This window comes from Variovorax sp. GW821-FHT06D12 (assembly GCF_059419205.1).
Genome location: NZ_JBWKRI010000007.1, coordinates 274,283 through 331,018, shown reverse-complemented (window position 1 = coordinate 331,018; position 56,736 = coordinate 274,283). Strand labels below are relative to the sequence as shown.

At 67.6% G+C, this 56,736-nt stretch carries 48 protein-coding genes (2 of these 48 only partly in view); 31 read left to right on the top strand and 17 right to left on the bottom strand.

What is annotated here, in order from left to right; genetic code table 11:
- The 16 genes from AC07SQ_RS22760 to AC07SQ_RS22685 all read left to right on the top strand — a co-directional run.
- Positions 1-112, top strand: partial view of a hypothetical protein gene (locus AC07SQ_RS22760; RefSeq protein WP_235944287.1) — the 3' end only. It extends 161 nt beyond the left edge of the window; only the last 112 of its 273 coding nucleotides appear in the window; its start codon lies off the left edge, out of view; it ends in the stop codon at positions 110-112.
- 174 nt (positions 113-286) lie between these two features.
- The gene (locus AC07SQ_RS22755; protein ID WP_495272896.1) at positions 287-766 is read left to right on the top strand and encodes a hypothetical protein; all 480 of its coding nucleotides are present in this window, start codon (positions 287-289) and stop codon (positions 764-766) included.
- A gap of 66 nt (positions 767-832) precedes the next feature.
- Positions 833-1,762 (top strand): hypothetical protein, encoded by a 930-nt coding sequence (locus AC07SQ_RS22750; protein ID WP_095950411.1) that lies wholly within the window; start codon positions 833-835, stop codon positions 1,760-1,762.
- Between the two features lie 63 nt (positions 1,763-1,825).
- On the top strand, positions 1,826-2,176 hold the full coding sequence (locus tag AC07SQ_RS22745) for a hypothetical protein (protein ID WP_095950412.1): 351 nt from the start codon (positions 1,826-1,828) through the stop codon (positions 2,174-2,176).
- 17 nt (positions 2,177-2,193) lie between these two features.
- Positions 2,194-2,544, top strand: a complete 351-nt coding sequence (locus AC07SQ_RS22740) for a DUF1799 domain-containing protein (RefSeq protein ID WP_139700586.1) — start codon at positions 2,194-2,196, stop codon at positions 2,542-2,544.
- A gap of 88 nt (positions 2,545-2,632) precedes the next feature.
- Complete coding sequence (locus AC07SQ_RS22735; RefSeq protein WP_495272895.1) at positions 2,633-4,666, top strand: phage tail length tape measure family protein; 2,034 nt, start codon at positions 2,633-2,635, stop codon at positions 4,664-4,666.
- Positions 4,663-5,286 carry a hypothetical protein gene (locus AC07SQ_RS22730; protein WP_095950415.1) on the top strand — a complete coding sequence of 208 codons (624 nt, stop codon included), beginning with the start codon at positions 4,663-4,665 and terminating at the stop codon, positions 5,284-5,286. The genes AC07SQ_RS22735 and AC07SQ_RS22730 overlap by 4 nt, the downstream gene beginning before the upstream one ends.
- Positions 5,283-5,906, top strand: coding sequence for a hypothetical protein (locus AC07SQ_RS22725; RefSeq protein WP_495272894.1), 624 nt, complete (start codon positions 5,283-5,285; stop codon positions 5,904-5,906). The genes AC07SQ_RS22730 and AC07SQ_RS22725 overlap by 4 nt, the downstream gene beginning before the upstream one ends.
- On the top strand, positions 5,903-6,319 hold the full coding sequence (locus AC07SQ_RS22720) for a DUF6950 family protein (RefSeq protein ID WP_139700579.1): 417 nt from the start codon (positions 5,903-5,905) through the stop codon (positions 6,317-6,319). Before AC07SQ_RS22725 ends, AC07SQ_RS22720 begins: the two co-directional genes overlap by 4 nt.
- 155 nt (positions 6,320-6,474) lie before the next feature.
- Entirely contained in the window at positions 6,475-13,032 is a 6,558-nt protein-coding gene (locus tag AC07SQ_RS22715; protein ID WP_495272893.1) for a hypothetical protein, read from the top strand.
- A gap of 2 nt (positions 13,033-13,034) precedes the next feature.
- Positions 13,035-13,646: a DUF4376 domain-containing protein gene (locus AC07SQ_RS22710; RefSeq protein ID WP_495272892.1), complete on the top strand. Its 612-nt coding sequence runs from the start codon at positions 13,035-13,037 to the stop codon at positions 13,644-13,646.
- Positions 13,643-16,201 (top strand): phage head spike fiber domain-containing protein, encoded by a 2,559-nt coding sequence (locus AC07SQ_RS22705; RefSeq protein ID WP_495272891.1) that lies wholly within the window; start codon positions 13,643-13,645, stop codon positions 16,199-16,201. Before AC07SQ_RS22710 ends, AC07SQ_RS22705 begins: the two co-directional genes overlap by 4 nt.
- A gap of 298 nt (positions 16,202-16,499) precedes the next feature.
- Positions 16,500-17,522 (top strand): D-xylose ABC transporter substrate-binding protein, encoded by a 1,023-nt coding sequence (xylF, locus tag AC07SQ_RS22700; RefSeq protein ID WP_370869643.1) that lies wholly within the window; start codon positions 16,500-16,502, stop codon positions 17,520-17,522.
- Positions 17,523-17,660: 138 nt separating this feature from the next.
- Positions 17,661-18,851: a sugar ABC transporter permease gene (locus AC07SQ_RS22695; protein WP_095747146.1), complete on the top strand. Its 1,191-nt coding sequence runs from the start codon at positions 17,661-17,663 to the stop codon at positions 18,849-18,851.
- Position 18,852: 1 nt separating this feature from the next.
- Complete coding sequence (locus tag AC07SQ_RS22690) at positions 18,853-19,656, top strand: ATP-binding cassette domain-containing protein (RefSeq protein ID WP_307695117.1); 804 nt, start codon at positions 18,853-18,855, stop codon at positions 19,654-19,656.
- On the top strand, positions 19,653-20,807 hold the full coding sequence (locus AC07SQ_RS22685) for an ROK family transcriptional regulator (RefSeq protein WP_495272890.1): 1,155 nt from the start codon (positions 19,653-19,655) through the stop codon (positions 20,805-20,807). Before AC07SQ_RS22690 ends, AC07SQ_RS22685 begins: the two co-directional genes overlap by 4 nt.
- 14 nt (positions 20,808-20,821) lie before the next feature.
- Here the strand turns inward: AC07SQ_RS22685 and AC07SQ_RS22680 are convergent, their stop codons facing one another.
- Positions 20,822-22,072 (bottom strand): helix-turn-helix domain-containing protein, encoded by a 1,251-nt coding sequence (locus tag AC07SQ_RS22680; protein WP_495272889.1) that lies wholly within the window; start codon positions 22,070-22,072, stop codon positions 20,822-20,824.
- A 143-nt stretch (positions 22,073-22,215) separates the two neighbouring features.
- On the opposite strand from AC07SQ_RS22680, the gene AC07SQ_RS22675 reads away from it, so the two are divergent.
- On the top strand, positions 22,216-24,348 hold the full coding sequence (locus AC07SQ_RS22675; protein ID WP_062473911.1) for a PQQ-dependent dehydrogenase, methanol/ethanol family: 2,133 nt from the start codon (positions 22,216-22,218) through the stop codon (positions 24,346-24,348).
- A 64-nt stretch (positions 24,349-24,412) separates the two neighbouring features.
- On the opposite strand, the gene AC07SQ_RS22670 is transcribed toward AC07SQ_RS22675, so the two are convergent.
- The gene (locus AC07SQ_RS22670; RefSeq protein WP_062473909.1) at positions 24,413-25,396 is read right to left on the bottom strand and encodes a helix-turn-helix transcriptional regulator; all 984 of its coding nucleotides are present in this window, start codon (positions 25,394-25,396) and stop codon (positions 24,413-24,415) included.
- A gap of 181 nt (positions 25,397-25,577) precedes the next feature.
- Between AC07SQ_RS22670 and AC07SQ_RS22665 the strand changes: the two genes are divergently transcribed.
- Positions 25,578-27,701 carry a carboxypeptidase regulatory-like domain-containing protein gene (locus AC07SQ_RS22665; protein WP_495272888.1) on the top strand — a complete coding sequence of 708 codons (2,124 nt, stop codon included), beginning with the start codon at positions 25,578-25,580 and terminating at the stop codon, positions 27,699-27,701.
- A 79-nt stretch (positions 27,702-27,780) separates the two neighbouring features.
- Here AC07SQ_RS22665 and AC07SQ_RS22660 read toward each other — a convergent pair whose 3' ends face one another.
- Positions 27,781-28,755 (bottom strand): tripartite tricarboxylate transporter substrate-binding protein, encoded by a 975-nt coding sequence (locus AC07SQ_RS22660; protein WP_070062994.1) that lies wholly within the window; start codon positions 28,753-28,755, stop codon positions 27,781-27,783.
- Between the two features lie 204 nt (positions 28,756-28,959).
- Here AC07SQ_RS22660 and AC07SQ_RS22655 point away from each other — a divergent pair, with 204 nt between their 5' ends.
- Positions 28,960-30,144: a M48 family metalloprotease gene (locus AC07SQ_RS22655; protein ID WP_495272887.1), complete on the top strand. Its 1,185-nt coding sequence runs from the start codon at positions 28,960-28,962 to the stop codon at positions 30,142-30,144.
- Positions 30,145-30,160: 16 nt separating this feature from the next.
- Positions 30,161-31,114 (top strand): hypothetical protein, encoded by a 954-nt coding sequence (locus AC07SQ_RS22650; protein WP_495272886.1) that lies wholly within the window; start codon positions 30,161-30,163, stop codon positions 31,112-31,114.
- Here AC07SQ_RS22650 and AC07SQ_RS22645 read toward each other — a convergent pair.
- From AC07SQ_RS22645 to AC07SQ_RS22615, 7 genes are all read right to left on the bottom strand, one after another.
- Positions 31,105-32,352, bottom strand: coding sequence for a phenylacetate--CoA ligase family protein (locus AC07SQ_RS22645; protein WP_495272885.1), 1,248 nt, complete (start codon positions 32,350-32,352; stop codon positions 31,105-31,107). The genes AC07SQ_RS22650 and AC07SQ_RS22645 overlap by 10 nt on opposite strands.
- A gap of 46 nt (positions 32,353-32,398) precedes the next feature.
- Entirely contained in the window at positions 32,399-33,211 is an 813-nt protein-coding gene (locus AC07SQ_RS22640; RefSeq protein ID WP_062473897.1) for an ABC transporter ATP-binding protein, read from the bottom strand.
- Between the two features lie 169 nt (positions 33,212-33,380).
- Positions 33,381-34,712 (bottom strand): ABC transporter substrate-binding protein, encoded by a 1,332-nt coding sequence (locus tag AC07SQ_RS22635; protein WP_062473894.1) that lies wholly within the window; start codon positions 34,710-34,712, stop codon positions 33,381-33,383.
- A gap of 68 nt (positions 34,713-34,780) precedes the next feature.
- Positions 34,781-35,845, bottom strand: coding sequence for a branched-chain amino acid ABC transporter permease (locus tag AC07SQ_RS22630; protein WP_062473892.1), 1,065 nt, complete (start codon positions 35,843-35,845; stop codon positions 34,781-34,783).
- Between the two features lie 2 nt (positions 35,846-35,847).
- Positions 35,848-36,777 carry a branched-chain amino acid ABC transporter permease gene (locus AC07SQ_RS22625; protein ID WP_070062998.1) on the bottom strand — a complete coding sequence of 310 codons (930 nt, stop codon included), beginning with the start codon at positions 36,775-36,777 and terminating at the stop codon, positions 35,848-35,850.
- 2 nt (positions 36,778-36,779) lie between these two features.
- A complete protein-coding gene (locus AC07SQ_RS22620) occupies positions 36,780-37,565 on the bottom strand; it encodes an ABC transporter ATP-binding protein (protein WP_062473888.1) in 786 nt (261 codons plus the stop codon).
- Positions 37,562-39,526, bottom strand: coding sequence for an AMP-dependent synthetase/ligase (locus tag AC07SQ_RS22615; RefSeq protein WP_495272884.1), 1,965 nt, complete (start codon positions 39,524-39,526; stop codon positions 37,562-37,564). The genes AC07SQ_RS22620 and AC07SQ_RS22615 overlap by 4 nt, the downstream gene beginning before the upstream one ends.
- Before the next feature lie 84 nt (positions 39,527-39,610).
- On the opposite strand from AC07SQ_RS22615, the gene AC07SQ_RS22610 reads away from it, so the two are divergent.
- From AC07SQ_RS22610 to AC07SQ_RS22595, 4 genes are read left to right on the top strand one after another with little or no spacing between them, the layout of a single operon-like run.
- Positions 39,611-40,375, top strand: a complete 765-nt coding sequence (locus tag AC07SQ_RS22610) for a Crp/Fnr family transcriptional regulator (RefSeq protein WP_062473884.1) — start codon at positions 39,611-39,613, stop codon at positions 40,373-40,375.
- Positions 40,376-40,389: 14 nt separating this feature from the next.
- The gene (locus AC07SQ_RS22605) at positions 40,390-40,869 is read left to right on the top strand and encodes a hypothetical protein (protein WP_062473882.1); all 480 of its coding nucleotides are present in this window, start codon (positions 40,390-40,392) and stop codon (positions 40,867-40,869) included.
- A gap of 58 nt (positions 40,870-40,927) precedes the next feature.
- Complete coding sequence (locus AC07SQ_RS22600) at positions 40,928-41,701, top strand: SDR family NAD(P)-dependent oxidoreductase (RefSeq protein WP_495272883.1); 774 nt, start codon at positions 40,928-40,930, stop codon at positions 41,699-41,701.
- A 21-nt stretch (positions 41,702-41,722) separates the two neighbouring features.
- Positions 41,723-41,980, top strand: a complete 258-nt coding sequence (locus AC07SQ_RS22595) for a hypothetical protein (RefSeq protein WP_153281681.1) — start codon at positions 41,723-41,725, stop codon at positions 41,978-41,980.
- A gap of 112 nt (positions 41,981-42,092) precedes the next feature.
- Here the strand turns inward: AC07SQ_RS22595 and AC07SQ_RS22590 are convergent, their stop codons facing one another.
- Positions 42,093-43,082 (bottom strand): Bug family tripartite tricarboxylate transporter substrate binding protein, encoded by a 990-nt coding sequence (locus AC07SQ_RS22590; RefSeq protein WP_495272882.1) that lies wholly within the window; start codon positions 43,080-43,082, stop codon positions 42,093-42,095.
- Positions 43,083-43,327: 245 nt separating this feature from the next.
- Here AC07SQ_RS22590 and AC07SQ_RS22585 point away from each other — a divergent pair, with 245 nt between their 5' ends.
- On the top strand, positions 43,328-43,705 hold the full coding sequence (locus AC07SQ_RS22585) for a VOC family protein (RefSeq protein WP_492683392.1): 378 nt from the start codon (positions 43,328-43,330) through the stop codon (positions 43,703-43,705).
- A 105-nt stretch (positions 43,706-43,810) separates the two neighbouring features.
- Positions 43,811-46,387 (top strand): hypothetical protein, encoded by a 2,577-nt coding sequence (locus AC07SQ_RS22580; protein WP_495272881.1) that lies wholly within the window; start codon positions 43,811-43,813, stop codon positions 46,385-46,387.
- Positions 46,388-46,436: 49 nt separating this feature from the next.
- Here the strand turns inward: AC07SQ_RS22580 and AC07SQ_RS22575 are convergent, their stop codons facing one another.
- The 5 genes from AC07SQ_RS22575 to AC07SQ_RS22555 are packed head-to-tail and all read right to left on the bottom strand — an operon-like array spanning position 46,437 to position 53,439.
- Positions 46,437-47,018: a superoxide dismutase gene (locus AC07SQ_RS22575; protein WP_307581983.1), complete on the bottom strand. Its 582-nt coding sequence runs from the start codon at positions 47,016-47,018 to the stop codon at positions 46,437-46,439.
- 48 nt (positions 47,019-47,066) lie between these two features.
- Positions 47,067-47,732 (bottom strand): helix-turn-helix transcriptional regulator, encoded by a 666-nt coding sequence (locus AC07SQ_RS22570; protein ID WP_495272880.1) that lies wholly within the window; start codon positions 47,730-47,732, stop codon positions 47,067-47,069.
- 38 nt (positions 47,733-47,770) lie between these two features.
- Positions 47,771-49,213: an efflux transporter outer membrane subunit gene (locus AC07SQ_RS22565; RefSeq protein WP_495272879.1), complete on the bottom strand. Its 1,443-nt coding sequence runs from the start codon at positions 49,211-49,213 to the stop codon at positions 47,771-47,773.
- 12 nt (positions 49,214-49,225) lie between these two features.
- Positions 49,226-52,336 carry a MexW/MexI family multidrug efflux RND transporter permease subunit gene (locus AC07SQ_RS22560; RefSeq protein WP_495272878.1) on the bottom strand — a complete coding sequence of 1,037 codons (3,111 nt, stop codon included), beginning with the start codon at positions 52,334-52,336 and terminating at the stop codon, positions 49,226-49,228.
- A complete protein-coding gene (locus tag AC07SQ_RS22555) occupies positions 52,333-53,439 on the bottom strand; it encodes an efflux RND transporter periplasmic adaptor subunit (protein WP_495272877.1) in 1,107 nt (368 codons plus the stop codon). Before AC07SQ_RS22555 ends, AC07SQ_RS22560 begins: the two co-directional genes overlap by 4 nt.
- A 287-nt stretch (positions 53,440-53,726) precedes the next feature.
- Between AC07SQ_RS22555 and AC07SQ_RS22550 the strand changes: the two genes are divergently transcribed.
- On the top strand, positions 53,727-54,053 hold the full coding sequence (locus tag AC07SQ_RS22550) for an ArsR/SmtB family transcription factor (protein ID WP_062473861.1): 327 nt from the start codon (positions 53,727-53,729) through the stop codon (positions 54,051-54,053).
- A gap of 40 nt (positions 54,054-54,093) precedes the next feature.
- Here AC07SQ_RS22550 and AC07SQ_RS22545 read toward each other — a convergent pair whose 3' ends face one another.
- Positions 54,094-54,507 carry a DsrE family protein gene (locus AC07SQ_RS22545; RefSeq protein ID WP_492699455.1) on the bottom strand — a complete coding sequence of 138 codons (414 nt, stop codon included), beginning with the start codon at positions 54,505-54,507 and terminating at the stop codon, positions 54,094-54,096.
- A 156-nt stretch (positions 54,508-54,663) separates the two neighbouring features.
- Here AC07SQ_RS22545 and AC07SQ_RS22540 point away from each other — a divergent pair, with 156 nt between their 5' ends.
- From AC07SQ_RS22540 to soxC, 4 genes are all read left to right on the top strand, one after another.
- A complete protein-coding gene (locus AC07SQ_RS22540) occupies positions 54,664-55,578 on the top strand; it encodes an MBL fold metallo-hydrolase (protein ID WP_492683601.1) in 915 nt (304 codons plus the stop codon).
- Positions 55,575-56,045: a thioredoxin fold domain-containing protein gene (locus tag AC07SQ_RS22535; RefSeq protein WP_495272876.1), complete on the top strand. Its 471-nt coding sequence runs from the start codon at positions 55,575-55,577 to the stop codon at positions 56,043-56,045. Before AC07SQ_RS22540 ends, AC07SQ_RS22535 begins: the two co-directional genes overlap by 4 nt.
- A gap of 144 nt (positions 56,046-56,189) precedes the next feature.
- Positions 56,190-56,507, top strand: a complete 318-nt coding sequence (locus AC07SQ_RS22530; protein WP_495272875.1) for a c-type cytochrome — start codon at positions 56,190-56,192, stop codon at positions 56,505-56,507.
- Between the two features lie 19 nt (positions 56,508-56,526).
- A protein-coding gene (gene soxC / locus AC07SQ_RS22525; RefSeq protein WP_495272874.1) for a sulfite dehydrogenase crosses the window boundary here: on the top strand, positions 56,527-56,736 show its 5' end (the start). It continues 1,155 nt past the right edge of the window; 210 of the gene's 1,365 nt are visible here — the first part of the coding sequence; its start codon is at positions 56,527-56,529; the stop codon falls past the right edge of the window.

The window sequence follows — 56,736 nt, the reverse complement described above, 5'->3', positions numbered from 1 at the left end:
GCGCGCGGCCGTGTTCGGCGCCGCCTCGGGCGGCGCGATGGCCATCGGCACCGCGCTGCTCATCGAGGCCATCAAGCAGTGGTTTCGCGGTGGGGGTCCCGGTGCGAACTGAACGCATGAACGAAGGCGCGCGCCGCCGTCTTTTCGCACCAGGGGCCGACAGATGTCGGCCTTTTGCATTTCGGGCCCGGCCGCGACAGTTGATTCACCAACCAACGCAGCAAACGATGCACACCACTTCCATCCACACGATCTTCACGCCGCAGCATTCGGCCGGAGCCGCGGCATGAGCGGCCTCGACACCCTGCGCGCGGCCATTGTCCAGACGCTGAACGGCGTGCCGCAGATCGGCCGCGTTCACGACCGCGAGCGTTTCGCGAGCGACGAGGCCGCGCTGCGCGCGCTCTACCTTCACACGCTGCCCGGCGGCGCACAGCAGCTGCGCGGCTGGTGGCTGCGCCGTGACGCCACCGAGGAGCGCAGCCTCAATGTCGGACGCACCCTCAGCGTCGACACCTGGACCTTGCACGGCTACATGGCCGTCGACGACGCCGCTGCTTCGGAGCTCGCCTTCGACGCATTGATCGAGGCCGTGCGCGACGCCGTGCGCGCCGACCCGGGCTTCGGCGGCGCATGCGCCCCCAGCCCGATCAAGGACGAGAAAGCCACCGACGGCATGCAGGTCGGCGGCACCGGCACGGTCAGTTTTTGCGGCGTGCAGTGCCACGGCGCCTCCCTGCAGTTGCGGACCTGGCGCTACCTCTGAGCCAGGCCCCTCTGTTCATTCCCCTCCCTTCATCCATCAACCAACCAACCTACGGAGAACGCCGACATGGCAAAACTCATGCGCAAGATGGCCATCCTGGCCAAGGCTGAAACGGTACGCGGTACCGACGCCCTTCCGACCGGTGCGGCCAACGCCATCCTGGTCAGCGAAGTCACCCTGACCCCCATCGAAGGCGATGTGGTCCAGCGCGACAACGTGCGACCCTACTTCGGCTCGCGCGGCTCCGTGCTGGTGACCCAGTACAGCAAGATCGCCTTCTCGGTCGAGATCGCGGGCGTCGCCGCTGCCGGCGACGTGCCGGCCTATGCCGCGCTCATGCGCGGCTGCGCCATCGCCGTCACCACGGCCGCCGGCGTCAGCACCACCTTCGCACCGGCCACCGACGGCCTCGAGTCGCTCACCATCTACGGCAACGTCGACGGCACCGTCTACAAGATGACCGACGCACACGGCAACGTGAAGGCCACCATCGACGCCAAGGGCATCCCGAAGTGGCAGTTCGAGTTCACGGGCCTGTTCGTGCCTGCCGCCGATGCACCGCTGCCCACGGCCGACTACACCAAGTTCATGGACCCGCTGGGCGTGAACAAGGCCAACACCACCCTCATGCTCGATGGCCTGGGCGTGGCGGCCAGTGCCTTCAGCTTCGATGCCGGCAACACCGTCGTGAAGCGCGACCTCATGACCGTCGACTCGGTCGAGATCACCGCCCGCGTCTCCACCGGCTCGGTCACCTTCGAGAACACCTCGGTGGCCACCAAGGACTGGATCGGCATGGCGCGTTCGAGCAAGCGCGTGCCCCTGGCCCTCAAGCACGGCCAGGGCGCTACCAACGTGGTCGAGTTCCTCTCGCCGCGCGCGCAGATCGGCAAGCCCACCTACAGCGACGTCGACGGCGTGCAGATGGTCACCGTGCCGCTCGAGTTCGTGCCCAGCGGCTCGGGCAACGACGAGTGGTCGATCGTCGTGCGCTGAGCACGGCCTTCTTCTTCATTCGCTGACCCAGTCATTCATTCAAGACTCAAGGAAGAGAACCCGATGCCCCAGAAGCTCAAGATCGCCGTGAAGCCCACCTTCATCGCCCCCGTGGTGATGCGTGTGCCCGGTGACGGCCAGGTCGAGGAGGTGCGTTTCGACGCCGTCTTCAAGCGCCTGTCCAAGACCGACAACGAAACGCTGCAGGCGCGGCTGGACGCGCGCAGCCTCACCGACCGCGAACTGCTCGACATGGTGCTGGCCGACTGGAAGGGCCTGGAGGGCGAAGACAACGCGCCCTTCATCTGTACGCCCGACAACCGCGCCGCAGCCGCGGAGGACTGGCCGACCTTCGAGGCCGCCATTGCCTACAGCTACTTCGAGCACGCGTACCCGGCCGCCGTAAAAAACTGAGGGGCGCCGCGCGCTTCGTGCTCGGAGTCGCGCATCGCGTCCATGACGAGCTGGACGACGATCTCCGCAGCCAGTGCGCGTCGCTCGGGCTCGACCCGAAAAAGCTCGTCTCCTCGATGGCGAACGGGGACGGCCCGCCGCCATTCGAGCTGTGGCCGGAACACCAGGAAGCCTTCGAGGTGTTCCACGCCTGCCGCACGCAATGGCGAGTGGTCGCCGGTGCGGCAGGCGCGTGGTTCCAGGGGCTCGACTTCGGTGCGGTCGACGTGGCGATGCGGCGCCTGGGCATTCCGCGTGTGCGCCAGCGTGAAGTGTTCCTGCAGTTGCAGGTGATGGAAGACGAGGGCATTGCGGTGCTGAACGTCTAGCGCGAGGAAGGCCGCAGGCAATTGAAGAAGCATGAGGCCGGCGAATGTCGGCCTCATTTTTTCCCCCTACCGAACGGACCATACAGACATGGCTGCTGAACAAAAAACAGGAATCCCCGCAACGACAGGCGCTTCGCTGGTGCTGAAAGAAGCGCCCGCCGCAACGCAAGCACTGAAAGACCTCACCGGCGCCGCCAACTTGGCGAACCTGGCAATCAAGAAAATCCCGGGAGGTCCAATTGTCAAGGCCGGTCTCAAGACGGCGGAGTATCTGGGGAAGCGCACCATCGAAGGCTTGAGGGAGGACGCGGCGTATTCCGAGGCGAGGACGCTCAGCAACAACTACGCAGGCGTGACGAATGACCAGTTGCGAAGGATCGAGCGTGAGAACGCAGGCGCCACCGGGTCTCGTGCGAAAGAAGCACAGGCGTTGCAGATGCTCGTTGCAGATGGGCACGTGCAAGGCCAAGTTCTAAAGGAGACCGGAGCCGCCCTCACAACCCTGAACCGAGTATTGGGTACGCCCATGAAAGAGGTCGCGGACGAGTTCCGCGAACTGGCGAATGAGCCATTCAAGAAATCCGCTGAGCTCAACAAGAAGTACGGATACCTCAGTGGAGCAGAACTCACGGAGATCGGCCGGCTAGAGGACGCAGGGCAGCGCCAGGCCGCAGAGGCCCTCGCGCAAAGGTCGTATGCCGTCGAAAGGACCCGCAGAGCCAAACAAGGCGAGAAAGACAGGCTCTTGGTCGATCGCGTGAAGCCGTGGGTGACCGATTTTCGAGATTTCTTAGAAGATATTCCTCGCAACCTAGGGCGCGGAAGCACGTTGCAGGAGAAAGCGGAGCAAGCCTCGAAAAAACTCGAAAACCGTCGTCGTCGAGACGGCGGGGCGGGAACTCCGTTTGCTGAAACAGGGGAAGGGGCTGCTGTCGGCCTCCTGGTGCGTCCCATGTCTTCGACATGGAGCGATCGGGCTGAAAACCTAAGGGAAATGCAACGGCATGACGCCAAGTCTGCGGCGACGCAGGCAGCAAATGCCAGCACCAAGATCTCTGAAACCGATGCGGTCATGAAGGAGCGCACGGAAAGTGAGCAGAAAAAGAATGCGGTAGAGAGTGCGAAACAGGTTGTTGTTGAGCTGAAGAAAGAGGGCGCACTTGTTCGATCAGGATCTGCTTCGGTGGGCCGCGTCGAAGGGTCACCTCGGAACCCGGCTGCTTCTCGTGGCTCGAGCGCCGGCATTCAGCAAGCTCAGATCGCGGGTCTTCAGTTGCAGATCGAGATTGCTTGTGCGCCTTGCAAAGAAGAGTCAGGGAGTTCTCGTCAAGATTTTTGCTCCGCGCTTCAAGGCACTGAAGAGACGAAAGACGAGAAATGGACGGGTGAAAACGTCCTGTCTGAGAGGAATCGTCTGAACATGCCCAGCGACACCGAAGGTGTCGAAGCGGGTGACAAGGCAAAGAACCAGCGGGACGAAAAAAGCCGCAAGCTGTCGGACGACCTGAATGGGGCATTCCGAGAGGGTTTTACGGGCTTTCTGCAGGGCGACGACAAGGCCTTCGACAAGATGGGCGAGTCGCTCAAGAAAAAGATCGTTTCGTCGATCGCGGACGCGCTCTACGACACATCGCTGAAGCCAGCCGTCGAGGCATTTTCCGGATGGTTCTCGGGCCTGTTCAAGGGCGGATCTTCGGGTGGTGGGGCTCTTGGAGGCGAAAGCTCCGGCAGCAACTGGTTGGGCAGCCTCGTGAACGGCGTGATGAAGTTCTTCGTCACGAGCGCCAACGGCAACGTCTTCGCCTCGCCCGGCCTGCACACCTACGCCAACAGCGTGGTCGGCAAGCCCACCTTCTTCCCCTTCGCCAACGGCATCGGCCTCATGGGCGAGGCGGGGCCCGAAGCCATCATGCCCTTGCGCCGTGGTTCCGACGGCCGCCTTGGCGTGAGCGCTCAAGGTGCGAGTGGCGGCGGCGCGCTGCACTACGCACCCTCCACTGTCTTCCACATCGATTCGAGGTCCGATCGCGGCGCCGTGATGGCCGATCTGGACCGTGCACTTCAAGCAAACAACCAAGGCCAAATGGAACAACTCAAGCGTATGCGGGTGGTGCCCCAATGAGCATCATCACCTTGCCCCCCACCTTGCCTGTCAAGCGGCAGGACTTCGGCATCCAGACCTTCGACCTGAGCTTCAGCAGTGGCGACACCGGCTCGTCGCAGGTCGCCGTGCTGGCACCGCCGCGCCGTACCTGTGCGCTCGTGAGCGAAGAGCGCATCCCGCTGATGAACGAGGCCGCGATGTGGCGCAGCCTGGTGCATGCGCTGCGCGGCCAGGTCAACGTGCTCGCGGTCAGCGACATGTTGCAGCCGGCCCCGCGCGGTAGCGCGCGGGGCACATGGACGGCGCTGGCTGCTGCGGCGGGCGCGTCGTCGCTGTCGATCCAGATGGGTGCGGCCCAGGCCGGAAAGACCCTGCTGCAGGGCGATTGGATCGGCGTCAACCAGGGGTCGATCCAGCGACAGCTGCTGCACGTGCAGGCCGATGCCGTGGCGAACGCGTCGGGGCTGATCGTGGTGTCCGTCGAGCCGGTGTTGCGCGTGGCCGTGGCCGCCGGCAGCGCCGTGGTCTGGGATCGCCCGACCTGCCTCATGCGCAAGGTCGATACCAAGAACAACTGGTCGTCGGAGTCGCGCACGCAGGGCGGCTTCAGCCTCGATCTCATGGAGTCCTGGGAATGACAGTCACCACCAACAGCGGCTTTCAGGCCACCGCCAGCGCCGGCGCCTATGGCGAGCTCGCACTGGTCGAACTGCAACTGCGCTCGGGCACGGCGCGCTTCACGAACTGGCCGCTCAGCGTCCAGGTCATGGACGAGACCTGGCAGGGCGTGGGCAACCTCGGCTCCATCGGCGAGCTGCACGAGAGCGAAGACGGTGCGGCCGAGAAACTCACGCTGACGCTCTCGCCGGTGGACATCGGCACGCGTGCCCTGGCGCTGGGCGATCCCGCCGACTACCAGGACCGTCGTGTGCGGGTCTGGATCGCCATGCTCGATGCCAACACGCTGCAGATCACCGGCGCGCCCGTGCTGCGCTTCGTCGGTGTGATGGACCAGATGAAGATCGCTCGCGATGGCAACAACGCCTCGATCAGCATGGACTGCCGCACCGCCAGCTACGACGTGCGCAGCAATCCCGCCGCGCTGCGCATGAACAACGCGCAGCACCAGGCACGGCATCCGGGTGAACTGGGTTTCGTCTATCTCACCAGCCTGATCGGCAACCCGGCCGTCTGGGTCGGCAAGTGGCTGCAAGCCAATCTTCAATATCGACAGAACCTGGGTGTGCACAGCAAATGAGCATTGATCTCGACACTTTCATCGACGCGCGGCGCCACATCGGCTTCGCCTACTTCGAGCACGACTGCGCGACCATTGCAGCGGATTGGGTGCGCGAGCAACGCGGAACCGACCCGCTCGAGCCGCTGCGCGCGCAAGGCGGCGCGTTGGCGCCCAAAAGGCTGCTGACGGCGCTCAGGCACGTGCGTGCGGTCGGCGGCTTTCAAGCCGCTGCATCCACCCTTCTCGGGCCGGCGCTGCCCGGCCTGCGGGCTCAGCGCGGAGACGTGGTGCTGGCGCGAAGCGGCGGCCGTGTGGGCCGTGTGTCGGGCCACAGTTTCGGCATCTGCACCGGCTCGAACATCGTGGCGCCTGGCAAGGATCGCCTCCAATTTTTGCCTTTGACGGCGGGGGTGGCAGCATGGCGCGTCTGATTCGTTTTTTCTTGGTCCTTGGCGCCCTTCTGGGCGTCTGTACCGCCGCAATGGCGGATCCTGTGAGCTTCTTTGCGGCAATCGGTACGGCTGTTGGCGCCAGTGCAGGGGCGGCGGCCGCGGTTGGCGGATTGATCGTCAGCACCGCGATTTCCATGGTCAGCAACGCCTACGCGTCCTCGCAGGCCAAGAAGAAAGCGCGACAAGCCGCTGCCCGCAAGTTCGCGGAAGACGTGGCCAACCTGCGTGACCGTACGGCCACGCTGGTCAGCTCGGAAGCGCCTTGGGCCACGGTCTACGGCGCGCCCGCTCGTGTCGGCGGATCCATCGTTGCGGTGCTCGACAGCGGGCCGATGGCTCAGTTCAAACACATCGTGATGGTCTTCGCATCGCACGAATGCGAGGCGATCGACGAGATCTTCATCGACGGCACGTCGGTGGGGCGGCCGAATGAGTTCGGGTGGACCGACGGCTCCGAGTTCCAGATGCCACCGCTGTTCACGGGCTGGCCTTCGGAAGGCCCGGCAGTGAACGTGCAGTTCCACACGTCGCCTGGCGGCGTGGACACGGCCGATGCGTTCCTTCGCTGGAATGTCGACCAGACCCTTCCGGGTGCCAATCTCTGGACGGAGCAGCACAAGCTGAGTGGCTGCACCTATGCAGTGGTGACGCTCAACATGCTGTTCGAGCGTTTCCAGGGCGGCCTTCCCGAGATCACGGCCAGGCTGCGCGGCAAGAAGGTCTACGACCCTCGCACCGGCCAGACCGCCTACTCGCGCAATCCTGCGCTGTGCCTGGCAGACTTCCTTCGCTCGGAGACCGGCTACCTCGCGGCCGCCGACCAGATCGACGAAAACGCGCTGATTGCAGCGGCCAATGCCTGCGACCAGGAGGTCTACAGCGCTGTCGATGCCGTCAACCACGGTGGCTCCAAGGCACGGTATGTCTGCGACGGCATGTTCCGTTCGGACCAGGACCGTGAGTCGACACGGCAACAGCTCGAGGATTCGATGGCGGGCTTCAGCCTCGAATCGGGTGGTGTCTGGCGCATCCAGGCCGGTGCCTGGTCGACACCGGTGCTCAACCTCACTGACGAGGACATGCTGGCGCCCACGGCCGTGATGCAAACCGCCAACCCTGGCGCGAGCCGCTTCAATGGCATGCGCGGCACCTATGTCAACGCGGCGCGCAACGGGGTGAGCGAAGACTTCACGCCCTACCAGAACCAGGCCTTCCGTGCGCTCGACGCCAAGGACAAGTTCACCGACATGGCGCTGGCCTTCACGACCTCGCATGTGCGCTGCCACCAGATCGCCCGCGTGGTGGTCGAGCAGAGCCGCGGCGGCTTCGTTTTGCGCATCCATCCGAAGATGCTGGCCTGGCATCTGCAGCCCGGCGACCGCATCGTGCTCTCGAGCGCGCTGTACGGCTTCACCAACAAGACCTTCCGCGTCACCGACTGGACCTACGCGCGCAACGCGCCGCTGTCGCTGCTCGTGATCGAGGACGTGCCGGCCTACTACGACCTGGCCGACGAGGTGCTGGCCGACGCGGCGCCGAACACCAACCTGCCGAGCCCGTTCCTGCAACCGCAGGCACCGTTCGACTTCAAGGTGGAAAGCGGTCCGTCGCAGATGTCGCTGCAGGACGGCGGCATGGTGGCGCGCGCCCGCGTCTCGTGGGCGAAATCGAACGAGCTCAACATCCTGAAGAGCGGCGCGGTCGAGGTGCAATGGCGCTCGCTGGCGCCGGTGAGCGACTGGCACTCGTCGCAACTGCCGGGCGATGCCACCGAGACCTTCCTGCTGGGCCTGTCGGTGCGCAGCCTCTACCAGGTGCGTGCGCGCTTTCGAACGCCCTACGCATCGAGCCCGTGGGCCACGGCCGAGCACACGCTGGTCGGAAAGGGCGGCGTGCCTGCCGATGTGGCGGGGCTCGCACTCGACGTGACCGACGCCGGCATCGTCGCCACCTGGGGCCAGCCGATCGGGCTCGACCTGCTCGACTGGAGCACGACCCGCGTGCGCATCGGCGCGAGCTGGGAGCTGGCCGACGAGGTGTTCTCCGCCAAGGGCGTGGCGGCCAACCTCGGATGGCTGCGCGCCGGCACCCAGCGTGTCTGGGCTTCGCACGGCAGCACGTCCAACCAATGGTCGGTGCCGGTCTCCGCGTCCATCGACATCGCGGCACCTGCGCAGCCGATCGTGAACGGCACTGTCTGGCGCAACGAGATCGACCTGGCCTGGCAGGACTGCAAGACCATGCAGCCGATCGCGTACTACGAGCTGCGCCGGGGTGCCACGCTCGAGACGTCCGAAGAGATCGGACGCACGGCAGAGCGGACCTTCGTTCGCACCGAAGCCACGGGCAGCTGGCGCTACTGGGTGCGCGCCGTCGATGCCGGCGGCAACGGCAGCGCTGCCGCGTATGTGCAGCTCACGGTGCTGCCCGGCATCGACGAAGCGCTGGAAGAGCTCGAAAAGGGCCTGAACGAAGCCGTCGACGAGCTCAAGGCCGTCGACCAGGCGCAGGGCCAGGCGCTGACGAAGGAAACGCAGGATCGCGCGCAGGCCCTGAGCGCCGAAGCGGCTGCGCGAGCGGCTGCCCTTGCGGCAGAAACGGCCGCGCGCTCGGCGGCGTTGGTGTCCGAGGCCCAGCAGCGAACGCAGCAGGTCACGCAGGTGACGAACGCGCTCACCGCCGAAGCCACCACCCGCGCTGCGGCCGACCAGGCCGAGATCACGGCACGTGTGGCGGCCGTCTCGCAGGAGGTGGCCGACCGGAAGGCCGCAGTGACGGCCGAGGCCAGCACCCGCGCCACGGCGATCACCGCCGAACAGAGCGCGCGGGCGGCGGCGCTGCTTGCCGAAACCAATGCCCGCAGCGCCGCGATCGCAGACGAGGCCACGGCGCGGCAGACCGCGGACGAGTCGCTGTCGTCACGCCTCACGACGCTGAACGCATCGTTGAGCACCGCGCAGGCGGCACTGCAGACCGAGGCCACGACGCGCGCCAGCGCCGATGCGGCGGAAGCATCGGCACGCCAGCAACTGGCCACGCAGCTGCAAGCCGCCGACGCGTCACTGACTGCCGCCATCGGCAATGAGGCCTCGGCGCGCAGTGCCGCGGACGCGGCCGAGGCCCGCAGCCGCGAGTCGCTCACGGTCGCGCTGGTCGGCGCGACGGACCTTGCCGCCGCCTTGGCCTACGTGGATGGCGCGTCGCTGGACATCGGGTTTGCCGAGCAGAGCTATGGTGTATGGCAGGCGCCGGCCCTGGGGCAGGTGGGCAGCGGCCTGATCGCCGAAGAGCGCCAGGCGCGCGTGGCGGCTGACGCCGCCGAAGTCAGCGCGCGCGAGACGCTGCAGGCGCAGCTCACCGGTGGCTACGGCGGGTCGGACCTGTCGCAGGTGGTCAGCGGCCTGATCTACCAGGAGCGCAGTGCGCGCGCCACGAGCGACGAAGCCCTGGCGCAGCAGATCACGTTGATCTCGGCAGGCGTGGGCGAGCAGTTCGACTACGCAAAGATCTGGTACTTCGATTCCGGCCTGGAGGCCTGGACGGGCAACGGCATGCCCTCGGTGGCAGCGGGGTGGATCCGCCCCGCCAACCATGCGACCGATCCCTTCATCGTGTCGCCTGTGGGCATTGCCGTGAACGGTTCGACCTACGGCCAGATCCGCATGCGTGTGCGCAAGGTCGGTGCGCCCGCATGGGACGGCGCGCTGTCCTGGCGCGCAGCGAGCGACAGCGGCTTCGATGCGTCGCGGCGTGTGACGATGACGGAGCCGACCTACGACGGCGCAGGCATCGGCATGGTCACGGTCAGCCCCGGCTGGGATGTGGCCATCGACCAGCTCCGGATCGAGCTGTCGGCGGCGCAGACTGCCACGGCGTACTTCGAGATCGACTGGGTCGCCATCGGACGTCCGTCACCGGGCGCCTCGAACGCCGCGCTGCAGACCGAGATCGCTGCGCGTGCGAGTGCGGATGCCGCCGAGGTCTCGGCGCGTGAGAACCTCGCAACGCAACTGCGCGGCGCCTACAACGGCAACGACATCGGCGTACTGAGCTCGGGCCTCCTGGCATCGGAGCGCGATGCACGGGTGAGCGCGGACAGCGCCGAGGTCACGGCCCGGCAGCAGCTCGCAGCCACCGTGGCCAGCAACAAGACGAACGCGGATGCCGCGCTCGTGGCGGAGCAGACGGCGCGCGCCAACGCCGATGCCGCCGAGGTCACGGCCCGCCAGGCACTGGCCGCGACCGTGGCCGGGAACCTGGCCACCGTCAATGCCGCGATCAACGCCGAACAGAGCGCGCGGGCCACGGCGGACACGGCGGAAGTCACGGCGCGCGAGTCGCTGGCCACGCAGGTGCGCGGTGCCTACACCGGAACCGACGTGGGGGCTGTCAGCTCGGGCCTGGTCTACAGCGAGCGCCAGGCGCGCATCGCCGCCGACAACGCGGAGATCACGGCTCGCACGGCGCTGGCGGCCACGGTCACGGGCAACAAGACCAGCGCCGATGCCGCGCTGGTGACCGAGCAGAGCGTGCGCGCCACCGCCGACACGGCCAATGCCAATGCGATCACCGCGTTGCAGGCGACCGTCACCGGCAACGCCACGGCCGGCTCCGCAGCGCTGCAGGCCGAGGCTGTGGCACGGGCGCAGGCGGACAGCGCAGAGGCGATCCAGCGGCAGGGCTTGTCCGTGGCGCTCACGGGCGTTCCCGATACTTCGGGCAGCCTGGACACGGTGATCGGTGCGTCGCTGGTCAACGACTTCGTGGGCAATGCCTTCGAAGTCTGGGAGAAGCCGACGGGACCGACGCTCGCCAGTGGGCTGATCTACGAGGAGCGCCAGGCGCGCATCACGGCGGATGCGGCCGAGGTGTCCGCCCGACAGGCGCTGGAGGCGGTCGTCAACACGAACAAGGCAGATGCCGCTGCAGCCGTGACGGCCGAGCAGAGTGCCCGCGTCACCGCGGACACGGCGAACGCCAACGCGATCACCGCGCTGTCGGCCACCGTCAACCACACGACGAACGGCCTGCCGAGCAAGGCCAGCAACACGGCCCTGACCGCATTGACGACGCGCGTCACGAATGCGGAGGGCCTGATCACCTCGCAGGGCGATGCGATCACCAGCATCAACAGCGGGCTGGAGCTGGGACGTGCCGACTCGCAGGCCAGCCTGACGGCGGACGAGAGCCTGGCCAACGCAGCGGCCTGGCGCAGCCACTACGGCACCAACCTGGCGACGTACTTCGTCACGACCACGACCGGCAAGGTGGCCACGACGGTGTGCCGGTCGCCTGTGGGGGGCGCGAGCTTCTGGAACTACTCGAAGAGCAAGGTGGTGATCGACCCGGCGCGGACCTACCGCCTGACGGCATGGTTCCGGCGCGTGGATGCCAACGGCCCGCACTACTGGACCTGGTGGCGCAACACGTTGGGCAACTATGGCAACAGCGGTATCGCACTCGGCAGCCTGCCCAACAACGTCTGGGCCCGGATCTCGCTGGACCTGCTCGGCAGCGCCTTCGGCGACACCTCGGTCAGCCCCGGCTTCGCCCTGAACCACACGGGTGGCACCACGGGCTACTCGGAGATCCAGGGGTTCCGCTTCGAGGATGTCACGGACAGCCTGCGGATCACCAAGGCGGAGACCACGAAGGCGGACGCCAGCGCGGTCAATGCACTGACCACGCGAGTCACCAGTGCCGAAGGCTCGATCACGGCCCAGGCCAACTCGATGACCTCGTTGACCGCTACGGTGAACGGTCACACCTCGTCGATCTCGACCAACGCCTCTGCCATCGCAACACTGGATGGCACCGTCAAGTCGCAATGGCGCCTGAACGTCAACGCGGACAAGAAGGTCGCGGGCATGATCCTCAACAACGACGGCACGAAGTCCGAGCTGGTCGTGCTGGTCGACAAGTTCGCCATCGCGCAGGACGGCCCGGGCGGCGTGCCGACGTTCCCTTTCGTTGTTGGCAGCATCGGTGGCACACCTTCGGTCGGGATCAACGGCAACATGTTCGTCGACGGGTCGATCAAGGCTCGTTCGCTGGATGTGGAACAGTTGACGGCTTCGATCTCGAAGCTGGGCTATATCACTTCCGGTCAGGTCACGATCAACGGGGACATCACGGGAACAGGTTGGGGCTACATCCGCAGCCCTGGCAAGTGGCGCAACAGTTCTTGGGGCTGGATCCTGGCGCAACACCCCACGGGCGACATGTTCGTCGACTTCACTCTCGGCGGCTGTGGGCTCGTGATGCAGTACATGCCTGCGAGCTCATACACCGGCTTCCATCTCTGGGGGCCTGGTTTCAATCTGGATCAGAGTGGGTTGAGGATCGACCAGGCTGAGGTGATCAACACGCTCAACATTCGAGGCGAAGCGGTCACCGTTCCCAGATTCGCGGTCGCGCCGGGGAGCTCCTCCTGCAGATTGCTCTACAGGAACAACACCGGGGAGACGCTGAAGGTCTTCGTCACGGGTTCAGTCTTCATGATGATGATGGGTGGCGTCAACATCTACGCGAACGGTAACGCCATTTGGGTGGGGGCAGGTGTTGCTGGTTCCACCGTGACGGGAGGAGCTCAGTTCGATTGCGTGCCAGGTGATACCACGTTCGACATCATCTCCACGGCTCCTTCCGGTTACTCCGGTTCCTTTATCTACGCAATCGCTACACGTCGCTAAACATGATTGATTTCACTGTCTATAGAACCGCGACTGGAGAGGTCGTTCGCTCAGGCTATGCCGGCTCCGAGGACGAGTGCCTCAGTCAGGCCTTCGAAGGCGAGTCTGTCTATGTGGGAAAAGCCCGATTCGACCAATACATCGCGGATGGGACGCCCGTCGACATGCCGCCGAAGCCAGGCGAGCACCACGTGTTCGATTGGGCGCAACGCGCCTGGCTCGATCCGCGAACGATGGAGGACCGTCGTCGCTCGCTGCGCGAGCGCGTCACCGAGCATCGATGGGAAATCGAAACCGGCGGCATCACGCTGCAGAACGGCGTGCGTGTTCTCACGGGCAAGCCCGACCAGGACCGCATCACGGCGGTGATCGTCAACGCCGACATTGCGGGCATCGACGCTGTCGACTTCAAGGCCGACAGCGGATGGGCCCGCCTGACCATCGACGAACTTCGCGGTGTGGCCCGAGCGATCGGCCTGCATGTCCAGGCGTGCTTCAGTGCCGAGCGCACGCACCACGCCGCCATCGACCAACTCCGGACAGAGGCCGAGACCGAGGCCTATGACATCTCCGCGGGCTGGCCCCTTACCCACAACAGCATCGAAACGCAATGACCACCACGCTCACCGAAAAAACATTCGCCGAACTGTTCACCTACGCGGGGGCGGCACAAGGCACTTGCACGAACGCCCAGGGCTGGATCCAGCCGAAGCCTGCCGGTGCCGTTCCACGCTACGACTACGACCCCCTCACAAAGGCGCCGAAGGGCCTGTTGATCGAGAGTGCGCGGACGAACGTGCTGACGGTCTCGTCACGCTTTGAGGCCGCCGCCTGGACCAAGTCGAACGCCACGGTGATTCCGGGCGCTGCGCTGGCTCCGAATGGTCGTTGGGATGCTTGCAAGCTGCTGTTGCTCAATGGCGCGAACAATGGCAATGGGCACATCATTCAAACGTCTTCAAAAGGTGAAGCGGCGAGCACCTACGCCTTTTCGTTCTACGCAAAGGCTGCCGGCTCGTCCAATGGATACCTGTATGCACGCGGCGCATCCACGGCCAACAGCATCACCATCGGTTTCAACCTGGCCACGATGACGACCACGGGCTCCACTATTGGCGGGTTCGTCGAAGTGTCCCGGAAGATCATTGATGTCGGCAACGGCTGGCGCAGGGTCGAGGGCGTCTTCACGACCGATGCGACTGCGGTGCTTGGGGCTGCTATTTACCCTGGATCGGCGGCAGGTACTGGGCCTGGCGACGGTGTCGCGGGCATCTACATATGGGGCGCGCAACTCGAAGTGGGCACGTTCCCCAGCACTTACATCCTCAATGTGGAGACGTTCAATAGTCGCGCCTCCATTGGCAGCTACTACGACGCCAACGGCGTCATGCGCTACGCAGCGGCGGGCGTCGCGCGCAACAGTTACGAGCCATCCAACCTGACGCTGGCCCCTGGCTTCCTGGCGGAGGAGCAGCGCACCAACATCCTGCTCAAGAGCAGCGATATGCACTTGTCGTGGACAGGCGGTGGATTGACGCGCATCCCGGGGAAGCTGGCGCCCGATGGCACGCTTCGAGCGGTTGAGTTTTCGGGGACATCCACGACCCCTAATACGCAAAATGTCGCTGCGACGGCGACGGTGATGACGTACTCGATCTACTTGAAGAACGTGTCGCGGACGGCCAACGTGGACCTGCTGCTGCGCAATACCACCACGTTGACGAACGACATCGGCGCAAGTGTGAATCTGCACGGCGCGGCGCCATCCATCACGGGGGCGGGCTGGGAGATGCGGCCCGTCGGCGACGGATGGTTTCGCTGCATGTACACGTCGAAGATTGCCATTGCCGTGGGCGATATTTTGACTTGCTATGCAGTCGTTTCCGGGCCGCGAGCGGACAACGGCGCGTGCCTTGCATGGGGCGCCCAGCTCGAAGCCGGTGCCTATGCGACCAGCTACATCCCGGGCACCGAAACCTTCACCAGCCGCGCGTCCATCGGCACCTACTTCGACTCCACGGGAGCGATGAAGACGGCGGCAGCGGGTGTGGCGCGGATGACCTACAACCCGGCCGACCTGACCATCGCACCGTGGTTGATGCTGGAAGGCGGGAGCACGAATCTGGTGCTGAACAGCCAGATCACGGTTGGCGTAGGTGAAGGGACTACTCCACCTGCAGTTGCCAGCACGACCGTCGATGGAGAAGCGTGCATCGCCGCGACGTTCACGTCGGCGAGCGCCATCGGTTACGCAGGCAGCCGTGTCCGAAGCAACACAGCCGTCGGTGCGAACGTCACCACTGGGACGGCTTACTCGACAAGCCTCCATGTGAAGCTGAGCAGACCGCTGACTGGGAGCGAGTCGATCAACGTGTACTACACCGGCGGGTCGGGGATGGGGGGCTTCCCCATCAACGCTGCGAACTCGGCCCAGTTCGCGGACCGGTTTTCCCGGACGATCACCCAGAACATCACGCCCGCTGCGTCCGGAGGAATCTATCCGGTGGTTCACACGGCCGGGGCTCTCACCAGCAACCTCACCGTGTGGTTTTGCAAGGGCCAGGTCGAAGAGGGGCCGATGGTGACCAGCTACATCCCGACAACGTCGGCGACCGTCACCCGGGCTGCAGACGTGTCGACGTCGGCCGTCACAACCCGCCTGGGCGACTCCTTCACTTCAGTGGCCACGACACGCGCCGGCGACGGCGTTCGGGTCGACACCTCCAAGGGCTGGTGCAATGCGGCTGAGGGCACCATCTTCATGGAATTCGGACGACCGAGAGAAGGAGATGTGACGACAAGGAATCTTGTCGAGATCGGCACCGCAGTCGGGAATCGCCTGGGTATCGGGTTCACTGCATCGGCGCTCGCCTATGCGTACTCGGCTGTCAACGGCCCGTCCGGGCCGAACACGGTCTCCACCGGGCTCCTGGGTACACCTGTGGGAGGCCCGGTCAAGGTCGCCCTCAGCTATGGCGCCGATGGACTCCGGTTCGCGTGCAACGGCCAACTCCTCAAGGCCGCCATGCCGACGGTCCCGCCGTTCGCCAGCCTTGGCATTGGAAATCTGTCCTATAGCGGCGGCAATCAACCGTTTTTCCACGTTCGCGCGGTGCGCTATCAACCGCAGAAGCTGACGGATGCGGAAGTGGTGGCATTGACGACATAAGGAGGGGCTCTGGTAAGAAGGGCAGTACGAAAAGAGCAATCACCACCAGGCCCTTCGGGGCCTTTTTCACGCCTGCTTGCGTACCCACGTCATCTCCACGCAGTCCTTCTTCGTACTGCCAACCTCCTTGACATCCGCTCCCAAAGCGCGCGGAGCGCTTCCCACGCCTGCGTCTCGGGGAATTCCCGGGTGCCCGGAATCTCCCCCCAATGGGATAGTTAGTTCGTTACTCAAACTAACTACCCCGGTCCGCCAGCTCACGCTCGGCACACCGTTCTGAGGAGAGACACCGATGCAACTGACAACGAAACACACCCTGGCCGCCCTGGCGTTCGGTCTCACGGCCGTGGGCGCGATGGCGCAGACCGTGGTCGGCGTGAGCTGGTCCAACTTCCAGGAAGAACGCTGGAAGACCGACGAGGCCGCGATCAAGGCGCAGCTGGAAAAACTCGGCGCGAAGTACATCAGTGCCGACGCGGGCGGCTCGCCCGAGAAGCAGCTGGGCGACATCGAGGGGCTGATGTCCAAGGGCGCGAAGGCGCTCATCGTGCTGGCGATGGACAAGGACGCGATCCTGCCCGCCGTCACCAAGGCCACGCGCCAGAAGGTACCCGTGGTGGCGTACGACCGGCTGATCGAGGCGCCCGGCGTGTTCTACATCACCTTCGACAACGTCGAGGTCGGGCGCATGGAGGCGCGCGAAGTCCTCAAGGTCAAGCCCAAGGGCAACTACGTGATCATCAAGGGCTCGCCGAGCGACCCGAACGCCGACTTCCTGCGCGCGGGCCAGCAGGAGGTGCTGGATGCCGCGATCAAGAAGGGCGACATCAAGATCGTCGGCGACGAGTACACCGAAGGCTGGAAGCCCGAAGTCGCGCAGAAGAACATGGAGCAGATCCTCACCAAGAACGGCAACAAGGTCGACGCGGTGGTGGCGGCCAACGACGGCACCGCCGGCGGCGCGGTGGCGGCGCTCACGGCCAAGGGCCTGCGCGGCATTCCGGTGTCGGGCCAGGACGCCGACTTCGCCGCGCTGAACCGCGTGGCGCTGGGCACGCAGACCGCGACCATCTGGAAGGACTCGCGCGAGCTCGGCCGCGAAGCCGCCACGGCGGCGGTGTCGCTCGCAGCGGGCAAGCCGGTCGACAAGGCCGCGCCCTGGGCCGGCGGTGCCAAGAAGATTTCGCTGTCCTCGCGCCTGCTGACGCCGGTGCCGATCACGCGCGACAACCTCGACGTGATCGTCAAGGCCGGCTGGATCAAGAAGGACGAGCTCTGCAAGGGCGTCTCGGGCGCGAACGCGCCCGCGGCCTGCAAGTAACGCCGCAACCACCGGCGCGTTCAGCTTCTCGCTGAACGCGCCCTCCATCTCTTCGCAACATGGCTTCCGGCCGACCCGCAAGGGCCAGCCGGTGGGCGGTTGCGCACCTGTAGTCCGTCCTGAGGGGGCTTGAAAAAAATGAGCGATCCAACACCCGGCTGGTGGCGCCGCACCGGCATCGACCTGCGCCTGCTCCTGATGTGCGTGCTGCTGGCCGTGATGGCGGTGGCGTTCAGCATCATGTCGGGCGGCGTGTTCCTCTCGCCCGAGAACCTCTACAACGTCGCGCAGCAGACGGCGGTGGTCGGCATCGTCTCCACGGTGATGGTGCTGATCATCGTGGCGCGCCACATCGATCTGTCGGTGGGCTCGGTGATGGGTTTCGTCGGCGTGCTCATCGCGTACCTGCAATACACCTCGGGCTGGTCGTGGCCCACGGCCTGCCTCGCAGGGCTCGCGGTGGCGCTGCTGGTGTCGATCTACCAGGGCTGGCTCACGGCAGTGCTGGGCGTGCCGTCGTTCGTGGTCACGCTGGGCGGGCTGATGTCGTTTCGCGGCGCGGCCTTCCTGGTGGCCGACGGCAAGACGCAGCCGGTGAACGACGAGTTCTTCCAGCGCCTGGGCGGCGGCTACGACGGCGGCATCGGCGTCACGGCCAGCTGGGTGCTCGCGGGGCTGGTGGCGCTGGTGCTGTTCGGGCGCATGGTGCAAAAGCGCCGCGCGCGCCAGCGCTACGACATGCCGACCGAGGCGCTGTGGCTCGACGTGCTGCTCACGGCGGTGCCGGTGGCGGTGGTGGTCGGCTTCGCCTGGGTGATGAACAGCTACCAGATCTCGTCCAAGAGCGAGCCGCAGGGCATTCCGATCCCGGTGCTGATCTGGGCGGCGGTGGCGATCGTGCTGTCGTTCATCGTGCATCGCACGCGCTTCGGCCGCTATGTGTTCGCGATGGGCGGCAACCCCGACGCGGCGGCGCTGGTGGGCATTCCGGTGCAGCGCGTCACGCTCATGTTGTTCGCGCTGCTGGCGGTGCTGGTGACGGTGGCGGCCATCGTGTCGATCGCGCGGCTCAACGCGGGCACCAACTCGCTGGGCACGGGCATGGAGCTGTACGTGATCGCGGCGGCCGTCATCGGCGGCACGGCGCTGGCGGGCGGCAGCGGCTCGATCTTCGGCTCGGTGCTGGGCGCGCTGATCATGCAGTCGCTGGACAGCGGCATGCTGCTGCTCGACGTGCCCATCGGCAAGCGCATGGTGATCATCGGCCAAGTGCTGATCGTGGCCGTGGTGTTCGACGTGCTCTACCGCCGCAAGTTCGGGGAGAACTGACATGGCCGACATCGACAAGACAAAACCGCTGGTCGAGCTGCGCGAGATCCGCAAGGCCTTCGGCGGCGTGAAGGCCGTGGACGGCGTGAGCATCAACCTCTACCCCGGCGAGGTGGTGGCGCTCCTGGGCCACAACGGCGCGGGCAAGTCCACGCTGATGAAGATGCTCGCGGGCGCCTACCCGATCGATTCGGGCGACACGCTCATCGCCGGCGAGAAGGTCCACATCCGCACGCCCGCCGAGGCGCAGGCCCAAGGCATCGAGACCATCTACCAGACGCTCGCGCTGGCCGACAACCTCGACTCGGTGGCGAACCTCTTTTTGGGCCGCGAGAAGATGACGGCGTGGAACACGCTGGACGACCACTTCATGGAAGTGCAGGCGCGCAAGGTGTTCCAGCGCCTGAACAAGAACTTCACCAACATCCGCATCCCGGTGCGGCGTCTGTCGGGCGGGCAGCGGCAGGTGGTGGCGATCTCGCGCGCGCTGTACTTCAACGCGCGCATCCTCATCATGGACGAGCCCTGCGCCGCGCTCGGCCCCGAAGAAACCGCGATGGTCGGGCGCCTGGTCAAGCAGCTGAAGGACGACGGCGTTGGCATCTTCCTGATCACGCACGACATGCCCGACGTGTTCTCGCTGAGCGACCGGCTCGCGGTGATGAAGAACGGCAAGCTCGTGGGCACCTACCGCACCGCCGACGTGACCGAGGACGAAGTGCTCGGGATGATCATCGCCGGCAAGCGGCCCGAGGGGCGGGAGCAGGCGCACCACGCGGCAACCGCGGCCACAGCAACGGCATGAAGACCATCGGCGACCAGCAGCTGCTCAAGCGCATGAACCGCAGCGTGCTGCTGCGGTTGCTGCGCGCGCAGCCGGGCTTGTCGCGCGCGCGGCTCGCGAGCGAAAGCGGGCTCACCAAGTCGACCGTGAGCCTGCTGGTGCGCGAGCTGCTCGATGAGGGCTGGCTCAGCGAATCGGGCGCCGCCGTGGCCGACGGGCTCGGGCGGCCGTCCACGCCGCTGCGGATCAACGTCGGCGTGCGCGCGCTGATGGGCGTGGAGATCGCCGTCGAAACGCTGCGCCTGGTGTGCGTCTCGCTGCAGGGCGAGGTGCTGCACGCGCAGGCCGAGCCGCTGGACGACGGTGAGCCCGCTCATGTGTGCGCGCAGCTCGCGCGCATGGCGGCGGCGGCGCACGCGCAGCTCGACGAGCGCGGCCTGCGCCTGTCGAGCATCGGCGTGTGCGTGCCTGGCGCGGTGGACGACTGCACGGGCGTCGTGCGCTTCGCGCCGAACCTCGGTTGGCGCAATGTGAGCCTGCTGCCCGCGCTCGAAAAGGCGCTGGCCGCGGCGGGTCTGCCGGGCGTCACCGTGCAGCTGCAGAACGACGCCGATGCCGCCGCGCTCGGCGAGTACGAGTTCGCCGCGGGCGAGGGCGAAGACCCGTTGATCTTCGTCAACAGCGACGTCGGCGTGGGCGCGGGCGTGGTGCTGAACGACCGCCTCTTCACCGGCGCGCAAGGCATGGCCGGCGAGATCGGTCACACCATCCTGCAGCTGGACGGGCCGCTGTGCTCGTGCGGCCGGCGCGGCTGCGCCGAGGCCTTCTTCGGTTCGCGCGTGCTGGCGCGCGAGGGCGCGGACATGGCGCGCGCCGCCGCGTTCTTCGGCGTGTTGCTGCAGAACCTGTGGGTCACCTTCAACCCGCGCGCGATCGTGCTCGGGGGCAAGGTCTGCGCGGAACACCCGGAGTTCGCGCAGGCGGCGTTCGAAGGTGTGAAGGGGCACGCGGAGCGTGCCGGCATGCCCGCGCCGGAACTGCGCACGGCGCGCTACGAAGCGCTTGCGCCTGCGGTGGGGGCGGCGGCGTTGGCGCTGCACGACTACCTGCGGCCGCTGCAGCCCGATGCGAAGGCGCGCCGCGCGCGGGCACTGGCGCGCGCCGGCGCCTGAACCTTCGCTGTCCGTCAGTCCGCTGCGCTGCTGTCGTCGTTGTGCCAGCCGCGCAGCCGCCGGTACAGCGTGCCGCGCGACACGCGCAGCTGCCGCGCCGCCTGCGACACGTTGCCGCCGTGCGCCGCGAGCGTGTCTTCGATCAGCTTGCGGCTGTGCTCGCGCAGGGTTTCGGTGGGTGGCGTCTCGCTGGCGGGTGCAAGCGCCACGGGCTGCTGCGCCTGCACGTCGATCGCCACGGGCGCATCGACCGGTGCGCTCGCCATCTCCGGCATCGCCACCGCATGCCGGAAGTCCGCGCCGTCCGCGCCCTTGAGCTGCGCCTGCATCCACACGCCGAGCCCGCTGGCCAGCCGCAGCGGCTGCGCGGCCTCGCGCCGGCCCAGCCGCAGCAGGCTCGCAAGGTCGTGGCCCAGCAGGCATTCCACGTCGCGGTCGTCGGGGGCCTCGGGCAGCCGCCCCAGCAGCCGCGCGCCGGCGTTGTTGAGCCACGCGATGGTGCCGTCGGGCGCGATGCCCGCGAGCGCCTCGAGCGGCGTGCCCAGCAGCGTGGGGCTGGCCTGGAAGCGCAGGATGAGGTGGTCGCGCGACTGCGCCTGCAGCAGCCGGTTCTCGATGATGGTGGCGTGCAGCGCCACCATCGAGGCCGCGTCGAAGCCGAAGCGCCGCGCTTCCACCGTGAGGTCGAGCACGCCCGCGAGCCGGCCGCTCACGTCGCGGATCGGCGCCGCGGCGCACTGCATGTGGCACAGCACGTCGTAGTAGTGCTCGGCGCCGTCCACGGTGCAGGCTTGCCCGGTGCTGGCCACGATGCCCGGCGCCGTGGTGCCCACGACGCGCTCGGAGATGTTCACGCCCAGGCGCGCGGTCTGGCGCAGCACGGGCTGGTGCGTGCCGGCGGGCTGGCTCGTGACGTGCACCACCACGCCGTCGCGGTCGGTGAGGATCACGCGGCAGTCGGTGCCCGCGAGCATGTGCTCCATCTGCACGAGCTCGTGCCGCGCCACGTCCAGCAGCTCGCGGTTGCGCGCCAGCGTGGTGTGCAGCCGGCTGGGCGTGACGGCGTCGAAGGCCACCACGCGCTGCCGGTCGGCGTGGGTGCGGCTGCAGCGCATCCACGACTGGATGACCGCCTCGCCGACCAGCCCCGAGGGGCGCACGCCTTCTTCGAAAAACTGCTGCCGCGCCAGCGCCACGCGCTGCGCCGGCGTGCTGGCAAAGAGTTGGCGCGGCGCATCCGCCGTGCCGAGCCTGTCGAGCGCCATGGGTTCGCCACCTCTTCCGGGTTCAGGGACCCTCTCGAATGTGTTCCGCAATGGAACAAGGCTTGATTGGGGAAATCCCGGGGGTGAAGGCCGATGCCGTGCGAACGATCCTTGGGGCAGAACGAAGAAGGAGACAGACCCCGATGAAGACGACAACGACACAGCCTCTTTCCGGGCGGCGCCTGCTTGCGGGCGCCTTGCTGTGCCTGGGCCTGGCGGCCCCGGCGCTGGCCCAGACGGCCGCCAGCCCGCAGGACCGCGCCGGCGCGGCCGCCAAGCGCGTCGACGGCAACTTCGTGCGCGCCAATGCGGCGAAGAAGACGCCCGACTGGCCCAGCTACGGGCTCGACTACGCCGAGTCGCGCTTCAGCAAACTCGACCAGGTCAACACCGGCAACGTGAAGCAGCTCGGGCTGGTCTGGTCGTACAACCTCGAATCGACGCGCGGCGTGGAAGCCACGCCGCTGGTGGTCGACGGCATCATGTACGTCACGGCCTCGTGGAGCATCGTGCATGCGATCGACACGCGCACCGGGCAGAAGATCTGGACCTTCGATCCGCAGGTCGACCGCACGAAGGGCTTCAGGGGCTGCTGCGACGTGGTCAACCGCGGCGTGGCGCTGTACGAGGGCCGCGTCTACGTGGCCGCCTACGACGGCCGGCTGATCGCGCTCGACGCCGCCACCGGCCAGAAGGTGTGGGAGAAGAACACCATCGAGGGCCAGAAGGGCAGCTACACCATCACCGGCGCGCCGCGCGTGTTCAAGGGCAAGGTCATCATCGGCAACGGCGGCGCCGAGTACGGCGTGCGCGGCTACGTCACCGCCTACGACGCGAAGACCGGCGACCAGAAGTGGCGCTGGTTCGTGGTGCCCGGCGACCCGAGCAAGCCCTTCGAGGACGAGTCGATGGCGCGCGCCGCCAAGACCTGGGACCCCAGCGGCAAGTACTGGGAAGCCGGCGGCGGCGGCACCGCGTGGGACAGCTTCGCCTTCGACCCCGAACTCAACCTGATGTACGTGGGCACCGGCAACGGCTCGCCCTGGGCGGCCAAGGCGCGCAGCCCCAAGGGCGGCGACAACCTGTACCTGGGCTCGGTGGTGGCGCTCGACCCCGACACCGGCAAGTACAAGTGGCACTACCAGGAGACGCCCGGCGACAACTGGGACTACACCTCGACCCAGTCGATGATCCTGGCCGACGTCAAGCTGAACGGCAAGGCGCGCAAGGTGCTGCTGCACGCGCCCAAGAACGGCTTCTTCTTCGTCATCGATCGCACCAACGGCAAGTTCATCTCGGCGAAGAACTTCGTCGCGGTCAACTGGGCCACGGGCTACGACAAGAACGGCCGGCCCATCGAGGTCCCCGCCGCGCGGCAGAACGAGAAGCCGGGCGACAGCATCCCGGGCCCGTTCGGCGCGCACAACTGGCACCCGATGTCCTACAACCCGCAGACCGGCCTGGCCTACCTGCCCGCCCAGCACGTGCCGATCAACCTGATGGACGACAAGGCCTGGAAGTTCGACGAGAACGCACCCGGGCGCCCGCATGCGGCGCTGGGCTGGAACCTGGGCAAGTTCGCCAACGTCGAGCCGCCCACGAGCAAGCCCTTCGGCCGCCTCGTGGCCTGGGACCCCATCAAGCAGAAGGAAGCCTGGGGCGTGGACTACGCCTCGCCGTGGAACGGTGGCACGCTGACCACCGCCGGTGACCTGGTGTTCCAGGGCACGGCCGACGGGCGCCTGGTGGCCTACCACGCCAAGACCGGCGAGAAGTTGTGGGAAACGCCCACCGGCACCGGCGTGGTGGCGGCGCCCGCGACCTACATGGTGGACGGCAAGCAGTACGTGTCGGTGGCCGTGGGCTGGGGCGGCGTGTACGGCCTGGCGCAGCGCGCCACCGAGCGCCAGGGCCCGGGCACGGTCTACACCTTCGCGGTCGGCGGCACGGCCAAGATGCCCGCGTTCGTCGAGTACCGCATGGCCAAGCTGGTGCAGGGCGTGAAGTACGACCCCGCCAAGGTCCAGGCCGGCACCATGCTGTACGTGAGCAACTGCGTGTTCTGCCACGGCGTGCCGGGCGTGGACCGCGGCGGCAACATCCCGAACCTGGGCTACCTCGACCCGGCCTACATCGAGAACCTCGACAAGTTCGTGCTCAAGGGCCCGGCCATGTCGCGCGGCATGCCCGACTTCACGGGCAAGCTCTCGGGCGACGACATCGAGAGCATCAAGGCCTTCATCCAGGGCACGGCGGACGCGATCCGGCCGAAGTAGAGGCATCGCGGACTCGAAAAGAAAAGGCGCCGTCGGCGCCTTTTCTTTTGGGGGATCAGGGCGGTCAGCCCGCCAGCCGCAGCTCGTGGATCAGCCCCGCCACGTTGCCCACCTGCAGCTTGTCGTAGATCGACTGGATGTGGTTGCGCACCGTGGCCGGCGAGCGGTTCAGGATGGCGGCCACTTCCTTGTGGGTGTCGCCGCGCGCCAGCAGTTCGGCGATGGTGTGCTCGCGCGGCGTGAGGCTGTCGGCGCGGCAGCGATGGCGGCACTTGAGGAACAGCAGGCGCTGCTCGACGCGGTGCGTGACCACGATCTCGCGCCCGTTGAAGCGCGCGTGGCCCTGCAGGAAGTGCTGCAGCAGCGCATCGGGCAGCGTGCGGCCGTGCCAGGCCGGCCACTCGGCCTTCAGCATCGCCTCGAACAGCCGGTCGGCGTGGTACAGCACGCCGCGCAGGTCGCCGATGGCCGAGCCGCCGGGCGACGCGCTGCCCGCTTCGAGGCGGTCCAGGTGCATCACGCGGTTCAGCGCCAGCGCCTGCATCACGTGCGGCGCGAGGCTGGCGAGCAGTTGCCGCTCTTCCTCCGTGCCGTGGGCTTCCGGGTCGGCGCGGAACAGGCTGAGCCAGTGGACGAAGCTCGTCTGCGGGTTCGAATCCGAGGTGATGAAGAAGTTGGCCTGCTCGAAGCGGCGGCCGTAGTCGCGCAGCTCGGCCTGGTCGTCGCGGCAGAACCACGCCTGCGCATTGAAGGCGAGCGTGGCGTTCGACTGCTTGGCCACCTCGCCGGCGGCCGTGTCCATGTGCTTGACCTGCTCGTAGGCCGTGACCATCTCGAGCGGCTGGTTGTGCAGGTGGATCGTGTGGATGTCGATGCCGTGGTCGGTGCGGGTGGCGGTGCCCCACATCGACGAGTCGAAGGGCAGCACGGGCTTGAGGAGGTCGAGCGCGGCGTCCTGGAAGGCGTCGATGGGCAGCTCGTGCGAGAGGCGGTACAGCCGCAACAGGAGGTCGCTGAAGTCGCGCGGGACACCGGCCGTGAAGGTCATGCGGGGAGTCTTCCAGCCCGGGCGCCGCATGCCCATCCCATGTTCCGGTGACGCGCGCGGGGCTCGGCCGCGCGGTTTCAAGAATGGTGCATTTGCATCATTTGATTTCCAAAAGCGAAAGCTATTGTTTGCAGCGCCCTCGGTTGCTGACCAGGCCCTTTCCCTTTTCGAGAGACCCACGATGCCCCACCCCACCTCCAGAATCCCCCACGCCCTGTCCCTTGCCACCCTGTTGATCCTCGGCGCCTGCGGCGGCGGTGGGGGTGGCGGAGGCGGCGGTGGCTTTGCATTCCCCGTCGGTACGGGCAACGGCGGCACGCCGCCCGCCGCCGAGTCGCCCGGCACGTTGAGCGGCACCGTGGCCACCGGCGCGGCCTTTGCCGGCGCCGCGCTCACCGTGTTCGACCAGACCGGCGCCAAGGTCTGCGAAGTGACCGTGCCGGCCGAAGGCACCTACAGCTGCGTGCTGCCCGCGGGCACCAAGGCGCCGTTGGTGATCCAGGCCGTGCGCGACGACCTCACGCTCTACAGCACCACCGCCAGCACCGCCACCGGCACCACCAACGTCACGCCGCTGACCACCGTGGTGGTGGCGCAGCTGTCGCCCAATGGCGACCCCGCCAAGCTCGCCGCCGCGGTGCAGGCCGACGCCGGCGCCGTCACACCGGGCGCCATCAGCGACCAGGTGGCCAAGCTCGTGGCCGCGCTCAAGCCGCTGCTGGACGCGCTCAACACCAGCATCGACCCGATGAGCGGCACCTTCCAGGCCAACGGCACGGGGCAGGACCGCGTGCTCGACACGCTGAACGTGTCAGTGCGCCCCGACGGCACGGCCGCCAACATCGAGATCACCGTCAAGGCGCAGCCCGCGAGCGAAGAGAGCGCGCCCGTGTCCATCGTCTTTCGCACCGGCGAGAGCAGCATCGCGCCGCTGCCCGCGGTCGATGCCGCGGCCCTCGTGCAGCCGCCCACGCCGGCGATGGTCAAGGACCTGCTGGACCGCCTCAACGCCTGCTACGCGCTGCCGCTGAACGAGCGCGTGGACAGCACCATCGGCTCCGACGGCAATGCCTTCGGCGAAGCCGCCAACGTGGTCGCGCCGGCCTGCCGCACGCTGTTCGTGGGCGACGACCCGGCCAGCTTCGTCGCGGCCGGCCTGCACATCGGCCGCGCGTCGAGCGGCCCGCGCCGGCCCTTCGAAAGCCTGTTCCGCTTCGGCCCCACGAACCTGAAGCACGACCGCGGCAACTTCGAATACTTCCACCCGGGCGGCGACATCGCGCTCACCTACCGCTGGACCGACAGCGTGGGCAACACCGACAACGACGTGTTCAACGCCAGGATCGTGAATGGCGCGCTCAAGCTCACCGGCAACAGCAACGCCTACCGGGCCGCCGTGCGTCCGCAGCAGGAGCTGAAGGACTTCCTCAAGCACGCGAACCTGAAGTACCACGCCGCGGGCTACAACGTGTCGGTGGACAACGTGCTCGACGGCAACGGCGACTCGATCTTCACGAAGGTGGTGGCCACCTCGTCGGCGCTGCCGGGCCGCGAGCTGGTCCTCGTGCCCCGGGCCGGGCTGACCACCCTGGTGCTCACCACCGACGGCACCGCCAACGGCGCGCTGAACTCCTCGCTGTGGCGCATGGCCGCACGCTATGTGGACCCGGCGCAAGGCGGCAACCCGAGCAGCGTCGAGCCCGGCAATCTCTTCGCAGCGCCGCAGTTCGACGACACGCAGCTGAGCGCCATTCCCGATCAGGCGGTCTGGAAGCTCGAGTTCTTCCTGGCGGCCGGCGGGACCAACCCGGTGCAGTACGTGCGCACCTTCTCGCGCGCGCCGACCCTCGCCGAGGCCGTGCAACTGCCGACCGTGGAAATGACGCCCGCCCTGCGCGCCGAGCTGATGCAGGAAATCGACGGCGTTCCGCGCGGCATCGTGTTCGGCGCGCCGGTGCCGTCCGACCCCAGTGCCAACAACATCGACTTCAGCGCCGAGGGCAACCAGGACGGCTGGGCCGTGCCCAGCGGCGCCTACGCGCCGACCACCTTCCTGGTGGCGGGCCGTGGCCCGAACAACAACCGCTTCACCGACTCGATCACCGTGCGCACCTCGGCGCGCAAGGCCGTCATCTACTGCCAGCCGGTGAACTCGCCGAGCGACAACCACTGCGTGAGCGTCGGCAACAACGCCTGGCAATACGCGCAGGGCTCGTCGGTCAGCAGCTTCATCTTCACGGCACGCACCGCGCGCCAGGTCGATGTGCGCAAGAACTTCGAGGCGTGGACCTACTCGCCTCCCTGATTCTTTTCCTGCTGTCACCGCATGAAAAAAGCCGCCGACCCGAAAGGGCCGGCGGCTTTTTCTTGAGAGGCCGAAAGGATCAGTCCGCGTACACGCCGGCGGCCTTGATGATCGGACCCCACTTGGCGATTTCAGCCGAGACGAACTTCTTGTGCTCGGCCGGCTCGACGCGCTTGTCGGTGGTGATCACGGCGCCCAGGCCTTCCTGGCGCTTGATGAAGGCCGGGTCCTTCATGGCGGCCTTGATGGCCTCGTTGACCTTCTTGAGCACCGGTGCGGGCGTGCCCTTGGGGGCGTACACGCCGTGCCAGATCGACACTTCGAAGCCCTTCAGGCCCGACTCGTCGAGCGTGGGCAGGTCTTTCAGCGCGGGCGTGCTCAGGCGCTTGCTGGTGGTCACGGCGTAGGCCTTGACCTTCTTGGCCTCGATCTGCGACGTGGTGTTGGTGGTCTGGTCGCACAGCAGGTCGATCTGGCCGCCCAGCAGGTCGGCGATGGCCGGCGCGGTGCCCTTGTACGGCACGGGCGTCATCTCGATCTTCAGCGCGCTCTGGAACAGCAGGCCGCACAGGTGCGAGGCAGCGCCCAGGCCGGCGTTGCCCAGGTTGATCTTGCCCTTGTTGGCATTGATCCAAGTCGTCAGTTCCTTGTAGTTGTTGGCGGGCAGGCCGGGCTTGCCGATGAGCGTCATCGGCACTTCATTGACCATGCCGAGGTATTCGAAGTCGTTCTCGACGTTGAACGGCAGCTTGCGGTACAGCGCCGGCATCGTCGACATGCCGATGTGGTTCAGCAGCAGCGTGTAGCCGTCGGGGTTGGCGCGCGCCACCTTGGCGGTGCCGATCGAGCTGCCGGCGCCGGCGGTGTTGTCCACGATGATCGTCGTGCCCAGCGTCTTCTGCAGCGATTCGGCCAGGTCGCGGGCCACGCGGTCGGTCGGGCCGCCGGCCGAGAAAGGCACCACCAGCGTCACGGGCTTGCCTGCGGGGAAATCCTGGGCGTGTGCGCCGACGGCGGCCGCGGCAATCGCCGCGAGGGCAAACAGTTTCTTCATGATGTCTCCGACGGAGTTTTTAAATGGAAAGGGTCGCGATCTTATCGGCTGACCGGGGGCTGACCCATACCGAATAGCCCTTAGGAATGTCACCGTTTTCGCCCCATGCTGGGGCATGATCACGCCCGTCCCGCGCACCCGCGCCGGGGTGACCACAACCACAAACAGGCCAGCCCGACGGGCGGCATCGAGGAGAAGAAACCAATGGATCCCTGGGTCTATCCGCGCGAGCGCTGGCTCGGCAAACTCACGCTCGTTCTGGGCCTGCTGGCCTGGGCACTGATCGTCGTCGGCACGCTGGGCATTGCGCTGCTGTACGTGCTGCTGGGCTTCATCGGCTACGTGTTCGCGCAGTCGGCGGTCATCGCCTGGATCAAGGGCACGGGCGTGAAGCTGTCGCCCCAGCAGCTGCCCGAGCTGCACGCGCGCTTTGTCGACTGCTGCACCCGCCTGGGCATCGCGCAGCCGCCCGAGGCCTACCTGCTGCACGGCGACGGCATGTTCAACGCCTTCGCCACGCGCTTCTTCGGCCGCAACTTCGTGGTGCTGCTGTCCGACGTGGTCGACGCCATGGAGGCGCAGCCCGACGGCATCCACTTCTACATGGGCCACGAGCTGGGCCACATCCGCCGCGGCCACCTCACGGGCCACATCTGGCGCGCGCCCGTGCTCTGGCTGCCGCTCCTGGGCGCGGCCTATGCGCGCGCCAAGGAATACACCTGCGACCTGCACGGCGCGGCCTGCTGCCGCGAGGTCGACTCGGCGCCGCGCGCGCTGGTGGCGCTGGCCGCCGGCGCGCAGCAGTGGCGCAACGTGAACCTGCAGCGCTACGCCGCCCAGTCGGCCGGTAACCGCGGCTTCTGGGGCTCGTTCCACGAACTCATCGGCGGCTACCCCTGGCTCACCAAGCGCGTCGCACGCGCCATCGACCCGGGCGCCAAGCTGCCCGAGCGCAATCCGGTGGCCTACCTGCTCGCGCTCTTCGTGCCGTATGCCGGCCGGGCCGGCGGCGGCGCGGCGGGTGTGCTGATCGTGGTGGCCGTCATCGGCGTCATGGCGGCTGCAGCCATCCCCGCCTACCAGGAGTACCAGACCCGCGCCGTCGTCGCGCAGGCCTGGTCCGAGGGCGCGCCGGTGCGCAACGCGCTCACGCGCCACTATGAAGAAAAGGCCGAGATCCCCGACACCCTGGCCGCTGTCGGCCAGCCGGAGAACCTGCCCAACGGCGCGACCCTCACGCTCGACCCCGACAGCATGGTGGTGGAGGTGGCCACGCCCAAGGGCACGCTGCGCATGGAGCCGTCGTCGACCGACCGGGGCATTGCGTGGCATTGCAGCGCGGGGGAGGGGTTGAAGGACAAGGCGTTGCCGGCGAGCTGCAAGAAGTAGCCGTTCACTGGCCTTGATGACGTCTCCCGCTTCCATCGCACACGCGTGGCGCCTGCCGCGCGACTTCGCGCTCATCACCGTGGCCGTCGAAGCGGCCATTGTTCTGGTCCACTTCGGCAGGCAGCTGTGGCCTGGCTCGGGGCACGAAGGCTATGACCTGGACGTGTGGGCAGGCATGGCGGCCAACCTCGCGATGGCCTGGGTGCTGGCAGCGTCGCTGGCCTGGAGCCATGCCCGCCAGGCACTGGAGGTGCGCGGCGCCGCGCGCCTGGCGCAGTTGCGCGGCCCGCGTGTGCGCCACGCCGGCGCTTATCTCATCGTGCGGGTGCTGGACTACTTCGTGCTGAGCCCGTGGCTCTACGGGCTGGAGCTGCTCTACATGCCCGGCGGCCGGCTGGTGCAACTGGCGATGCTGGTGCTGGGTGTGTGGCTGGCGACCTGGGTCGCGCTGAGGCAGGGCACTCAGGCATCGGCCGCGTCGTTCGATGCGGGCGATGCCGACGCCGTGGCGCCCGCGAGCGCATCGCCGGGTCGCGCCACGGTAGCGCTGTTGATCGCCGCCGTGTCCGCGTCGATCCAGATTTGGTGCGCGATGGTCACGGACCCGTGGCACGAGGCCATGAGGACCATGGACCGCGTGGCGCCCTTCCTGAGCTGGGTCGCGCCGCCGTTGTTGGTCTTTGCTCTGGCGTTCTGGGGCGCGTGGCTCGGCATCGGCCGTGGCCCGCTCCCCACACGGGTCCGGCCCTTCCGGGCCGTGGCCGCGTCGGTGCTGGCCTTTGTGCTGGTGCTGGCGGGCTGCGCTGCCGTCATCCTCGCGGGACTGGGGTTGCTGGAGCCGTCCCAGACCAGCATGGCCGGTGTCGGCGACCTGGTCATCCTGCTGGCCGCGCTCGTACCGCTCTACCCCTTGCTGACCGTGCTCCTCACGCGCTTCATTACGCGCCGCCTGTACCGCCCCTACTTGTAGCTGCGCGCGTCCTCGATCACCTTGCCGTCGTTCGGCAGGCTGCCCGGCGCCACCAGCTCGATGGTGCCGCGCAGCTTGGTCACTTCGCGCACCGCATCGGCAATGCGCGCGTCGAGCCCGGCCGGAGCGCCGGCGCATTCGAGCTTGAAGGTCATCTGGTCGTCGCCCATCTCGCCCGACACCACGAGCCGCGCGCGCACGATCTCGGGAAAGCGCCGCACGACCTCGGCGACCTGCGACGGATGCACGAACATGCCGCGCACCTTGGTGGTCTGGTCGGCGCGGCCGAGCCAGCCCTTGATGCGCTTGTTGGTGCGGCCCGTGGGGCAGGTGCCCGCGAGCACGGCCGAGAGATCGCCGGTGCCGAAGCGCACCAGCGGGTAGTCGGGGTTGAAGGTGGTGACGACGATCTCGCCCACCTCGCCGTCGGGCACCGGGTCGCCGGTGCCGGGGCGCACGATCTCGACCAGCACGCCCTCGTCGATCACCAGGCCCTGGCGCGCGCTGGTTTCGTAGGCGATGAGGCCCAGGTCGGCGGTCGCGTAGCACTGGATGCCCTGCACGCCGTGCGCAGCGATCCAGTCGTGCAGGCTGGGCGGAAAGGCCTCGCCGGACACGAGCGCCTTGGTGAACCACGGCAGCTTCTGGCCTTTTTCTTCGGCCTTCTCCAGCAGGATCTTCAGGAAGCTCGGCGTGCCCGCGTAGCCGTCGGGCTTGAGGTCGACGATGGCTTCGAGCTGCTGCTCGGTCTGGCCCGTGCCGCCCGCGAAGATGGTGCAGCCCATGGCATGCGCGCCGCTTTCCATGATGGAGCCGGCCGGCGTCATGTGGTAGCTGAAGCTGTTGTGGATCAGCTCGCCGCTGCGAAAGCCCGCCGCATGCAGCGCCCGCGCGGTGCGCCAGTAGTCGCGTGCCTCGCCCTCGGGTTCGTAGATGGTGCCGGGGCTCGCGAAGATGCGCGGCATGCGCGGCCCGCGCACGATCGACGCAAAACCGCCGAAGGGGTCGTCGGCGCGGCGTGCCTTCTGCAGCTCGAGCAGTTCCGACTTGCGGGTGACAGGCAGCTTCGCGAGCGCTTCGCGCGAGGTGACGTCGGCGGGCTTCACGCCGTCGAGGATCTTCGTGAAGGCGGACGTTGCAGTCTGTGCCTGGGCGATCTGCTTGGGCAGCGCGGCCAGCAGGTCACGTTCGCGTTCGGCGGGGTCGCGGATTTCCAGTTGGTCGTAGTGGTCGTTCATGTCCGTACCCTTCGTCTATCGATTCGGTCGCTCTGGGGTGGGTACTTCAGGCCAGCCAACGCTTGCGGCGTTTGTAGCTCTTCACATCACGGAAGCTCTTGCGGTCCGCGCCGCCCACGCCGAGGTAGAACTCCTTCACGTCCTCGTTCTCGCGCAGGCTCTTGGCCTCGCCGTCCATCACGATGCGGCCGTTCTCCAGGATGTAGCCGTAGTCGGCGTAGCGCAGCGCCATGTTGGTGTTCTGCTCGGCCAGCAGGAAGGTCACTTTTTCCTTGGTGTTCAGGTCTTTGACGATCTCGAACACCTCTTCCACGATCTGCGGCGCCAGGCCCATCGAGGGCTCGTCCAGCAGCACCATGGTCGGGTTGGCCATCAGCGCGCGGCCGATGGCGCACATCTGCTGCTCGCCGCCCGAGGTGTAGGCCGCCTGCGAGGTGCGGCGCGTCTTCAGGCGCGGGAAATACGCGTAGACCTTCTCCAGCGTCTCCTGCACCGAGGCCTTGCCGTCGGTGCGCGTGTAGGCGCCGGTCATCAGGTTCTCTTCGATGGTCAGGTGGGCGAAGCAGTGGCGGCCTTCCATCACCTGGATCAGCCCGCGCTTGACCAGCTCGGCCGGCGACAGCGCCTCGATGCGCTCGCCGCGCAGCTCGATGGTGCCCTTGGTCACGGCGCCGCGTTCGCCCGCGAGCAGGTTGCTCACGGCGCGCAGCGTGGTCGTCTTGCCGGCGCCATTGCCGCCGAGCAGCGCCACGATGCCGCTTTCGGGCACGGTCAGCGACACGCCCTTGAGCACGAGGATCACGTGGTTGTAGATGACCTCGATGCCGTTGACGTTGAGAAGGATCTTGGGTTCGCTCATGGTGTGGTCCGAAGCATTCGAAAGAACAACGACGCTGTTCTTTCAGATACCCGCTTGACCCACCGCCCTTCGGGGAACACCGCGGAACCGGCTTTGCCGGGCCGCTGGTGTTGCCCCCTGCAAGGGGGTGGGAGAAGCGACACGAAGTGCGCGCAGCCTGGGGGTTAGCTCAAGACTGGCAATCCGCGGCTTCGCGGCGGGTGAGCTTCTTCTCGCCGGCGTACTTGTCGGCAGCCGCCTTCACCATCGGCTTGATGATCTGGCTGTCGGCCTCGTACCAGTCGGACATGCCGCCCCACTTGGCGCCGTCCCAGGTGTGCACGCGCGCCCAGGTCGAGCCCATGTGGTCCTGGCACGAGGTGCTCACCGGACGCATCACGCCCGAGAAGCCCAGCGCGTCCAGCTTCTTCTGGTCGAGTGCGAGGTTTTCCATGCCCCAGCGCACCTGCTCGCCGGTCATGACCTTGCCCTTGCCGAAGCGCTCCTGCGCACGCCGCACGGCCTCGATGGTCAGCATCTGGATGATCACGCCGCGCGTGTAGAGCACCGAGCCCACTTCGTCCTTCGGACCCGTGCCCTGGCCCTTGTCGTGCACCTGCTTGAGGATGTCCTGGATCACCTTGGGCTGCGTGCCCGAGGTGTTCAGCGCCAGCGCGTTGTAGCCCTTGGCGTTGGCACCCACGTCCTTCACGTCGGGTTCGGCGCCGGCCCACCACACGCCGTACATCTTCTCGCGCGGGTAGCCCGTGGCCACGGCTTCCTTCAGGGCGGTGGAGTTCATCACGCCCCAGCCCCACAGCAGCACGAAGTCGGGACGCGACTGGCGCACCTGCAGCCAGGCCGACTTCTGTTCCACGCCGGGTGCGGTCACGGGAATGAGCGACAGCTCGAAGCCGTTCTGCTTGGCGCGCTCCTGCAGCAGCGGAATCGGCTCCTTGCCGAACGGCGAGTCGTGGTACACGAGGGCGATCTTCTTGCCCTTGAGCTTGTCCATGCCGCCTTCTTTTTTGCCGATGTGCTGGATCAGGATGTCGGCCGCGGTCCAGTAGGAGCCCATGAGCGGGAAGTTCCACTTGAACACGCCGCCGTCCTGCGAGGCCGACAGGCCGTAGCCCAGCGTGATGAGCGGGATCTTGTCGGTGGGCACCTTGTCGGTCAGCGCGAAGGTGATGCCGGTGGCCTGCGGGTCGAACAGCGTCACGCCCGGGCGGCCCTTCAGGCGCTCGTAGCATTCCACGCCCTTGTCGGTGGCGTAGCCGGTTTCGCATTCCTCGTACGTGATCTTCACGCCGTTGATGCCGCCGGTGGCGTTGATGTACTTGATGTAGTCCTGCTTGCCGTTGGCCCAGGGCGTGCCGTTGGGCGCGTAGGGGCCGGTGCGGTACACCAGCAGCGGGAAGAACTGTTCCTTGGCCTGGGCCTGCGCGAGCGAAGGCGCGAAGGCCGCGCCGAGGGTGCTGGCCACCAGGGCGGCGGTCAGAGCGAGCGATTTCAGTGTCATGCCTGTCTCCTTTTGTGGGCACCTCGGTGCCGGGTTTTTACGAACGAACAACAACGAACCAGAACCTGTCAGTGCGGGAAGGGCCACAGCCGCAGCTTTTCCTTGGCCGTGGACCACAGCCGCGCCAGGCCGTGGGGCTCGACGATCAGGAAGAACACGATCAGCGCGCCGAAGATCATGGTCTCCAGGTGCGAGGCCAGCGCGGTCGAGATCGAGAAGCCCAGCCACCCCGGCAACTGGTTCAGGAAGAGCGGCAGCAGCACGATGAAGGCGGCGCCGAAGAAGCTGCCCATGATCGAGCCGAGCCCGCCGATGATCACCATGAACAGCAGCTGGAACGAACGGTCGATGCTGAACGCCGCCGGCTCCCAAGCGCCCAGGTGAATGAAGCCCCACAGCGCGCCGGCCACGCCGACGATGAAGCTGCTCACCGCGAAGGCCGTGAGCTTGGCGTACACCGGGCGGATGCCGATCACCGCGGCGGCCACGTCCATGTCGCGCATCGCCATCCATTCGCGGCCGATGGCGCTGCGCACCAGGTTCTTGGCGAGCAGTGCGAACACCACCACGAAGATCAGGCAGAACAGATACTTCTGCACTGGCGACTCGATCGGCACGCCGAACACGTTCAGCCCTGCCACGCTCACCGAGCCCGACGACGAGTTGTTGGTGAACCACTGGATGCGCAGGAACGCCCAGTCGGTGAAGAACTGCGCGGCCAGCGTGGCCACCGCCAGGTACAGGCCCTTGATGCGCAGGCTCGGAATGCCGAACAACACGCCGATCACCGTGGCGCACAGCCCACCCAGCAGCAGCGAGGCGATGAGCGGCATGCCGTCGATGCGCACCTGGAAGTTGTAGGCCGCGTACGCGCCCACCGCCATGAAAGCGCCGGTGCCCAGCGAGATCTGGCCGCAGTAGCCGACCAGGATGTTCAGGCCGAGCGCCGCCAGCGACAGGATCAGGAAGGGCGTGAGGATGGCGCGCATCCAGTAGTCGGACACGCCCATCGGCACCACGACGAATGCCACGAGCAGCAGCACCAGGATCGCCAGGCGGTCCTGCGCGATCGGGAAGATCTGTTGGTCGGCGCGGTAGCTCGACTTGAACTGGCCGTTTTCTCTGTAGAACATTCTCAGACCCGATCGATGATCTTTTCGCCGAACAGACCCTGCGGACGAACCAGCAGGAAGACCAGCGCGAGGACATAGGCAAACCAGATCTCGATGCCGCCACCGAGCATGGGGCCGAGATAGATTTCAGACAGCTTCTCGCCGACACCGATCAACAGGCCGCCGATGATGGCGCCGGGGATCGAGGTCAGCCCGCCGAGGATCACCACCGGCAGCGCCTTCAGCGCCACCAGCGAGAGCGAGAACTGCACACCGAGCTTGGAGCCCCAGATGATCCCGGCCACCAGTGCCGAGAAACCGGCCACCGACCACACGATCACCCAGATGCGCGACAGCGGAATGCCGATCGATTGCGCGGCCTGGTGGTCGTCGGCCACCGCGCGCAGCGCACGGCCCGTGGCCGTCTTCTGGAAGAAGATCGCCAGCACCACCACCAGCGCGGCGGACACCAGCGCGGCGATCAGGTCTTCCTGGCTCAGCAGCAGCCCGCCCTGGAAGGTGCCTTCGAGCACCATCAGCGGTTCCTTGGGCATGCCCACGTCGATCTTGTAGATGTCGTTGCCGAAGATCGTCTGGCCCACGCCGTCCAGGAAGTAGGCGATGCCCAGCGTGGCCATCAGGAGCGTGATGCCCTCCTGGTTCACCAGCTTGCTCAGCGCCAGCCGTTCGATGAGCCAGGCCACCACGATCATCACGGCCATGGCCGCGATGAAGGCCAGGATGTTCGCGAGGATCTGGCTCTGGAAGCCGAACCACTGCGGGAACCACTCGGCGAAGCGCGCCATGGCCAGCGCCGCGAACAGCACCATCGCGCCCTGCGCGAAGTTGAAGACGCCCGAGGCCTTGTAGATCAGCACGAAGCCGATCGCGATCAGCGAATACAGCATGCCGACCATGAGGCCGCCGAAAAGGGTTTCGAGGAAAAATCCCATGGTCAATGCTCCACGCCGAGGTATGCCCGGATCACGTCTTCGTTGTTCCGAACTTCATCCGGCGTGCCGTCGCCGATCTTCTTGCCGTAGTCCAGCACCACCACGCGGTCGGAGATGTCCATCACCACGCCCATGTCGTGCTCGATGAGCACGATGGTCGCGCCGAACTCGTCGTTCACGTCGAGGATGAAGCGGCTCATGTCCTGCTTCTCTTCGACGTTCATGCCGGCCATGGGTTCGTCCAGCAGCAGCACCTGCGGCTCCATCGCCAGCGCGCGGCCGAGGTCGACGCGCTTTTGCAGGCCGTAGGGCAGGCGGCCCACCGGCGTCTTGCGGTGCGCCTGGATTTCCAGGAAGTCGATGATGTGCTCGACGAACTCGCGGTGCTGCAGCTCTTCGCGTTCGGCCGGGCCCCAGCGCAGCGCCTGTGCGAACAGGCCGCTCTTCATCTTGAGGTTGCGCCCGGTCATGATGTTGTCGAGCACGCTCATGCCCTTGAACAGCGCCAGGTTCTGGAAGGTGCGCGCCACGCCCATCTCGGCCACCTGGCGCGAGTTCATGTGCTTGAAGGTCTGGCCGCGGAAGGTGATGGAGCCCTGCTGCGGCCAGTACACGCCGTTGATGCAGTTCAGCATCGAGCTCTTGCCCGCGCCGTTGGGGCCGATGATGGCCCGCACCTCGTGCTCGCGCACGTTGAAGCTGATGTCGGTCAGCGCCTTCACGCCGCCGAAGCTCAGGCTGATGTTCTGGACGTCGAGGATGACGTCGCCAATTTTCCGATTGCTCATGCGGCGGCCTTCACGATGGGGAAGGTCTTGGCGTCGTTGATCTTCAGCGTGGCGCTGACAACCCCCGTGCGTCCGTCCTCGAACTTGACCTGGGTCTCGATGTACTGCGCGGTCTTGCCGCCATAGAGCGCATCGACCAGCACGGCGTATTTCTCGGCGATGAAGCCGCGGCGCACCTTGCGCGTGCGGGTCAGCTCGTCGTCGTCGGGGTCGAGCTCCTTGTGCAGCACGAGGAAGCGCGCGATCTGCGTCTCGCCCATGCCGTCCTCGGCCGCGAGGTCGGCGTTGACCTTGGCGATGCACTCGGCCACCAGCGTCAGCACCTCGGGCTTGCCGGCCAGGTCCACATAGCCGCCGTAGGCCAGGCCGCGGCGCTCGGCCCAGTTGCCGACCGCCTCGAAGTCGATGTTGATGAAGGCGCAGACCTCGTCGCGGCCGTTGCCGAAGCACACGGCCTCCTTGATCTGCGGGAAGAACTTGAGCTTGTTCTCGATGTAGTTGGGCGCAAAGATCGCGCCGCCCACGAGCCGGCCCACGTCCTTGGCGCGGTCGATGATGCGCAGATGGCCTTCGCTGTCGAGCACGCCGGCGTCGCCGGTGTGGAAGTAGCCGTTGGCGTCGAGCACCTCGGCAGTGGCGTCGGGGCGCTTGTAGTACTCCTTGAGCACCGACACGCCGCGCACCAGCACCTCGCCGTCGTCGGCGATCTTCAGCTCGATGCCCGGCGCGGCCGTGCCCACGGTCTGCAGCTTGACCTTGCCGTCCTGCTGCAGGCACACGTAGGCGCAGGTCTCGGTCTGGCCGTAGAACTGCTTGAGGTTCACGCCGATCGAGCGGTAGAAGCGGAACAGGTCGGGCCCGATGGCCGCGCCGGCCGTGTAGGCCACGCGGATGCGGCTCATGCCCAGCACGTTGCGCAGCGGGCCGTAGATGAGCAGGTTGCCCAGGCTGTACATGAAGCGGTCGCCGGTGCTCACGGGCGCGCCGTTCAGGATGTCGGCGCCCACGCGCTGTGCCAGCGCCATGAACTTCGCGTACAGCCAGCGCTTGGGCGCGGCCGCGTCTTCCATGCGGATCGACACGGCCGTGAGCAGGCCTTCGAAGGTGCGCGGCGGGCCGAAGTAGTAGCTCGGGCCGATCTCGCGCATGTCGTTCATCACCGTCTCGGCCGACTCGGGGCAGTTGAGCGTGAAGCCGCCCACCAGCCACTGCGCCACCGAGAACAGGTGGTCGCCCACCCACGCCATCGGCAGGTAGCTCATGATGTTGTCGCCGGGGCCGAGCTTGTCGGTCTCGACGCCGCCGCGGCCCGCCGCGATGAAGCTGGCGTGCGTCTGGCACACGCCCTTGGGACGGCCGGTGGTGCCCGAGGTGTAGAGGATCACGCCGACGTCGGTGGCCTCGCCGCTGGCCACGGCGCGGTCGTAGTAGCCGGCGTTGGCCTTGTCGAAGGCCCGGCCCAGCTCGCGCAGCTGCTCGTAGCTCATGAGCCCCGGCTGCTCGTAGTGGCGCAGGCCCTTGGGGTCGTCGTAGATGATGTGGCGGATGCCCTGCTGCTGGCCCTCCTGGCCTTGCTGCAGCTCGCGGCACTCGAGCAGCTTGTCGACCTGCTCCTGGTCTTCGACGATGACGAACTCGATGCTCGCGTCGTTCAGCATGAAGACCATCTCGCTCGCGACCGCGTCCTGGTACAGCGGCACGGGCACGCCGCGCAGGCTTTGCGCGGCGAGCACCGCCATGTACAGGTGCGGCCGGTTGGCACCGACGATCGCAAGGTTGTCGAAGGCCTTGAAGCCAAGGCTTGCCAGACCGCAGGCCATCTCGCGCACTTCCTGCGCCACGGCGTTCCAGGTCCAGGTTTGCCAGATGCCAAGGTCTTTTTCGCGCACGGCGGGAGCCTCGGGACGGGCCTCGGCATGCGCGAGCAGCAGACGGGGGAAGGTGGGGGCGGTGGTTTGCACAGTGGCCGGATCGTAGGTCCCACTTTGACGCCCGGTTGTCGTTCCAACGACAATCCTAGGGACACTACTCCCCGGAGTTTCCCGATGCCTCCTGGCAACCTCAACCCACAGAACGTGCTCGGCGGTTCCATCAAGGACCGTGTGCGCCCTGCCAATGCCGCTGAACTCGACGGTATTCCGTGGCTGCCCACGCTCACGCCCGCCGAGCGCCGCCGCGCCGAGGCCACGCTCGTGGTGGGCGAGGCCGAGCCCGGCGACCTCGTGTGTCGCGTCGGGCGTTCGCCCACCTACTGGTTCGGCGTGGTCGAGGGCCTGCTGAAGATGAGCAACGACAACGCCGACGGTGGCTCGGTCACCTACACCGGCGTGCCGCCCGGCGGCTGGTTCGGCGAGGGCACGGTGATGAAGCGCGAGCCCTACCGCTACAACATCCAGGCGCTGCGCCGCAGCCTCGTGGCGGGGCTGCCGATCGAGAGCTTCCACTGGCTGCTGGACCACTCCATCGGCTTCAACCGCTTCGTGATGAACCAGCTCAACGAGCGGCTGGGCCAGTTCATCGCGGCGCTGGAGATCGACCGCCTGAACAACCCCGACGCGCGCGTGGCGCGCAACCTGGTGTCGCTGTTCAACCCGGTGCTGTACCCCGGCGTGGGCGAGGTCTTGCGCATCACGCAGCAGGAACTGGCGTACCTTGTCGGCCTGTCGCGCCAGCGCGTGAACGAGGCGCTCAATGCGCTGTCGGCGCAGGGGCTGATCCGCGTGGAGTACGGTGGCCTGCGCGTGCTCGATCTGCCGGGCCTGCGCGCCACCGCGATGTCCAGTCGCAAGAACAACAGCACTTCGAACTGAAAGAAGAAAAGACCATGGCCCTTTCCGACCACCTGCAGATCGTGCCCGCCGACGCCCAGGCGAGCTTTCTGCCGCCGCAGCAGCAACAGGCCACGCAGGCCCGCAACGAGGAAGACGACGGCCCGACGCTCGAAGAAGCGATCGACCGCGCCGAGGCCTTGGGCGAACAGATCGACGCGCTCAACGAGATCCTGGCGCGCCCGCTCAAGGACATCCTCGCCGACCGCGAGAAGTCGGAAGAAGCCGCGCTGGCCTGGGACCGCTTCGGCGCGATGTGGATGCTGTCGCAGCGCGCCATGCGCCGCGTCGCGCTCGACCTGGCGGCGCAGCTCGGCGTGAGCGAGGAAGAGGTCGTGGCGCGTGCCATGGCGAACGCCAATGCGGTGCTCAACGGCGCGGACGAAGTCGACCTCGGCGGTTCCATCGCACCGGCGCAGCTGCAGCACATCGCCCGCCACCGCAACTTCCTGCGCGCCCAGTTCCGTACCGGCTGACGCGCGCGGCCTTTCGATATCCCTTAGCCTTGCGGCCTTCTTCTGCCTCCACACCACCATGACCACCTCCGCCTCTTCCCACCTCACCGTCATCACCGGCGCCTCGCGCGGCCTGGGCCGTGCCATGGCCGAACAGCTGCTGCAGGCCGGCCACACGGTGCTCGGCATCGCGCGCAAGTCCTCGCCCGAACTGGCCGAAGCCCCCAAGGCGACCGGCGCTGAACTGACGCAATGGGAGCAGGACCTGTCCGACCCGGTCGCCGCCGCGGCGCGCCTGTCGGACTGGCTGCGCACGCTGGACGGCCAGCGCTTCGACAGCGTCACGCTCATCAACAACGCCGGCACCGTCGGCAACCCCGCGCCGCTGTCGCGCGCCGTGCCGGCCGAACTGGCCCAGGCGCTGCGCATCGGGCTCGAGGCGCCGATGCTGCTCACGGCTGCTTTTCTCGGTGCCACGCGCGAATGGCGCGGCGCGCGCAAGGTGCTGAACATCTCGTCGGGCCTGGGCCGCAACGCCCTGGGCAGTCAGGCGCCGTACTGCGCGGCCAAGGCCGGCATGGACCATTTCTCGCGCGCCGTGGCGCTCGAAGAGGTGCATGCACCGAACGGCGCGCGCATCGTGTCGCTGGCGCCCGGCATCATCGACACCGACATGCAGGTGCAGCTGCGCGGCGCTTCGGCCGAACAGTTCCCGGACCGCACGCGCTTCGTGAGCATGAAGGAAGAAGGCCGGCTCGACAGCCCCCAGAGCGCGGCGGCCAAGGTGCTCGCCTACCTGGCGCGCGCGGACTTCGGCAGCAACCCCGTGGCCGACGTGCGCGACCCGGCCTGAACGCGACGACAGAAGCACATCATGGCCACCGCAAAGTCCATCGACACCGTCGAATACAAGCTCTTCCCGTCGCCGAGGAACGTGCACCGCATCGTCTTCGAGCACCAGGTGTTCGTGCCGTACCCGTATGCGCTGATCGTGATGGACGAGTTCTATTTCAAGGGCCGCTACAGCCTGTTCTCGGCCTGCCGCATGAGCGACGGAAAGATGGGGCAGGTGGCGACGTTCGAGGATGCGGCGGACGTCGAGATCTTCAATACGAAGTTCGTGCCTGACTGAGCTCGCCCCCAGGCTTCGCGCACTTCGTGTCGCTTCGCCAACCCCCTACCGGGGGCAACACCAGCGGCCCGGCAAAGCCGATTCCGCGGTGTTCCTGGTATGAAAACCAGTCTTACTCGATCGTCGCGCCTGAGGCCTGAACGATCCCCTTCCACTTCTCGTAGTCGGTCTTCAGCAGCGCGCCGAACTGCTCCGGCGTCATGCTCTGCGGCTCCGCGCCCTGGGCAATGATGGCCGCCTTCATTTCAGGCGTGGCCAGCAGCTTGTTGACTGCCGCATTCAGCGTGGTGACGATGTCCTTGGGCGTGCCGGCCGGCACGAAGACGCCGTACCAGGTGCTCACGTCGAAGTCCTTGTAGCCCAGCTCGGCCACGGTGGGCGTGTCGGGCAGCGAGGTGCTGCGCTTGGCGGAGGTGACGGCCAGCGGGCGCAGCTTGCCGGCCTTGATCTGCGCCATGGCCGAAGGCACCGACGACACCATCAGGTCGACGTTGCCCGCGAGCACGTCCATCATGGCCGCGTTGGAGCCCTTGTAGGGCACGTGGCGCATCTTGATCTTGGCGGCGCCGTTGAAGATCTCGCCGGCCAGGTGGATGGTGGTGCCGTTGCCGGGCGAGCCGTAGGTGATGGTGTCGGGCGCGGCGCGCGCGGCCTTCACCACGTCGTCGAGCGTCTTGAACTTGGAGTTGGCCTGCGTGACGATCACCACGGGCGTGTAGGCCACGTGGGCCACGGCCGTGAGGTCCTTCACCGGGTTGTAGCTCAGGCTCTTGTAGAGCCAGGGCGCGACGACCATGTTGTCCTTCTGGCCCATCACGATGTCGTAGCCCGTGGGCGTGGCGCGCGCGGCCTCGGCGATGCCGATGGTGCCGCCGGCGCCCGCGCGGTTGTCGGGCACCACGGTCCAGTGGTTGGCCTCGGTGAGCTTCTGCGCGACCAGGCGCGCCAGGATGTCGGTGCCGCCGCCGGGCGGGAAGGGCACGACCATGCGGATGGGCTTGGCGGGGTAGGCGGCGGTCTGGGCTTGGGCCGGGGCGGTGGCCGCCACGGCGGTGAAGGCCAGCGCGAAGGCCAGCGGACGGAGGAAGTTCGATGGGGTCATGGGGTGCATTGTCTCGTTCTGGGGGCAAGGGGGATGCAGTCTGCCGGAAGTGCCGATGCAGGGTTTTCGCGGTTCGCGATGGCCCTCGTCTCGGCTGGAGGGGGCAGAACGCGGGGCGGTGCGTACTTTCGGACGCCTTGACACCGCCCATCGCGCGTCGAATACTCCACCAAATGGTTGAGTATTTCTGGCTCGCCCGGCGCTCGGCGGCTTCCGGGCGCCCATCCTCTTTGCGGGAGGCTCCCATGCTCGGACACATCAATGCAGTGGCCAACCTGGCGGTGAAAGACCTCGCCGTGGCCCGACGCTTCTACGAAGACACGCTCGGCCTGGCGCAGGTCGATGCCGAAGGCGACGAGGTCATCGTCTACCGCAGCGGCAACACGCGGCTCAACGTCTACCGCTCGGCCTTCGCGGGCACCAACCAGGCCACGGCCGTGACCTGGTCGGTCGACGGCGACATCGAGCGCCTCGTGGCCGCGCTCAAGGCCAAGGGCGTGCGCTTCGAGCACTACGACATGCCCGGCACCACGCTCGCGGGCGACATCCACGTCATGGGCGACATGAAGGTCGCGTGGTTCAAGGACCCGGACGGGAACATCCTGAACCTCATCAACGTCTGAGCAACCCCTGTCCATCCGGCATCCCCCGTTTGGGGGAAGCCAAGGGCGACGCACTGCGGACAATCCCTCCTGCCATGCACCGGCCTGGCATGGAGGAGTTCCCACATGCGCGCACCGTCGCCCGAGCAGCCAGCGTCTGAACCACCCGAGCGCGTCGCGGTCATCGCCATCCACGGCGTGGCCGACCAGAAGGCCGGCGACACGGCCCGCGCCATCGCCTCGCTGATGCTCAACCACCCCGGCGAGGGCGCCACCTACCGCCAGGCCGACTGCGACAGCCACCTGCTGCCGGTGCCGCCGCTGACCTCGATGGTGCAGCAGCGCACCGGGCATCAGGACAAGAACGAGAAGGCCGCCACGGAAGGCGCTGCCGCGCAGAAGGCCTACGTGCCGCCCGTGCGCAAGGCGATGCGGCAGTCGAAGACGTCCGACTTCAGCGCCGACGACTGGATCTCGACCGCCGAGGCCGACGACGCGGGCGTGGTGCGTGCCGCCAAGGGGCGCGGGCCGCTCACGCCGCGCGAGCTGAAGCGGAGCAACCCCGACATCGCCTTCAGCGACTACCTGCTGTTCAAGTCGCAGCGCGCCGAGCCCGACCACGAGGCCTACGAGGCCACGCGCGTGCGCATGACGCGCGACGCCACCGATGCCCACGGGCAGCCGGTGCAGCAGCGCATCGATGTGCACGAGATGTACTGGGCCGACCTGTCGCGCCTGCCGGGTTCGGTGGCGCGCATCGTCGCCGAGCTCTTCACCATCGTGTTCCGCCTCTCGCAGCTGGGCCGCGACGCGGTGGACCGGGCCGCCGAAGCGGCTGGTGTGAACAAGAAGCCCAGACCTTCGGGCGCGCGGCGCTGGGCCTGCCTGGCGAAGCTGCAGACCGCGCTCGACTGGGCCTTTGCGAACCTTCTGGCGAACCTCTTCCTGCAGCTGCTGCTGGTCGGGCTGGTGATCGCGGGGCTTGGCGGGTTGGCGCGGGTCGAGCCCGCGCCCCATGCGTTGTCGCTCACCGAACTGCTGCGCCGGGTGCTGGCCGTGGCGGTGCCGGTGCTGGCGATCTGGTGGTACTGCTACCAGGCGCGCACAAAGGCCTCCTCGCGGATCGTGGTGGGCCTGTACGCGCTGCTGGCGGGCTGGTTCCTGTGGGCGCTGGTGCCCGCGCACTGGGTGGTCGGCGTGGCCTGGCTGGCGCTGCTCGCCGCGTTGGCCGACCGCGCCCTGCGCATCGCGCGCGACCGCTTTCCGGCGGCGCGCACCTGGGGGCTGGGGCTGATGGCGCTGACCGCGGCGGCGCTGCTGGTGCACGTGGCGATCAACGCCTCGGCCGCCGGCGCCACGGACGACCTGCGCCACTGGGTGCGCGCCGGCATGCGGGTGGTCGAGTACCTGCTGCTGGGCGTCGTGGCCTGGTGGGGCGTGGCCGGCGTGCTGCTCATCGCCTGGCTGCTCGCCGGGGAGACGGTGCCCGACCGCGACGCGGCCGCGCGCGCCAGCATCGCCACGGGGCGGCTCGGGCTGTTCGTGTCGCTGGCGGCGTTCGTGGCACTGACGATGGTGGCCTGGGCCGTGCTGACCAATCTGGTGGAGTTGGGTGCACGGGGCGTTTCTTATGCGCCGTTCTGGTTTTCCAAGGACATGTGCTGGGGCGACGGTGCGAACTTTCTGCACGACCGCTATGAACGGAGCACGCAGGCCTTCGCCTTGACGGCCGGCCTCACGCTGTCGCTGCTGGCCTACCTGGTGGCGGTGCTGGTGCCCAGCCTGTTCGCCGAGCTCAAGGTGGCCTTCGGCACCTCGCAGGGCCTGGGCCGCTGGCTCGGCGCGGGCTACCGGCGGCTGGACCGCTTCGTCGCCGTGCTGACCAGCGCCAGCGTGGTGGTCGCCTTCGCGGTGGCCCTGTTGCTGGTGCTCAAGCAGTGCAATGTCTCGGTCGGCGGGTGGATCGACGATGCGGTGATCTGGGTGTCGGCGCTGTCGCAAAGCGGGCTCAAGCCGCTGATCTTCACCGCTGCCACGCTGGCCGCCTCCGTCTCGCTGCTCGGCGGTTTTCTCACGCGCACCGTGCCGGGCCTGCGCATGCCGCTCGACGTGGCGCTGGACGTCGACGGCCACTTCCGCGAGTTCCCGCGCCGCGCCATCCCGCGCGCGCGCATCTTCTCGCGCTACGTGTCGCTGCTGGAGCACGTGGCGGCGCAAGGCTACGACCGCATCGTGATCGTGGCCCACAGCCAGGGCACGGTGATCTCGACCGAGCTGCTGCGCTACCTGCAGTTCCGCGCCGCGCAGCAGGTCGATGCGCGGGTGACCGACCTCTGGGCGGCGCTCAACAAGAGCCGCCTCCTGCTGCTCACCGCCGGCTGCCCGCTGCGCCAGTTGTATGCGGCGCGCTTTCCGCACCTCTACGGCTGGGTGACGGCGGAAGACGCGAACGGCGGCGGGCCGAGCGCGGCCCAGGTCGGCGTGGCCCGCTGGGTCAACCTCTACACGGCGGGTGACTACGTCGGGCGCTGGCTCTGGGGCGAGGACGACAAGCCCTACGAACAGGTGACGACGCCGCCGGCCTGGTGCGTCGCGGCCGAGCACGAGGCCTGCCTCGGCCTGGGCGCCCACACCCATTACTTCGACCTTGACCAGGCGCACGTGGCGCGCTGGATCGACTGGATGGTGACGGCGCGCCCATGAAAAAGCCGGCCCACAGGCCGGCTTTTTCTTCATGCCGAAAGCGCGGGCTTCAGCCGAAGTTCTTCGCCGCGAAGTCCCAGTTGGCCAGCTTGGCCAGGAAGGTCTCGACGAACTTCGGGCGCAGGTTGCGGTAGTCGATGTAGTACGCGTGTTCCCACACGTCCACCGTCAGCAGCGCGGTGTCGGCGGTGGTCAGCGGCGTGCCGGCGGCTCCGGTGTTCACGATGTCCACCGAGCCGTCGGCCTTCTTCACCAGCCACGTCCAGCCCGAGCCGAAGTTGCCCACGGCCGACTTCACGAAGGCTTCCTTGAAGGCGTCGTAGCTGCCCCACTTGGCATCGATGGCCTTGGCCAGCGCGCCGGTGGGGGCGCCGCCGCCTTGGGGCTTCATGCAGTTCCAGAAGAAGGTGTGGTTCCAGATCTGGGCGGCATTGTTGTAGATGCCGCCGCTGGACTTCTTGACGATCTCTTCGAGCGTCATCGCTTCGAACTCGGTGCCCTTTTGCAGGTTGTTCAGGTTCACCACGTAGGCGTTGTGGTGCTTGCCGTGGTGGTACTCGAGCGTTTCCTTCGAATACTCGGGGGCCAGTGCGTCGATGGCGTACGGCAGCGGGGGAAGGGTGTGTTCCATGGTGGAGCCTTTCTTTCTAGTTGGTGGATAAAGACAAAAGAGGGTGCCTCAGGCGCGGGCCTTGGGCACGATGCGGTAGGCGCAGCGCCGCGCGCCCGCGAGCACGTGCTCGACACGGCTCACGTCGGCCTCGGGCCCCAGCACCTCGTCGAAGAGCTGCAGCTCGCTGCGGCAAAAGCCGGTGCAGGCCTGCGCCGCGGTGCAGATGGGGCAGTGGTTCTCGATGAAGAGAAAGCCCTCGCCCTCGGCCCGGTACTCGGCCATGTAGCCCTCGCGGCTGCGGATGTCCGCGAGCCGTTCGAGCCGCGTCTCGAGGTTGCGCGCACCGCGCATGGCCTCGGTGTAGGTGGCGCGCATGGTGGCTTCGCGCGCGCCGATGAGCTGGTCCATGCCCTTTTCGCCGAACACGCTGATCACGGCGCTGATCATCTGCACCGTCATCTCGGCGTGCGTGTCGGGAAAGCGCCGGTGGCCCTCGCCGGTGAGCCGCCAGATCTGGGTCGGACGGCCGCGCCCGCTGGAGCGGCTCTCGGCGTCCACCAGCCCTTCGGTCTCGAGCTTGGACATCTGCTGGCGCACCGCCTCGACCGTCACGTGCAGCACCTTGGCGATGTCGGGGATGCCGAGCGCGCCGCGGGTCTTCAGCGTGGAGAGGATGCGGTCTGCCGGCTGGTGCGGCATCCAGGTGGGCTTGGTGGCATCGGGGGCGGACATGGCGGCTTCGGTCGTGGGGGGAGAAAACAGCGTCATTGTCAGGTGGTTGGCCCTCCCTTCGCATCTGTGGGCGCTTGCCACCCCCCACCGAGCGCTTTGTAAAGCGCGACGAGGCTGGTGAACGAGGCGGTTTCGGCCTCGGCCACGGCATCCTGCGCGCGCAGCAGGGTGCGCTGCGCGTCGAGCACGCTCAGGTAGGGCGCGGCGCCTTCGCGGTAGCGCACCTCGGCCAGCTCGGCGGCACGGCCGCTGCGGGCCGAGGCCTCCAGCAGCCGCTGCAGGCGCAGCTGGTTCTGGCCGTAGCCGGTGAGGGCGCTTTCGACGTCCTCGATGGCGCGCAGCACGGTCTGTTCGTAGACGGCGCGCTCGCCCTCGGCACGCGCCTCGGCGCCGCGCAGGCGGGCCTTGACCGAGCCCAGCCGCAGCGCAGGCCAGCTCACGCCGGGCGTGACGCTGAAGGCGCGGCTCGACGAACTGCCCAGGTCGGCACCGCGCAGCGCGATGAAGCCCAGGAAGCCGCCGATGTCGACGCGCGGGTACAGCTCGGCCGTGGCCGCGCCCACGTCGGCCGTGCTGGCGGCCAGGCCGCGCTCGGCGCGCAGCACGTCGGGCCGGCGGCGCAGCAGATCGCCCAGGTCGCCGATGGGCAGGCGCTTGTCGAGCACGCGCAGCGGGTGCGGCTGCAGCATCGGCGCCAGCTCGGCCGGGCGCAGGCCCGCCAGCACGGCGACGCGGTGCGCGGCCTGGCGGCGCGTGGTCTCGAGCGCGGGCAGCTGGCTCTCGGTGCTGGCCAGGTTGGCCTGCGCGCTGGCCAGGTCGCCTTCGAGGCCGCGCCCGGTGCGCACCTGCGCCTCGGTCACGCGCAGGCTCTGGCGCAGGCTCTCGAGGGTGCGCTGCGTCACGGCCAGGCGCTGCTCGGCGCCGCGCATCTCGTAGTAGTTGCGCGCCAGTTCGGCCACGGCCACGATGCGCACCTGTTCGAGGTCGGCCGCACTGGCCTGGGCGCGCGCGGTGGCGGCTTCGTCCAACCGTTGCAGGCGGCCGAACAGGTCGATCTCCCAGCCGGCGTCGAAGCCCGCGCGGCTGCTTTGCGCCAGCGTGCGCGCATCGGCCGGCACGCCGTTGCCCTGCGCGATGCTGCGCGTCTTGCTGGCGCCCAGCGTCACCACGGGCAGGCGGTCGAGCTCGGCCTCGGTCTGCATCGCACGCGCTTCCAGCAGCCGCGCGTGGGCGATGCGGATGTCGTGGTTGCCGGCCAGTGCGCGTTCGATGAGCGCGTCGAGCTGCGGATCGTCGAGCTGGCGCCACCAGTCGCGTTGCACCGCGTCGGGCGCGAACAGCGCGCGCTCGGGGGCGGCGATGGCCACCGGCGCATCGGTCGGCGCGGCGTACTTCGGCCCGACCGCGCAACCGGCCAGCACCAGCAGGCTGAGGGCGAACGGTGCGGCGTAGGAGAAGGGTCTTCTTGTCGTCATGGTCATGCTCCCGGTGTCTCAGACGGTGTCGCCGGCAGGCTCGCGCGCCACGAGCGCCTCGAGTTCGGCGGCGCGCTGCGAGCGCCCCACCGTGCGGTGGTCGCGCGCCAGCAGCGTGTACATGGTGGGCAGCACGAACAGCGTGAACAGCGTGCCCACCAGCATGCCGACCACGATCACCAGGCCGATGCTGAAGCGGCTGTTGGCGCCCGCGCCGCTGGCGAACAAGAGCGGCACCAGGCCCACCACCATCGCGGCCGTGGTCATCAGGATCGGGCGCAGCCGGATGCGCGCGGCCTGCTCGATGGCGGCGCGGCGCTCCAGGTTCAGGCGCTCCTGGATCTCGTTGGCGAACTCCACCATCAGGATGCCGTGCTTGCTGATGAGCCCGATGAGCGTCACCAGTCCGATCTGCGTGTAGATGTTGATGGTGGCAAAGCCCAGCGCCAGCGGCACCAGCGCGCCGCAGATCGACATCGGCACGCTGACCAGAATGATCAGCGGGTCGCGCAGGCTTTCGTACTGCGCGGCCAGCACCAGGTAGATCACCACGATCGCGAACACGAAGGCCATCACCAGCGCCGAGCCTTCCTGCGTGAACTGGCGCGCGTCCGACTGCCAGTCGTAGCTGAAGCCGGCCGGCAGCTTCTTGGCCTCTTCGCTGAGGAACGCCACGGCGTCGCCCATGGTCACGCCCGGCATCGGAATGGCCTGGAAGGTCGCGGCGTTGAGCTGGTTGAACTGCGTGAGCTTGTTGGGGCCCACGCTGGTCGACAGCTGCACCAGGTTGGTCAGCGGCACGGGCTGGCCGCTCGCGCTCTTCACGAAGTAGCGCGCGAGCGCCTCGGCCGTGAGCCGCTGGTCGCGCGGCGACTGCGGAATCACGTCGTACGAGCGGCCGTCCATGCCGAAGCGGTTGACGTAGTTCTCGCCCACCAGCACGGCCAGCGTGTCGCCGATGGCCTTCATGGTCACGCCCATGCTGTTGGCCTTGGCGCGGTCCACGCGCACCTCGGTCACGGGGTTGTTGAACTCCAGGTCGCTGTCGACCACGGCGAACTTGCCGCTCTCGCGTGCCGCCTTCTTCAGCGTTTCCATCGCCTCGAACACGCTGCGGTGGTCGCCCGCGCTGCGGATCACCATCTGCACCGGAAGCCCACCGGTCGAACCGGGAAGCGACGGCAACTGAAAGGCGAACACGCTGCTGCCCTCGACCTCGTTCATGCCGCCCTGCACGTCGCCCTGGATCTGGTCGGCGTTGCGCTGGCGAGCGTTCCAGTCGGACAGCTGCACACCGCCGATGCTGTTGGACACGCCGTCCGAGCCGTTGATGAGCCAGCGACCGGTGTTCTCGGGCAGCTTGGCCAGCACCTCGTCCCACTTCTGGCCGAACTTCTCGACGTAGTCGATGTTGGCGTGCTGCGGCGACTTGATGACGGTCATCACCATCGCCTGGTCTTCGCCGGGCGCCAACTCGCGCTGCGCCGCGTTGTACAAAAAGGGCAGGCTCACGAGCACGGCCGCCGCCAGCAGGCCCGTGACCCAGCGGTGGTGCAGCGACACGTCGAGCAGCCGTCCGTAGGCCGTGGCCAGCTTGTGGAAGAAGGCCTCGGCATAGCGCGCCATGCGGCCCGCCGTGGCATCTTGCGGCAGCAGGAACGAGCTCATCACCGGCGACAGCGTGAGCGCGATCACGCCCGACACCACCACCGCGCCCGCCAGCGTGAAGGCGAACTCCTTGAACAGCGAGCCCGTGAGCCCGCCCATGAGGCCGATGGGCGCGTACACCGCGGCCAGCGTGAGCGTCATCGCGATCACCGGGCCGGCCACTTCGCGTGCGCCGATCAGTGCGGCCTGCACGCGCGACTTGCCTTCCTCGATGTGGCGGTGCACGTTCTCCACCACCACGATGGCGTCGTCCACCACCAGGCCGATGGCCAGCACCATCGCCAGCAGCGTGAGCAGGTTGATGCTGAAGCCGAACAGCAGCATCAACGCCGCCGCGCCCAGCATCGACAGTGGAATCGTCACCACCGGGATGAGCACCGCGCGCAGCGAGCCCAGGCACAGGAAGATCACCAGCACCACGATGGCGATGGCTTCGAGCAGCGTCTTCTGCACCTCGTCGATCGAGGCCTCGATGAAGCGCGCGAGCTCGAAGGGCAGCTGCACCTCCACGCCCGGCGGCAGGTTCTGCTTGATGCCGGGCAGCAGGTCGCGGATGCGCTTCACGATCACCAGCGGGTTGCCGTTGGGCGCGGCCTGCAGGCCGAGGTAGATGGCCTTGTCGCCGTCCATCGTCGCGCTGCTGTCGGCGCTCGCGGCGCCCAGTTCCACCGTGGCCACGTCGCCCAGGCGCACGATGGCGTCGCTTCCACCGTCGGTCTGGCGCTTGATGACCATGTCGCGGAACTCCGCCACGTTCACCAGGTCGGTGTTCACGCGGATGTTCGACACCACGTACAGGCCCTTCACCTGCCCGGGGGCGGCCTGCACGTTGTTCTGGCGCAGCGCGTCGGCCAGCTCGCCGGCCGAGATGCCGCGCGCGGCCATGCGGTTGGCGTCCAGCCACACGCGCATCGCCAGCGTCTGCCCGCCCGACACCTCGACGCCCGAGACGCCCTCGATCGACGCGAACTGCGGCTGCACCACGCGCGAGAGGTAGTCGGTGAGCTGCGGCACGGGCATGGTCTTGCTCGAGAAGCCCACGTAGGCGACGGCCGTGGCCTCGCCCGACGACTTGAGGATCACCGGGTCGAAAGCCTCGGCCGGCAGCCGGTACTTCACCTGACTGACCTGCGCCATCGCCTGCGTCAGCGCCTGGTTGGCGTCGGCGTTGAGCTTCATGCGCACGCTGATCACGCTGCGGCCCAGCGTGGACGACGACGACAGGTAGTCGACGTTCTCGATCGTCGCCACCGCCTGCGCGATCGGCTGCGTGACGAAGCCCTGCATCAGCTCCGGCGAGGCGCCGGGGTACTGCGTGGTGATGGTGAGCGTGGTGCTCTCTGTGAGCGGGTACTGGCGCACCGGCAGGTCGCCCAGCGCACGCGCGCCGAGCAGCAGGATGAGCGTGCTCACCACCAGCGCCAGCACGGGCCGGCGCACGAAGAGATCGGTGAACTTCATGACTTCGATTCCTGCAGGGCCAGCGTGTCCTTCGCGGCCGGGGCCACGGCGGCGCCGTTGTACAGGCGCAGCTGGCCCGAGGTGACGACCTGCTCGCCGGCCTTCAGTCCCTGCTCGACGACGACCAGCCCGTCTTGTCGTTCGCCGGTCTTCACGAACACCTGCTGCACCGAGAAGCCGTCGCCCTTGTCGCCAGCGCGCACCACGAACACCGAGTCGCCGTGCGTGCTGTAGGTGATGGCGGTTTCAGGCACCGCGATGGCGTCGGCGCGCGCGGGCAGCGCCACCTTGGCGTTGACGTACATGCCGGGCGTGAGCGCGCCGTCGGCGTTGTCGACCGTGGCCTGCAGCCGCACGGTGCGCGTGTCGCTGCCGATCATGGGTTCGATGGCGCTGAGCTTCGCGGGGAACACGCGGCCCGGGTAGGCGTCGACCGCGAGCGCCACCGCCTGGTTGCGCCGCAGCGCCGGCAGCGCGTTCTCGGGCAGCGTGAGGTTGGCGAACAGCGTGCGCGCATCGGTGAGCGACACCAGCGCATCGCCGGCACGCACGAACTGGCCGAGGTTGACCTTGCGGATGCCCAGCACGCCGTCGAACGGCGCCTTGATGTGCTTCTGCTCGATGAGCGCCTGCACGCGCCGCAGCTCGCCGCTGGCCTGGTCGAAGGCGGCCTGCGCCTGTTCCATCTGCTCCTGCGTGGCGGCCTGCTGCGGCAGCAGGCGGCGCGTGCGTTCGAGCAGGGCCCTGGCATTGGCCTGCTGGGCGCGCAGCCGCTCGAGGTCGCCCTGCTCGGGCGCGTCGTTCAGCTGCACCAGCAGCTGGCCGGCGCGCACCTGCGCGCCCGGCGTGAACAGGATCTTCGCGACCCGTCCCTCCACCTCGGCCGGCACCTCGACCTGCCGGTTGGCCTCCAGCGTGCCGATGCCGCCGAGAAAGCGCGCCATCTCGGTCTGCCGCGCGGGGGCCACCGCCACCTTGGCCGGCGGCATGGCGCCGCCCTGTGCATGGGCCGGCTGGAACTTCGCCACGAGCCCGTAGCCCGCCGCGCCCAGCACCGCGACCGTGAGACCGGCGCCGAGCCAGGTCCTGGATTGTTTGTTCATACGCAACCTGCTTTTTTATCAAAGAGAGTGCTTTGATTATTAGATCGCGTCCGAACGCTGTCGAGAAAGACGTGGCAATGGCCCCGATAGGGCAGGGCTATCTTTGGCGTCGCGTGCATGGTGGGTGCTCCGGGTGGTTGCGCGGGGACATCCCCGCACCCCGAAGACGGGCAGCGCGTCGCTTTTGTGACGCGGCGGCCGCGTGCAATCGCCGTACGGCCGCCGGGACATCGCTCGCTGCGCCAAGGGCCGATGTACATTGCGACCTGCGCATGAACCTATTCAGCATGGCCACCAAACCCCGTAAGAAGTCCGCGGCTGTCACCGAGGACGAGGTCTTCGACATGGCCGCCGACCTGTTCCGGGCCATGGCCGCGCCGATGCGGCTGAAGATCGTGAGCCTGCTGTGCAACGGCGAGAAGAACGTGAGCGAGCTGCTCGCGCAGATCGACACCACGCAGCCCAACATGTCGCAGCACCTGAACACGCTCTACCAGGCGGGCGTGCTCGCACGACGCCGCGACGGCGTGAGCATCTACTACAGCATCGCGAACGAGACCGTGGTGGCGCTGTGCCGCAGCATCTGCGTGCAGATCGCCATCGAGCAGGAATAAGAAGAGAAGACGAGGGCCGGCGTCAGCCGGCTTTTGCGCCTCAGGGCTTCAGGTAGACGTAGCCTTCCTTCGCCTGCAGCCGCGCGACCTCGGCCACGCCCGAGGGCACCACCTTGGTTTCCATCAGCAGCTTGCCCGCGTCGATGTTGCGCGTGGTCAGCGTGTTGTTGCACACCTTGAACTCCACGCCGCGCCCCGCCAGTGCGCTCACCGGTCCGCTGAACTCGCGGCCTTTGCTGTCCTTGGCGTCGCTCAGCAGGAAGTCGATGCCGGGGCCGTGCGTGACCACGACGATCTTCGCCTTCGGGTCCGCGTTCAGGTGGTTCGTGATGTTCGCGAGGATGGCGGCGCTGTTCTCCACGCCGGTGTTCACGTGGTAGACCACCTTGGTCTCCTGCGCGCCCGCAAACGTGGCGACCATGGCGAGCAGGAAAGCGATGAATGCGTGTCTCATGGGGAAACCCTCTGGCTGTTGTCGTTGCCCGCAAAATATCATCTTCTGCTTATATTTACAGCCGGGCAAGCCCGCGGCCCTCGCCGCCCAGCCCGCAGGAGACGACCCACGATGTTCCCGTGCCGGCCCACCGCCGTTCGCGCGAAGGCGCTGTTGATGTGCGCTGCGCTCTGGCTGAGCGCCAGTGCCGCGTTCGCCGCGCCCGAGATCCGCCCGCTGCCGGTGGCGCCCGACATCTACTACGTGCAGGGCATCCCCGCGCTGGGCTCGAAGGAGAACCAGAACTTCATCTCCAACGCCGGCTTCGTCGTCACGCGCGACAGCGTCGTGATGATCGACGCGCTCGGCTCGCCCGCCGTTGCCGAGCGCATGGTGGAAGAGATCCGCAAGCTCACGCCCAAGCCGATCAGCCACGTCATCCTCACGCACTACCACGCCGACCACATCTACGGCCTGCAGGTGTTCAAGGCGCTGGGCGCGCAGATCGTGGCGCACGCACGGGGCAAGAGCTACCTCACGTCCGACACCGCGCGGCTGCGGCTCGAGGCCTCGCGCCAGGAGCTCGCACCGTGGATCGACGAGCGCACGCGGCTGGTGCCTGCCGATGTGTGGATCGACGGGCGCACCGAGCTGACGATTGGCGGCACGCGCTTCGTGATCCAGCCCGCCGGCCCCGCGCACACGCCCGAAGACCTGGCCATCTTTTTGCCGCAGCAGAAGGTGCTGTTCACCGGCGACATCGTGTTCCGCAACCGCACGCCCTACGTGGGCTCGGCCGACAGCCGGCACTGGATCGCGTCGCTCGACGCACTGCTCGCGCTCGACGCGCGCACCATCGTGCCGGGCCACGGCCCCGCGTCGGACGACCCGGCGCAAGACCTGCGGCAGACGCGCGACTACCTCGTCTTCCTGCGCGGTGCGATGCAGAAGGCCGCGACCGAGATGACGCCTTTCGACGAGGCCTACGCCGCCACCGACTGGTCGCGCTTCGAGGCCTGGCCGCTGTTCAAGGTGGCCAACCGCATGAACGCCTACAACACCTACCTGCTGCTGGAGCAGGAGGCGCGATGAGCGGCGACCGCACGCGCCGGCAGTTCGTCGCGGGCCTCGCCGCGTGGTGCGTGGCGCCGATGGCCGTGCATGCGGCCGATGTGCAGTTGCCCGCGCCTGCTTCGCTGGCCGGCGCGCTCGCCGCGGCGCTGGCTCGCGCGCAACCGCTGGTCGTCATGGCCAGCCTGCAGGGCTGCCCCTTCTGCAAGATCGCGCGCGAGCACTACCTCATGCCCGAACTCGCCGCGGGCCTGCCCGTGGTGCAGATCGACTTTCGCGACGCGCGCACCGTGCGCGACTTCGACGGCGCCACGCGCACGCACGACGCGCTCATCAAGGCATGGCACGTCAGCGTCGCGCCGACCGTGCTCTTCTTCGGCCGCAACGGCCGCGAGGTCGCCGAGCGCCTGACCGGCGGCGACTCGGACTTCTACGGCGCCTACCTCGAAGCACGCCTGCAGCAAGCACGTACCGCCGTCCGCAGCTGACGTTATGCATGGCGAAACCGAACGGGTTTCCCCCAAGAGCAAAGCCCTTCCCTTGTTCACGATCGTCCCTAAAATCAATACATAACGATTTACTTATTTAACGATGAAACCGGCCGCTTCGGGGCGCGTTTCGAGGAGACCGAATTGAAGTTGCTGCTGCCGTCGTTCGCCGTCGCTGTCACCGCCTTGCTGCTGTCGACACCGGCCCTTGCCAACAAGGAGCTGGCCCAGAAGAACGCCTGCCTCGCCTGCCACGCGGTCGACAAGAAGCTGGTCGGCCCGGCCTACCTCGACGTCGCGAAGAAGTACACCGGCCAGGCCGACGCGCTCGCCGCGCTCACCGCGAGCATCCAGAAGGGCAGCACCGGCAAGTGGGGCGCCGTGCCCATGCCCGCGCAGCCTGCGATGAGCGAGGCCGATGCCAAGGCGCTGGCCGCCTGGGTGTTGGGCGGCGCCAAGTAAGGCCCACGGACGCGACGCGATGAGCGGCAGCATCCAGCAGACCGGGCAGGTGCGCAAGGCACCCGAGAACTTTCTCGACGCGCAGGGCGTGCGCGCCGTCTTCGCCGAAGCCGGCAAGGGGCGGCGCGACTTCATCCGCAACGCCTTCGCCGCGGCCGTTGCAGGCACGGCGGCCACGTCGTCCGCGCTCGCGCAAACGCGCACTGCCGTGGGCGACGGCGACCCCGCC

What these genes read in the sequence shown, in the direction of transcription:
- AC07SQ_RS22645 (WP_495272885.1), bottom strand. Translation starts at nt 32,352, where the DNA reads ATGAACGACCACTACGACCAACTGGAAATCCGCGACCCCGCCGAACGC.
- AC07SQ_RS22735 (WP_495272895.1), top strand. Translation starts at nt 2,633, where the DNA reads ATGGCTGCTGAACAAAAAACAGGAATCCCCGCAACGACAGGCGCTTCG.
- AC07SQ_RS22650 (WP_495272886.1), top strand. Translation starts at nt 30,161, where the DNA reads ATGACGTCTCCCGCTTCCATCGCACACGCGTGGCGCCTGCCGCGCGAC.
- AC07SQ_RS22705 (WP_495272891.1), top strand. Translation starts at nt 13,643, where the DNA reads ATGACCACCACGCTCACCGAAAAAACATTCGCCGAACTGTTCACCTAC.
- AC07SQ_RS22625 (WP_070062998.1), bottom strand. Translation starts at nt 36,777, where the DNA reads ATGGGATTTTTCCTCGAAACCCTTTTCGGCGGCCTCATGGTCGGCATG.
- AC07SQ_RS22605 (WP_062473882.1), top strand. Translation starts at nt 40,390, where the DNA reads ATGGCCCTTTCCGACCACCTGCAGATCGTGCCCGCCGACGCCCAGGCG.
- AC07SQ_RS22750 (WP_095950411.1), top strand. Translation starts at nt 833, where the DNA reads ATGGCAAAACTCATGCGCAAGATGGCCATCCTGGCCAAGGCTGAAACG.
- AC07SQ_RS22595 (WP_153281681.1), top strand. Translation starts at nt 41,723, where the DNA reads ATGGCCACCGCAAAGTCCATCGACACCGTCGAATACAAGCTCTTCCCG.
- AC07SQ_RS22695 (WP_095747146.1), top strand. Translation starts at nt 17,661, where the DNA reads ATGAGCGATCCAACACCCGGCTGGTGGCGCCGCACCGGCATCGACCTG.
- AC07SQ_RS22690 (WP_307695117.1), top strand. Translation starts at nt 18,853, where the DNA reads ATGGCCGACATCGACAAGACAAAACCGCTGGTCGAGCTGCGCGAGATC.
- AC07SQ_RS22610 (WP_062473884.1), top strand. Translation starts at nt 39,611, where the DNA reads ATGCCTCCTGGCAACCTCAACCCACAGAACGTGCTCGGCGGTTCCATC.
- AC07SQ_RS22680 (WP_495272889.1), bottom strand. Translation starts at nt 22,072, where the DNA reads ATGGCGCTCGACAGGCTCGGCACGGCGGATGCGCCGCGCCAACTCTTT.
- AC07SQ_RS22665 (WP_495272888.1), top strand. Translation starts at nt 25,578, where the DNA reads ATGCCCCACCCCACCTCCAGAATCCCCCACGCCCTGTCCCTTGCCACC.
- AC07SQ_RS22565 (WP_495272879.1), bottom strand. Translation starts at nt 49,213, where the DNA reads ATGACCATGACGACAAGAAGACCCTTCTCCTACGCCGCACCGTTCGCC.
- AC07SQ_RS22550 (WP_062473861.1), top strand. Translation starts at nt 53,727, where the DNA reads ATGGCCACCAAACCCCGTAAGAAGTCCGCGGCTGTCACCGAGGACGAG.
- AC07SQ_RS22585 (WP_492683392.1), top strand. Translation starts at nt 43,328, where the DNA reads ATGCTCGGACACATCAATGCAGTGGCCAACCTGGCGGTGAAAGACCTC.
- AC07SQ_RS22620 (WP_062473888.1), bottom strand. Translation starts at nt 37,565, where the DNA reads ATGAGCAATCGGAAAATTGGCGACGTCATCCTCGACGTCCAGAACATC.
- AC07SQ_RS22660 (WP_070062994.1), bottom strand. Translation starts at nt 28,755, where the DNA reads ATGAAGAAACTGTTTGCCCTCGCGGCGATTGCCGCGGCCGCCGTCGGC.
- AC07SQ_RS22655 (WP_495272887.1), top strand. Translation starts at nt 28,960, where the DNA reads ATGGATCCCTGGGTCTATCCGCGCGAGCGCTGGCTCGGCAAACTCACG.
- AC07SQ_RS22685 (WP_495272890.1), top strand. Translation starts at nt 19,653, where the DNA reads ATGAAGACCATCGGCGACCAGCAGCTGCTCAAGCGCATGAACCGCAGC.
- AC07SQ_RS22630 (WP_062473892.1), bottom strand. Translation starts at nt 35,845, where the DNA reads ATGTTCTACAGAGAAAACGGCCAGTTCAAGTCGAGCTACCGCGCCGAC.
- AC07SQ_RS22755 (WP_495272896.1), top strand. Translation starts at nt 287, where the DNA reads ATGAGCGGCCTCGACACCCTGCGCGCGGCCATTGTCCAGACGCTGAAC.
- AC07SQ_RS22635 (WP_062473894.1), bottom strand. Translation starts at nt 34,712, where the DNA reads ATGACACTGAAATCGCTCGCTCTGACCGCCGCCCTGGTGGCCAGCACC.
- AC07SQ_RS22600 (WP_495272883.1), top strand. Translation starts at nt 40,928, where the DNA reads ATGACCACCTCCGCCTCTTCCCACCTCACCGTCATCACCGGCGCCTCG.
- AC07SQ_RS22545 (WP_492699455.1), bottom strand. Translation starts at nt 54,507, where the DNA reads ATGAGACACGCATTCATCGCTTTCCTGCTCGCCATGGTCGCCACGTTT.
- AC07SQ_RS22710 (WP_495272892.1), top strand. Translation starts at nt 13,035, where the DNA reads ATGATTGATTTCACTGTCTATAGAACCGCGACTGGAGAGGTCGTTCGC.
- AC07SQ_RS22535 (WP_495272876.1), top strand. Translation starts at nt 55,575, where the DNA reads ATGAGCGGCGACCGCACGCGCCGGCAGTTCGTCGCGGGCCTCGCCGCG.
- AC07SQ_RS22715 (WP_495272893.1), top strand. Translation starts at nt 6,475, where the DNA reads ATGGTCAGCAACGCCTACGCGTCCTCGCAGGCCAAGAAGAAAGCGCGA.
- AC07SQ_RS22560 (WP_495272878.1), bottom strand. Translation starts at nt 52,336, where the DNA reads ATGAAGTTCACCGATCTCTTCGTGCGCCGGCCCGTGCTGGCGCTGGTG.
- AC07SQ_RS22725 (WP_495272894.1), top strand. Translation starts at nt 5,283, where the DNA reads ATGACAGTCACCACCAACAGCGGCTTTCAGGCCACCGCCAGCGCCGGC.
- AC07SQ_RS22640 (WP_062473897.1), bottom strand. Translation starts at nt 33,211, where the DNA reads ATGAGCGAACCCAAGATCCTTCTCAACGTCAACGGCATCGAGGTCATC.
- AC07SQ_RS22540 (WP_492683601.1), top strand. Translation starts at nt 54,664, where the DNA reads ATGTGCGCTGCGCTCTGGCTGAGCGCCAGTGCCGCGTTCGCCGCGCCC.
- AC07SQ_RS22745 (WP_095950412.1), top strand. Translation starts at nt 1,826, where the DNA reads ATGCCCCAGAAGCTCAAGATCGCCGTGAAGCCCACCTTCATCGCCCCC.
- AC07SQ_RS22580 (WP_495272881.1), top strand. Translation starts at nt 43,811, where the DNA reads ATGCGCGCACCGTCGCCCGAGCAGCCAGCGTCTGAACCACCCGAGCGC.
- AC07SQ_RS22675 (WP_062473911.1), top strand. Translation starts at nt 22,216, where the DNA reads ATGAAGACGACAACGACACAGCCTCTTTCCGGGCGGCGCCTGCTTGCG.
- AC07SQ_RS22570 (WP_495272880.1), bottom strand. Translation starts at nt 47,732, where the DNA reads ATGTCCGCCCCCGATGCCACCAAGCCCACCTGGATGCCGCACCAGCCG.
- AC07SQ_RS22730 (WP_095950415.1), top strand. Translation starts at nt 4,663, where the DNA reads ATGAGCATCATCACCTTGCCCCCCACCTTGCCTGTCAAGCGGCAGGAC.
- AC07SQ_RS22590 (WP_495272882.1), bottom strand. Translation starts at nt 43,082, where the DNA reads ATGACCCCATCGAACTTCCTCCGTCCGCTGGCCTTCGCGCTGGCCTTC.
- AC07SQ_RS22575 (WP_307581983.1), bottom strand. Translation starts at nt 47,018, where the DNA reads ATGGAACACACCCTTCCCCCGCTGCCGTACGCCATCGACGCACTGGCC.
- AC07SQ_RS22555 (WP_495272877.1), bottom strand. Translation starts at nt 53,439, where the DNA reads ATGAACAAACAATCCAGGACCTGGCTCGGCGCCGGTCTCACGGTCGCG.
- AC07SQ_RS22720 (WP_139700579.1), top strand. Translation starts at nt 5,903, where the DNA reads ATGAGCATTGATCTCGACACTTTCATCGACGCGCGGCGCCACATCGGC.
- AC07SQ_RS22670 (WP_062473909.1), bottom strand. Translation starts at nt 25,396, where the DNA reads ATGACCTTCACGGCCGGTGTCCCGCGCGACTTCAGCGACCTCCTGTTG.